The 57,671-nt window shown below is 52.1% G+C and carries 53 protein-coding genes and 7 pseudogenes (2 of these 60 running past the window's edge); 21 read left to right on the top strand and 39 right to left on the bottom strand.

The features are described 5' to 3' along the window. From add to manA, 5 genes and pseudogenes are all read right to left on the bottom strand, one after another. Positions 1-348, bottom strand: a pseudogene (add, locus tag J4685_RS01215) (adenosine deaminase); it reaches 654 nt to the left of the window's first position. Positions 349-573: 225 nt separating this feature from the next. Beyond that, positions 574-705 (bottom strand): annotated as a pseudogene (locus J4685_RS01220) (transcriptional regulator); the annotation flags it as partial. A 9-nt stretch (positions 706-714) separates the two neighbouring features. After that, a pseudogene (locus tag J4685_RS01225) lies at positions 715-935 on the bottom strand (glucose PTS transporter subunit EIIB); the annotation flags it as partial. Positions 936-1,053: 118 nt separating this feature from the next. Next, a complete protein-coding gene (locus J4685_RS01230; RefSeq protein ID WP_000753335.1) occupies positions 1,054-2,562 on the bottom strand; it encodes a YdgA family protein in 1,509 nt (502 codons plus the stop codon). 102 nt (positions 2,563-2,664) lie between these two features. Then, on the bottom strand, positions 2,665-3,840 hold the full coding sequence (gene manA, locus J4685_RS01235; protein ID WP_001170610.1) for a mannose-6-phosphate isomerase: 1,176 nt from the start codon (positions 3,838-3,840) through the stop codon (positions 2,665-2,667). A gap of 199 nt (positions 3,841-4,039) precedes the next feature. Between manA and fumB the strand changes: the two genes are divergently transcribed. After that, positions 4,040-5,686 carry a class I fumarate hydratase gene (gene fumB / locus J4685_RS01240; protein ID WP_000066614.1) on the top strand — a complete coding sequence of 549 codons (1,647 nt, stop codon included), beginning with the start codon at positions 4,040-4,042 and terminating at the stop codon, positions 5,684-5,686. Positions 5,687-5,853: 167 nt separating this feature from the next. Further along, entirely contained in the window at positions 5,854-7,257 is a 1,404-nt protein-coding gene (gene fumC, locus J4685_RS01245) for a class II fumarate hydratase (RefSeq protein WP_000259128.1), read from the top strand. Here the strand turns inward: fumC and tus are convergent. The 5 genes from tus to rstA all read right to left on the bottom strand — a co-directional run bounded on the left by tus (position 7,254) and on the right by rstA (position 13,892). Further along, positions 7,254-8,183, bottom strand: a complete 930-nt coding sequence (gene tus / locus J4685_RS01250; RefSeq protein ID WP_000092484.1) for a DNA replication terminus site-binding protein — start codon at positions 8,181-8,183, stop codon at positions 7,254-7,256. The two genes, fumC and tus, sit on opposite strands and share 4 nt — an antisense overlap. 75 nt (positions 8,184-8,258) lie before the next feature. After that, the gene (rstB, locus tag J4685_RS01255) at positions 8,259-9,560 is read right to left on the bottom strand and encodes a two-component system sensor histidine kinase RstB (protein ID WP_000732960.1); all 1,302 of its coding nucleotides are present in this window, start codon (positions 9,558-9,560) and stop codon (positions 8,259-8,261) included. A gap of 110 nt (positions 9,561-9,670) precedes the next feature. Further along, positions 9,671-11,377, bottom strand: coding sequence for an amidohydrolase (locus tag J4685_RS01260; protein ID WP_000928677.1), 1,707 nt, complete (start codon positions 11,375-11,377; stop codon positions 9,671-9,673). 153 nt (positions 11,378-11,530) lie between these two features. Further along, complete coding sequence (gene ompS2, locus J4685_RS01265; protein ID WP_000824302.1) at positions 11,531-12,682, bottom strand: porin OmpS2; 1,152 nt, start codon at positions 12,680-12,682, stop codon at positions 11,531-11,533. A gap of 478 nt (positions 12,683-13,160) precedes the next feature. After that, positions 13,161-13,892: a two-component system response regulator RstA gene (rstA, locus tag J4685_RS01270; RefSeq protein WP_001080048.1), complete on the bottom strand. Its 732-nt coding sequence runs from the start codon at positions 13,890-13,892 to the stop codon at positions 13,161-13,163. A 125-nt stretch (positions 13,893-14,017) separates the two neighbouring features. On the opposite strand from rstA, the gene J4685_RS01275 reads away from it, so the two are divergent. Beyond that, positions 14,018-14,353 (top strand): GlpM family protein, encoded by a 336-nt coding sequence (locus J4685_RS01275; protein WP_000524877.1) that lies wholly within the window; start codon positions 14,018-14,020, stop codon positions 14,351-14,353. 61 nt (positions 14,354-14,414) lie between these two features. On the opposite strand, the gene J4685_RS01280 is transcribed toward J4685_RS01275, so the two are convergent. Both J4685_RS01280 and ydgH read right to left on the bottom strand, forming a co-directional pair. After that, positions 14,415-15,797 (bottom strand): amino acid permease, encoded by a 1,383-nt coding sequence (locus J4685_RS01280; protein ID WP_000412348.1) that lies wholly within the window; start codon positions 15,795-15,797, stop codon positions 14,415-14,417. A gap of 298 nt (positions 15,798-16,095) precedes the next feature. Continuing rightward, positions 16,096-17,040 (bottom strand): DUF1471 family protein YdgH, encoded by a 945-nt coding sequence (gene ydgH / locus J4685_RS01285; RefSeq protein ID WP_000769296.1) that lies wholly within the window; start codon positions 17,038-17,040, stop codon positions 16,096-16,098. A 526-nt stretch (positions 17,041-17,566) separates the two neighbouring features. Between ydgH and pntA the strand changes: the two genes are divergently transcribed. Next, a complete protein-coding gene (pntA, locus tag J4685_RS01290; RefSeq protein ID WP_001219354.1) occupies positions 17,567-19,096 on the top strand; it encodes a Re/Si-specific NAD(P)(+) transhydrogenase subunit alpha in 1,530 nt (509 codons plus the stop codon). A gap of 10 nt (positions 19,097-19,106) precedes the next feature. Next, positions 19,107-20,495: a Re/Si-specific NAD(P)(+) transhydrogenase subunit beta gene (pntB, locus tag J4685_RS01295; protein WP_000014056.1), complete on the top strand. Its 1,389-nt coding sequence runs from the start codon at positions 19,107-19,109 to the stop codon at positions 20,493-20,495. Between the two features lie 174 nt (positions 20,496-20,669). Here the strand turns inward: pntB and J4685_RS01300 are convergent, their stop codons facing one another. Next, positions 20,670-21,704: an AI-2E family transporter gene (locus tag J4685_RS01300; protein ID WP_001118266.1), complete on the bottom strand. Its 1,035-nt coding sequence runs from the start codon at positions 21,702-21,704 to the stop codon at positions 20,670-20,672. 416 nt (positions 21,705-22,120) lie between these two features. Here J4685_RS01300 and mdtJ point away from each other — a divergent pair, with 416 nt between their 5' ends. Together mdtJ and mdtI are read left to right on the top strand one after the other, a co-directional pair. Beyond that, positions 22,121-22,483, top strand: a complete 363-nt coding sequence (mdtJ, locus tag J4685_RS01305) for a multidrug/spermidine efflux SMR transporter subunit MdtJ (RefSeq protein WP_000500279.1) — start codon at positions 22,121-22,123, stop codon at positions 22,481-22,483. Further along, positions 22,470-22,798, top strand: a pseudogene (mdtI, locus tag J4685_RS01310) (multidrug/spermidine efflux SMR transporter subunit MdtI). The gene mdtJ and the pseudogene mdtI overlap by 14 nt, the downstream one beginning before the upstream one ends. A gap of 38 nt (positions 22,799-22,836) precedes the next feature. Here the strand turns inward: mdtI and J4685_RS01315 are convergent. Beyond that, positions 22,837-23,658: a trypsin-like serine peptidase gene (locus J4685_RS01315; protein ID WP_000549649.1), complete on the bottom strand. Its 822-nt coding sequence runs from the start codon at positions 23,656-23,658 to the stop codon at positions 22,837-22,839. 268 nt (positions 23,659-23,926) lie between these two features. Continuing rightward, complete coding sequence (asr, locus tag J4685_RS01320; protein WP_000756315.1) at positions 23,927-24,178, bottom strand: acid resistance repetitive basic protein Asr; 252 nt, start codon at positions 24,176-24,178, stop codon at positions 23,927-23,929. Positions 24,179-24,413: 235 nt separating this feature from the next. On the opposite strand from asr, the gene J4685_RS22380 reads away from it, so the two are divergent. Continuing rightward, a complete protein-coding gene (locus J4685_RS22380; protein ID WP_001068154.1) occupies positions 24,414-24,506 on the top strand; it encodes a KPN_01571 family protein in 93 nt (30 codons plus the stop codon). 66 nt (positions 24,507-24,572) lie between these two features. Here J4685_RS22380 and J4685_RS01325 read toward each other — a convergent pair whose 3' ends face one another. Next, positions 24,573-25,826, bottom strand: coding sequence for an MFS transporter (locus J4685_RS01325; RefSeq protein WP_000091792.1), 1,254 nt, complete (start codon positions 25,824-25,826; stop codon positions 24,573-24,575). Between the two features lie 119 nt (positions 25,827-25,945). Between J4685_RS01325 and J4685_RS01330 the strand changes: the two genes are divergently transcribed. From J4685_RS01330 to bioD, 3 genes are all read left to right on the top strand, one after another. Next, positions 25,946-26,845: a LysR family transcriptional regulator gene (locus J4685_RS01330; RefSeq protein ID WP_001019577.1), complete on the top strand. Its 900-nt coding sequence runs from the start codon at positions 25,946-25,948 to the stop codon at positions 26,843-26,845. Positions 26,846-26,972: 127 nt separating this feature from the next. Next, entirely contained in the window at positions 26,973-28,193 is a 1,221-nt protein-coding gene (mlc, locus tag J4685_RS01335) for a sugar metabolism global transcriptional regulator Mlc (protein WP_000225087.1), read from the top strand. A 125-nt stretch (positions 28,194-28,318) separates the two neighbouring features. Beyond that, positions 28,319-29,014, top strand: a complete 696-nt coding sequence (gene bioD / locus J4685_RS01340) for a dethiobiotin synthase (RefSeq protein ID WP_000919206.1) — start codon at positions 28,319-28,321, stop codon at positions 29,012-29,014. On the opposite strand, the pseudogene clcB reads toward bioD, so the two are convergent. The 10 genes and pseudogenes from clcB to J4685_RS01390 form a co-directional block, all read right to left on the bottom strand. Next, a pseudogene (clcB, locus tag J4685_RS01345) lies at positions 28,970-30,255 on the bottom strand (voltage-gated ClC-type chloride channel ClcB). The gene bioD and the pseudogene clcB overlap by 45 nt on opposite strands. Before the next feature lie 135 nt (positions 30,256-30,390). After that, entirely contained in the window at positions 30,391-31,539 is a 1,149-nt protein-coding gene (osmV, locus tag J4685_RS01350; RefSeq protein ID WP_000593095.1) for an osmoprotectant ABC transporter ATP-binding protein OsmV, read from the bottom strand. Next, positions 31,539-32,186: an osmoprotectant ABC transporter permease OsmW gene (gene osmW, locus J4685_RS01355; protein ID WP_000379677.1), complete on the bottom strand. Its 648-nt coding sequence runs from the start codon at positions 32,184-32,186 to the stop codon at positions 31,539-31,541. Before osmW ends, osmV begins: the two co-directional genes overlap by 1 nt. Positions 32,187-32,195: 9 nt before the next feature. Further along, complete coding sequence (osmX, locus tag J4685_RS01360; RefSeq protein WP_001211195.1) at positions 32,196-33,098, bottom strand: osmoprotectant ABC transporter substrate-binding protein OsmX; 903 nt, start codon at positions 33,096-33,098, stop codon at positions 32,196-32,198. Between the two features lie 28 nt (positions 33,099-33,126). Beyond that, complete coding sequence (osmY, locus tag J4685_RS01365; RefSeq protein WP_000956992.1) at positions 33,127-33,837, bottom strand: osmoprotectant ABC transporter permease OsmY; 711 nt, start codon at positions 33,835-33,837, stop codon at positions 33,127-33,129. A 304-nt stretch (positions 33,838-34,141) separates the two neighbouring features. Then, positions 34,142-34,756, bottom strand: coding sequence for a Tat proofreading chaperone DmsD (dmsD, locus tag J4685_RS01370; protein WP_000206563.1), 615 nt, complete (start codon positions 34,754-34,756; stop codon positions 34,142-34,144). Between the two features lie 42 nt (positions 34,757-34,798). Continuing rightward, a complete protein-coding gene (locus J4685_RS01375) occupies positions 34,799-35,656 on the bottom strand; it encodes a dimethyl sulfoxide reductase anchor subunit family protein (protein ID WP_000534696.1) in 858 nt (285 codons plus the stop codon). 1 nt (position 35,657) lies between these two features. Beyond that, positions 35,658-36,275, bottom strand: a complete 618-nt coding sequence (gene dmsB / locus J4685_RS01380) for a dimethylsulfoxide reductase iron-sulfur subunit DmsB (protein ID WP_000213069.1) — start codon at positions 36,273-36,275, stop codon at positions 35,658-35,660. A gap of 10 nt (positions 36,276-36,285) precedes the next feature. Next, on the bottom strand, positions 36,286-38,724 hold the full coding sequence (ynfE, locus tag J4685_RS01385) for a selenate/tellurate reductase subunit YnfE (protein ID WP_011233053.1): 2,439 nt from the start codon (positions 38,722-38,724) through the stop codon (positions 36,286-36,288). A 156-nt stretch (positions 38,725-38,880) separates the two neighbouring features. Then, a complete protein-coding gene (locus tag J4685_RS01390; RefSeq protein ID WP_000975514.1) occupies positions 38,881-39,189 on the bottom strand; it encodes a DUF1161 domain-containing protein in 309 nt (102 codons plus the stop codon). A gap of 103 nt (positions 39,190-39,292) precedes the next feature. On the opposite strand from J4685_RS01390, the gene J4685_RS01395 reads away from it, so the two are divergent. Then, the gene (locus J4685_RS01395; protein WP_000743122.1) at positions 39,293-40,003 is read left to right on the top strand and encodes a YnfC family lipoprotein; all 711 of its coding nucleotides are present in this window, start codon (positions 39,293-39,295) and stop codon (positions 40,001-40,003) included. A gap of 40 nt (positions 40,004-40,043) precedes the next feature. On the opposite strand, the gene speG is transcribed toward J4685_RS01395, so the two are convergent. Continuing rightward, on the bottom strand, positions 40,044-40,604 hold the full coding sequence (gene speG / locus J4685_RS01400) for a spermidine N1-acetyltransferase (protein ID WP_000199997.1): 561 nt from the start codon (positions 40,602-40,604) through the stop codon (positions 40,044-40,046). Between the two features lie 35 nt (positions 40,605-40,639). Further along, positions 40,640-40,981: a DUF1283 family protein gene (locus J4685_RS01405; RefSeq protein WP_001066440.1), complete on the bottom strand. Its 342-nt coding sequence runs from the start codon at positions 40,979-40,981 to the stop codon at positions 40,640-40,642. 152 nt (positions 40,982-41,133) lie between these two features. On the opposite strand from J4685_RS01405, the gene J4685_RS01410 reads away from it, so the two are divergent. The 5 genes from J4685_RS01410 to J4685_RS01430 all read left to right on the top strand — a co-directional run bounded on the left by J4685_RS01410 (position 41,134) and on the right by J4685_RS01430 (position 46,869). Then, the gene (locus J4685_RS01410) at positions 41,134-41,460 is read left to right on the top strand and encodes a YnfA family protein (RefSeq protein ID WP_000921382.1); all 327 of its coding nucleotides are present in this window, start codon (positions 41,134-41,136) and stop codon (positions 41,458-41,460) included. Between the two features lie 121 nt (positions 41,461-41,581). Then, the gene (gene rspA / locus J4685_RS01415; protein ID WP_000706262.1) at positions 41,582-42,796 is read left to right on the top strand and encodes a starvation-sensing protein RspA; all 1,215 of its coding nucleotides are present in this window, start codon (positions 41,582-41,584) and stop codon (positions 42,794-42,796) included. Between the two features lie 10 nt (positions 42,797-42,806). Continuing rightward, on the top strand, positions 42,807-43,826 hold the full coding sequence (locus J4685_RS01420) for a Zn-dependent oxidoreductase (RefSeq protein WP_000836493.1): 1,020 nt from the start codon (positions 42,807-42,809) through the stop codon (positions 43,824-43,826). 53 nt (positions 43,827-43,879) lie between these two features. Next, the gene (locus tag J4685_RS01425) at positions 43,880-45,259 is read left to right on the top strand and encodes an MFS transporter (protein ID WP_011233051.1); all 1,380 of its coding nucleotides are present in this window, start codon (positions 43,880-43,882) and stop codon (positions 45,257-45,259) included. A gap of 143 nt (positions 45,260-45,402) precedes the next feature. After that, the gene (locus tag J4685_RS01430) at positions 45,403-46,869 is read left to right on the top strand and encodes a mannitol dehydrogenase family protein (RefSeq protein ID WP_001181256.1); all 1,467 of its coding nucleotides are present in this window, start codon (positions 45,403-45,405) and stop codon (positions 46,867-46,869) included. A 66-nt stretch (positions 46,870-46,935) separates the two neighbouring features. Here the strand turns inward: J4685_RS01430 and ydfZ are convergent, their stop codons facing one another. The 3 genes from ydfZ to ydfG form a co-directional block, all read right to left on the bottom strand. After that, on the bottom strand, positions 46,936-47,139 hold the full coding sequence (gene ydfZ / locus J4685_RS01435; RefSeq protein ID WP_000989267.1) for a putative selenium delivery protein YdfZ: 204 nt from the start codon (positions 47,137-47,139) through the stop codon (positions 46,936-46,938). Between the two features lie 180 nt (positions 47,140-47,319). Next, positions 47,320-48,006, bottom strand: a complete 687-nt coding sequence (locus tag J4685_RS01440; RefSeq protein WP_000215562.1) for a GntR family transcriptional regulator — start codon at positions 48,004-48,006, stop codon at positions 47,320-47,322. 128 nt (positions 48,007-48,134) lie between these two features. Further along, positions 48,135-48,881: a bifunctional NADP-dependent 3-hydroxy acid dehydrogenase/3-hydroxypropionate dehydrogenase YdfG gene (gene ydfG / locus J4685_RS01445; protein ID WP_000636557.1), complete on the bottom strand. Its 747-nt coding sequence runs from the start codon at positions 48,879-48,881 to the stop codon at positions 48,135-48,137. Between the two features lie 138 nt (positions 48,882-49,019). Here ydfG and dcp point away from each other — a divergent pair, with 138 nt between their 5' ends. Then, positions 49,020-51,062, top strand: a complete 2,043-nt coding sequence (gene dcp, locus J4685_RS01450) for a peptidyl-dipeptidase Dcp (protein ID WP_000106248.1) — start codon at positions 49,020-49,022, stop codon at positions 51,060-51,062. A 344-nt stretch (positions 51,063-51,406) separates the two neighbouring features. After that, positions 51,407-51,589, top strand: coding sequence for a general stress protein (locus J4685_RS01455; protein ID WP_000807639.1), 183 nt, complete (start codon positions 51,407-51,409; stop codon positions 51,587-51,589). Between the two features lie 119 nt (positions 51,590-51,708). On the opposite strand, the gene J4685_RS01460 is transcribed toward J4685_RS01455, so the two are convergent. Beyond that, a complete protein-coding gene (locus tag J4685_RS01460) occupies positions 51,709-52,236 on the bottom strand; it encodes a 2-oxo-tetronate isomerase (protein ID WP_001235357.1) in 528 nt (175 codons plus the stop codon). A 426-nt stretch (positions 52,237-52,662) separates the two neighbouring features. Here J4685_RS01460 and J4685_RS01465 point away from each other — a divergent pair, with 426 nt between their 5' ends. Then, the gene (locus tag J4685_RS01465) at positions 52,663-53,055 is read left to right on the top strand and encodes a YdeI family stress tolerance OB fold protein (RefSeq protein ID WP_000776348.1); all 393 of its coding nucleotides are present in this window, start codon (positions 52,663-52,665) and stop codon (positions 53,053-53,055) included. Between the two features lie 348 nt (positions 53,056-53,403). Here J4685_RS01465 and mgtS read toward each other — a convergent pair whose 3' ends face one another. The 5 genes and pseudogenes from mgtS to marR all read right to left on the bottom strand — a co-directional run bounded on the left by mgtS (position 53,404) and on the right by marR (position 55,172). Beyond that, positions 53,404-53,499: a protein MgtS gene (gene mgtS, locus J4685_RS01470; RefSeq protein ID WP_000901531.1), complete on the bottom strand. Its 96-nt coding sequence runs from the start codon at positions 53,497-53,499 to the stop codon at positions 53,404-53,406. 247 nt (positions 53,500-53,746) lie between these two features. Further along, positions 53,747-54,202: pseudogene (locus tag J4685_RS01475) on the bottom strand (efflux MFS transporter YdeE); the annotation flags it as partial. Beyond that, a pseudogene (marB, locus tag J4685_RS01480) lies at positions 54,202-54,306 on the bottom strand (multiple antibiotic resistance regulatory protein MarB); the annotation flags it as partial. The pseudogenes marB and J4685_RS01475, both read right to left, overlap by 1 nt. A 28-nt stretch (positions 54,307-54,334) precedes the next feature. Then, a complete protein-coding gene (gene marA / locus J4685_RS01485) occupies positions 54,335-54,718 on the bottom strand; it encodes an MDR efflux pump AcrAB transcriptional activator MarA (protein WP_000091194.1) in 384 nt (127 codons plus the stop codon). Positions 54,719-54,737: 19 nt separating this feature from the next. Further along, positions 54,738-55,172 carry a multiple antibiotic resistance transcriptional regulator MarR gene (gene marR, locus J4685_RS01490; protein ID WP_000843434.1) on the bottom strand — a complete coding sequence of 145 codons (435 nt, stop codon included), beginning with the start codon at positions 55,170-55,172 and terminating at the stop codon, positions 54,738-54,740. Between the two features lie 258 nt (positions 55,173-55,430). Between marR and J4685_RS01495 the strand changes: the two genes are divergently transcribed. Next, entirely contained in the window at positions 55,431-56,096 is a 666-nt protein-coding gene (locus J4685_RS01495; protein ID WP_000968972.1) for a MarC family NAAT transporter, read from the top strand. Positions 56,097-56,142: 46 nt separating this feature from the next. On the opposite strand, the gene J4685_RS01500 is transcribed toward J4685_RS01495, so the two are convergent. Continuing rightward, positions 56,143-57,333 carry a sugar transporter gene (locus tag J4685_RS01500; protein WP_000154608.1) on the bottom strand — a complete coding sequence of 397 codons (1,191 nt, stop codon included), beginning with the start codon at positions 57,331-57,333 and terminating at the stop codon, positions 56,143-56,145. 115 nt (positions 57,334-57,448) lie between these two features. Further along, positions 57,449-57,671, bottom strand: the final stretch of a protein-coding gene (gene ptrR, locus J4685_RS01505; protein WP_000366537.1) for a putrescine utilization regulator PtrR. 650 nt of this gene lie beyond the right edge of the window; the window shows 223 of its 873 coding nt (coding positions 651-873); its start codon lies beyond the right edge, outside the window; the stop codon is at positions 57,449-57,451.

A 57,671-nucleotide genomic window follows, 5' to 3' on the forward strand; every position in this document is an offset into this window, starting at 1 on the left:
AACCACGCCTGCGATCGGTAACTGATGCGCCATCGCCATATAGCCGGGCGAAAAGCGAAGCTCGACGTAATGCAGGCCGTTACGTGCCGCATCTTCAATATTTTCAAAGGCCACACGGCGGCAGGCGTCAAGCGATGCCAGGACTTTTACCCCCCAATCGAGTTTAGTGAGAAAGCTTACTAAATCAGGTTCGGTTGAGGTGACCTGGACATGCGGAATCAGCGTTTCCAGCGTTTGGGCGAGAAGGGCGATGTTGAACTGCCGACCAAGATCCAGAATTGTTTGGGCGCGAATGTTGCCATCAAGGTGGCGGTGGATGTCAGTCAAAGGAAGCGTAATATCAATCATGGGCGCACTCAATTTTTAATAAAAGTGCGCACCATTATACTACAAATTGATAATGCTCTGGAAATTTTGCAAAAACGGAGTCATTACGTTGCAACTTCGCGAGAGCGCGGGAGAAATTTTGTATCATTCTCTGTAACGCGCCCCCGGTCAGCTCACGGGGGTTGTCTCTGTTATCGCCTCTCAGGATAAAGGGTCAACCCCCCGCTTGTAGACGGTATCAGCGAACGGCGCGGTGGCAAAATCCATATCCGAGATCGTAAAGGGGAGCAGATCGGCTTCGCCAAAACGATCGGCGACATAATCCCACTACGTACACCATGTCCCGCGTCGGTCAACTTCCTGTGAAAAATCGAACATATCCCTTCCTTATGCCTGAACGGTATTCATCAGGCCAACCATTTCATCTTTTACCGACTGAACCTGCGGGCCGATAATTACCTGCAAATTATGCTGATTGAGCTGTACGATGCCTGTCGCGTGATTGTCCTTCAATGCCTGGACATCGACAAACGACATATCTTTCACTGACAGGCGTAGGGGGGGATGCAGTTGTCCAGACTCACGATGTTTTCCGTGCCGCCTAATGCTCACGACGAGCACCATGTGCGGAGTCAAACGATAGCCGCTCGCCTGGTAACGCAAAAGTAGAGGCTGCGCGTCGTTCGGCGCAGACCGGGTGCAGCGTCGCGACACCCGGCAAGGCGATTATTGTTGAGGCAGCGCCGGAACGTCCGGAACGGAAAGCGCCGGCATCCCAAATAGGCCGACAAAGTCTTCCAACGGCATTTTTTGTCCGTTGAGCGTGATCTGGCCATTGGCGTACTGCAAACTGGAGGCGATAGTATTATCCTTCAGCGTTGTCAGTCGGAACATCTGGCCCATTGCGGACAGCCCCTGCACCTGCTGTTTTGCCAGTTTTTCCGCATCATCCTGCTGATAGCCTTCCAGTTTTGCTATCTGCGTCATAAACTCGACCGCCATGTCCATCGGAATTGCCAGTTTCGCATCCAGCGATTTCACGGAGCGGTCGACTTCCTGTGCCAGCGTTTGCGGTTGTGCCGTTGTGGTTGCCGGATCTTTGAGGAACAGCGACAGATTCAGCGTGGTTTCCCCTTTGGCGTTTTTCCAGCTAAGCGGCGCCAGGGTCAGAACCGGATCGCCTTTTAACAGCACGGGGAGAGCGCTAAAGAACGCTTCAGTGACTTTTTGCTGATAAAGCTCAGGATTCTGCGCCACGTCCGGCTGATTCAGCAGCGCCTGCGTTTGCGCATGATATTGCTGACTAAACTGGTGCCAGGCTTCGCCGTCGATTTGACCGACTTTCAGCGTTAATTTACCGCTGCCCAAATCCTGATTCTGCACTTTCAGGCTGTTAAGCGAGTAATCCAACTGGCTGTTAATGGTTTTTCCGTCGTTGACGAGATCGGACTTGCCGGCAATTTCCATCCTTTCCAGCACCGCCATCTCTTTACCCTCAATGGCGATGGACAGTTTATCCAGCGTTAACTTTTGGTCGCCTACACGCTCGCCAAAGCTTGCCAGCTTACTGGTACCGTCTGTTTTCAAATTATTAAAGGTGAGTTGTACCTTCTGATTATATTCGTTAACGGCATCGACCAGGCCGCTCTGCGCTTCGCCCGACAGCGAAACCACATTACCGTCTTTATCAGCGTTAAGCTGGAACTCGCCGCCGCTAAAGGCGACTTTTTCACCGGCATTCTCGTAGTTTAACGGCTTGAGAGAGATATCGGAGCGGGTATCGCCGCCATAACCAATGCGGGTATTGATGACAAAGGGCGTGTCGCCTTTCGCGATATCAAAGAGGGGTTTTGCCGCATCGTTATTCACCAGCGTGGTTTTTACCGACGCCATAGAAGGGATCAGATTGAGCGTTTTGAGCTGGGCGAGCGGGAAGGGGCCATGTGAAACGGACTCGTCCAGCACAATGCTTTGCCCGGGCTTCAACCAGGTAGTGTCTGCGCCGGCAACCGGTTTGACAACCAGTTGCAGATGGCTACTGAACACGCCGCGCTGGTAGTTTTGATAACTTAATTCGACACCGGCCTCCGGCGCAGTACGCTTGAGCTGTTCATTGGCCTGAGTCACCATTTCTGCAAGATGGTTCTCCAGCTTTTTCCCCGTATACCAGGCGCCGCCTGTCCAGACGATGCCAAGTGCAATCACTACACCTGCAGCTACCAGTGTTTTTTTCATATCAATTGTCCATAAAAATGAAACCAGGCGGATTAAACCGCCTGGAGGAGTTTTACGTCTGTTATAAGCTTAGCAAGAGTTGTTAAAAAATTCAGTACGTTGCTACAGCTTGTTATAAACACGCGCTAAACGGCCCGTGCCGCTGGCGTAAACCGGAGACTCATCCGCGCCGATAAAGGCCGATTCACCCGGCTTCAGTACCAGACGCTGTTCATCTTTACGTAACACCGCCTCACCCTCAACGCAGAACAGAATCGCGGCGCTGTGTTGGCCGATGCTCGTCTCCTGAAGCGCCAGGTCGTGCAGTGAAAAAGCAAAATCGTCAACCGGAATGGGGAAGTCCAGCTCCGAGCCGCTTTTCACCGGGGCAGTCAGCAACTCGCCGGCAGGTTTAGGTTCGAACTTCACGTTCGCGACCAGCTCAGGGATGTCGATATATTTGGGCGTAAGGCCAGCGCGCAGAACGTTATCGGAGTTCGCCATGACTTCCAGCGCAACGCCCTGCAGATAAGCATGAGGCGTTTCGGCAAACAGGAACATCGCCTCGCCGGGATTCAGTTTGACCACATTCAGCAACAAAGGAGAGAAAAGCCCGCTGTCGTCAGGATAATACTCTGAAATCACGCGGATCGTTTGCCACGGTTCGCCTTGCTGGCTGTTAAGCGCCGCTTTGAGTACGGCTAACGCGCGGGATTTTTCTTCGCCTTGCATATTCAACAGGCTGGCGAAAAGCTGGCTCAGACGTTCAGCATTCGGCGCCTGCAAAAAGTGGGCGATAGCGGAATGCGCGCCGGCGACAGGTTGCAGTAAAGAGACAATGTCAGAAAATTCGCGGAACGCGTTCATCGCCAGGAAAGGCGTCAGGGCAAAAACCAGCTCTGGTTTATGGTTAGGATCTTTATAGTTCCGCTCTGCGGCATCCATGGGGATACCCGCCGCATTTTCTTTCGCGAAACCGATTTCGGAATTGCGCTTATTCGGGTGCACCTGAATAGAGAGCGGCTGCGCGGCGCACAGTACTTTAAACAGAAACGGCAGTTCGCCGAAACGGTTGGCTACCGCTTCGCCCAGCATGGCGGTTTTATTCTTTTCGATGGCGTCACGCAGGGAGACGGTTTCGCCGTTGGCGGTGGTGATTCGCGAGCTGTTTTTGGGATGCGCGCCCATCCAGAGTTCAGCCATTGGCTGCTGCTGCGGATTGGCGATGCCATAAAGTTCCGTTAACGCAGTTTTACTTCCCCAGGCATAGTTTTGCACTGAGTTAATGAGTTTTTGCATTATCAAGCCCTGTTTCAATGTGGAGATCAATGGGAGGTATTAAACCAAGAAACCCGCATGAAGTAACCTCCGGGCGTAAAAAGTCGTACTTGTCTCAGTTTTTGTTAAAAAATTGTGTAGGATAGTGTAACTCGCTTTGAGTCGGGCAATGGAACACCTGCCCAGAGAATAACCATACCGAGCGGTAAGTGAGAGCACAATGTCAAACAAACCCTTCTTTTATCAAGACCCTTTTCCCCTCAAAAAGGACGATACCGAGTACTACTTGTTGACCAGCGAACATGTTTCCGTCGCCGAGTTCGAAGGACAAGAGATCCTGAAAGTCGCGCCGGAAGCGCTAACGTTGTTGGCGCGTCAGGCCTTCCACGATGCGTCTTTTATGCTACGTCCCGCGCATCAGCAGCAGGTGTCGGATATTCTGCGCGATCCGCAGGCCAGTGAAAACGACAAATATGTCGCGCTGCAATTCCTGCGAAACTCCGATATCGCGGCCAAGGGCGTGTTGCCCACCTGCCAGGATACCGGTACGGCCATTATTGTCGGCAAAAAAGGCCAACGCGTCTGGACTGGTGGAGGTGATGAAGCGGCGCTGGCTCGCGGCGTATATAACACCTATATCGAAGATAACCTGCGCTATTCGCAGAACGCGGCGCTGGATATGTACAAAGAGGTCAATACCGGTACTAACCTGCCGGCGCAGATCGATCTCTACAGCGTCGATGGCGATGAATATAAATTCCTCTGTATCGCTAAAGGCGGCGGTTCGGCGAATAAAACCTACCTCTATCAGGAGACAAAAGCGCTACTGACGCCGGGTAAGCTCAAAAATTATCTCGTCGATAAGATGCGTACGCTGGGCACCGCCGCCTGTCCGCCGTATCACATTGCGTTTGTCATTGGCGGTACCTCGGCGGAAGCGAACCTGAAGACCGTTAAGCTGGCCTCGGCAAAATACTATGATGCGCTACCGACCGAAGGCAATGAACACGGGCAGGCCTTCCGCGATATTGAGCTGGAAAAAGAATTGTTGCTTGAGGCGCAAAATCTTGGCTTAGGCGCGCAGTTCGGCGGCAAATATTTCGCTCACGATATTCGTGTCATCCGATTGCCGCGCCATGGGGCATCGTGTCCGGTAGGTATGGGCGTGTCCTGCTCCGCGGATCGAAACATTAAAGCGAAGATCAACCGGGAAGGGATCTGGATCGAGAAGCTGGAGCGCAATCCCGGTAAATATATTCCAGAGGCGCTGCGCCAGGCGGGAGAGGGCGAGGCGGTGCGCGTTGATCTTAACCGTCCCATGAGCGAGATACTGCAACAACTGTCGCAGTATCCGGTATCAACGCGCTTGTCGCTGAACGGCACGATTATTGTGGGCCGCGATATCGCGCACGCTAAACTGAAAGAACGGATGGACAGAGGCGAAGGTTTGCCGCAGTACATCAAAGATCATCCTATCTATTATGCGGGGCCGGCAAAAACGCCGGAAGGGTACGCCTCCGGGTCGCTTGGGCCGACTACCGCAGGACGGATGGACTCTTATGTTGATCAGCTCCAGTCGCAGGGCGGCAGTATGATCATGCTGGCGAAAGGCAACCGCAGCCAGCAGGTGACCGATGCCTGTAAGAAACATGGCGGCTTCTACCTGGGCAGTATCGGCGGCCCGGCAGCCGTTCTGGCGCAGGGCAGTATCAAGCGCCTGGAGTGTGTGGAATATCCTGAACTGGGTATGGAGGCTATCTGGAAAATTGAAGTGGAGGATTTTCCGGCCTTTATTCTGGTGGATGATAAAGGTAACGATTTCTTCCAGCAGATTCAGTCATCGCAGTGCGCGCGCTGCGTTAAGTAATGTCGCCGCCCTGCGGGGCGGTAACATGATTCGCTATTTTGCCGGAGAACGGCGCAAGCGCCTTATCCGGTCTACACCGTTGTGTTGTTATCGTTAATACTCATAAGACCGTAAACATGTGAGCAATGTCGACACATGATCTCATCAACTTGAGTAAGGAGCAGGTAATGGTAACGGTACGCCGCGAGAAAGATTCAATGGGCGTGATTGAAGTCCCGGCAGATAAACTGTGGGGGGCGCAAACGCAACGTTCGCTGGAGCATTTTCGGATTTCCACGGAGAAAATGCCCGTCTCGCTCATTCACGCTCTGGCGTTGACCAAGCGCGCCGCTGCGAAGGTCAACCAGGACTTAGGGTTGTTGGCGGCGGAAAAAGCCAGCGCGATTATCGAGGCAGCTGATGAAGTGCTGGCGGGAAAACATGCTGATGAGTTTCCGCTGGCGATTTGGCAGACCGGGTCCGGTACGCAAAGCAACATGAATATGAATGAAGTGTTAGCGAACCGCGCCAGTGAAATTTTGGGCGGCGTTCGCGGTATGGAACGCAAAGTGCATCCCAATGATGACGTCAATAAGAGTCAAAGCTCAAACGATGTGTTCCCAACCGCCATGCACGTGGCGGCGTTACTGGCGTTACGCGAACACCTTATCCCGCAATTATCCGCATTAACGGATACGCTTCGCGATAAATCCCACGCTTTCGCCGATATTGTCAAAATTGGGCGTACTCACCTGCAGGACGCGACGCCGCTCACCTTAGGCCAGGAGATTTCCGGTTGGGTAGCCATGTTGGAACATAACCTCAGGCACATTGAGCACAGTTTACCGCACATCGCGGAACTGGCGCTTGGCGGAACCGCAGTGGGGACAGGGCTTAATACCCACCCGGAATATGCCCGGCGCGTGGCCGAGGAACTGGCGACGATTACCGCAGCGCCGTTTGTTACCGCCCCGAATAAATTCGAAGCGCTGGCGACCTGTGACGCGTTGGTACAGGCGCATGGCGCATTAAAAGGACTGGCGGCCTCGCTGATGAAAATCGCCAATGATGTTCGCTGGCTGGCGTCCGGCCCGCGCTGCGGCATTGGCGAGATTGCTATCCCGGAGAATGAGCCAGGCAGTTCCATTATGCCTGGTAAAGTGAACCCGACCCAGTGTGAAGCGGTAACGATGCTATGTTGCCAGGTGATGGGTAACGATGTGGCCATCAATATGGGGGGCGCATCGGGCAACTTTGAGCTCAACGTCTATCGTCCGATGGTTATTCATAATTTTCTGCAAACGGTGCGCCTGCTGGCCGATGGCATGGCGAGTTTCAATCAACACTGTGCGTCAGGAATCGAGCCAAACCGCGAGCGTATTACGCAGTTGCTGAATGAGTCGCTGATGCTGGTCACTGCGCTCAATACGCACATCGGTTACGATAAAGCGGCGGAGATTGCGAAGAAGGCGCATAAAGAAGGGCTGACGCTCAAAGCCTCAGCCGTGGCATTAGGATACCTTAGCGACGAGGAGTTCGACGCCTGGGTACGTCCGGAGTTGATGGTTGGCAGTATGACGCCGGGACGTTAATCCGCCACATACAGGTGCAGTCGCGGAATAATCAGTCGCAGCGGCTGCGCCTGTGGTTTAAAACGGTGCTGAATATTATCGGCGTCATAGTTTTCCAGCCCGCCAATATCCGGCACGCCTGCGCCGTTGTCCGTGTTGATTAATGCGATAATCGGCGTGGGGCAGGCGTGTTGCACCTGTTTCTGCTGGCCTTTATACCAGATGCGGGCGATCGGCTGTACTTTAACCGGACGCTTAATCTTGAGTCGGGCCTGCTGCGGTAAGGCAGCGATATCCTGATATTCCCGTTCCAGCTTGAATTGCCATTGTTCGCGCGTCCACGGCGGGACGCTGCGCGGCGACGCGAGGCTTTTTTTCAACTGGCTCAGAACCTCATCCCGGCTTAAATTTTTAATAATATGTTTATTTGCCCAGCCGAAACGTATGGTGGCGGGGTTATTGATAAGCGTCAGCGTGCGGTAAGCGTTCAGCGTAATTAAGCCGGGTAGATGCCGATGCACCCACTCAAAACGTGCCGCTGAGGGAAGACCGGACTCTACCGTAACCATCTGCTCGAAGGTGGTTTTCAACTGGTTAATGCGCTGTATCTGATTTTCCAGATCTAACTGTGTCGCATTATCCACTTGATAGCATAAGACGCCAGGCAGGCGGACGGCGGCTTTACTGCTGCGGTTTTCGGACTGCTGTTGAATAAACAAATGGCGATAGTGACGTAGCGCCAGCGCTTCGGCCTCTTTCCCCAGATGTTGCGTTACCTCGATAGTATCCAGCGGCGCATGTTCCGCCTCTTTGGTCACCTGCGGCAGTGAAAAGATACGGGCGATAAGTAGCGAATGCTGCTGTAGATTATCCGTCAGCGCCGCCAGGTGTTGTTCTATCTGGCGAAAAGTGCCATTCAGGCGTTCAACGAGATCGTAGCGGGACATGGTATCACTCACTTTAGTTACAACATACTATCTGTATAGCACAGTTCCCGCCGCTCAACCAGCGTGCAAAATACGTCAGGCAGCGGCCATGTCGGGCATCGCGTGCCAGACCGGCCAGTGAAAGCTAAATTTTGCGCCGCCCAGTTCGCTCTCGTCACAGGCGACGCTACCGCCCATCGCCAGGGCGATAGAGTGTACGATGGCGAGTCCAAGCCCGCAGCCGCCTGTCGCCCGGTCTCTACTGGGGTCGAGTCTGACAAAAGGTTCAAATACGCGCTCTCGCGCATCCGCTTCAATGCCGGGGCCATCATCTTCGACTATCAGCGTTGCCTGACTGCCGTCGAGTAACAGACTGACCTGAACGGTGGTATGACTGTAGCGCAACGCATTATTCAGCAGGTTATCCAGCACTCGCGACATTAACCGCATATCAAGCGCGCCATAATCGCCGATTACACATGTGACAAGGTTTACGGCGCGTTCCGGGGTCACGCTCTGCACATCCTGCAAATGCGCGAGCAACCAGGCGGGGAGGTCGGGTTCGGTCAACATCAGTTCATTTTGTGGTCGGTCAAGGCGCGCATAGGTGAGCAGTTCTTCAATCAGCGCTTCCAGTTGACCAATATCGCGATTGAGCGCCTGTGATTCCGGCGGTGTCAGATTTTCACTCATTTCAAGCCGATAGCGTAAACGTACCAGCGGCGTGCGAAGCTCATGGGCGATACCGTCAATCAGCTGTTTTTTACTGGCGATCAGGGCATTAATGTTATCCGCCATCTGGTTGAACGCGACGCCCAGACGTTCGAAACTGGAGCCATTATCGAAGTGCAGGCGTTCAGTCAAATGACCCTCGCCAAAGCGCTGCGCGGCGGATTCGAGCCTGAGCATTTCTTGCCAGTGCGGGCGCATCCAGATAAACACAGGAAAGGCGAGAGAAAAGGCAATGAGCGCCATTAAGGCGATATCCAGCAGTCGCATTTGATGCAGGAAATAGAGATAGGGAACCGGGCCAACCGCCAGGACGTAATGGCTGCGCGGGATACGCTGAATAAAGGTGTATTGATCGTCAAGCGCGACAATATCGCCTTCACGCAGTCGCTGCGTGGTGGTGGCATCAAGCTTATAGTGATTTAACGGTTCAACGCGTAAATCGAAAGAGAGGTTCAGGTCCATCTCTTTTAACGTTTTCCCCCATTCACGCGGCGGGATTTCCCGCAGTTCGCTGCGCATCAGATAGAGCGAACTTTTCATCAGATCGTCGAGCGATTGCCTGCCCGCGCGTTCGGCGGTGAATTTGTACACCAGTCCGACCAATAAGGTCATGACCAGAAAACAGACGAACAGCAAAAGGTAAAACTGCACAAACAGCTTTTTCATCAACGCCCACCGGATCTCAATACATTAGCTCTATCGCGCGCTGACGGAAAAGATTTCCCGTCAGCGCCGCTGGTGGGTTATAAAAGCAGGCTTTGCGTCAACTGACAACCTCATTGTCCGGCGTTAAGGTCCGGACTTTCGTGAACAATGCGTCCATCGACAAGTGTCAAAACAGCGCGAATGGTATCAATTCTGTCTTCGGGCATCGTCATAAATGGTTGATTGAGTACCGCCAGATCGGCCTGTTTTCCGACGCTAAGCTGGCCCCGGTGTTGTTCGGCAAAGGCGAGCCAGGCGGCATGACGTGTATATAACGCTAGCGCTTCCAGACGCGTGAGTCGCTCGCTGGCGGGTTTACGCACGGAACCGCCTGACGCTATACCGGTGATATGATATTCGATAGCGTGCCAGACACCAGCAATGCCAATACGCGTCGAATCGGTACCGCCAGCTACGACAAGCCCTTTATCCAGCGCCAGTCGAACCGGCGGCGAATTGTCCGTCGCACCGGGTGGGTTGGCGTCACGGATGGCAAGCCCCTCAAAGTAAGGCCCCATTTGCACAGTGTATGCCAGACCCAGCTTACGCATTCGCTCAAGCGTCTGTGGTGAACCGGTATTCAGATGCGCAATAGACCAGCGGAGAGGGCGCAGATCGTACTGCTGCGCTACCTGCTCAAAAATCGTCAATATCGCGTCGGCGCTGTCATCGGTATAGGCGTGGATCTCAAGCGGTATTCCCCGTTTTGCCGCAAATGTCGCGACCTGGCGAAGCGCGGTTTTGTCTTGCTCTGAGGAAGAAAACCCTGGGGCCATCCGCACGCCGTCATTCATACCGGCCACCAGGCTTTCCCCCAGGCCAAGAAAAGCCAGTTGCCCGTCATCGGCACGCGCCGGGCGAAAGGCCATCAGGTTGCTGAACCACTGCGCTTCATGACCTTTCGCTTCTGGCTGTACCGGAATGCGACACCCCACGCGCAGCGGTAAATCCCCCTGGTTTCGCATTGCAAATAAAGGCTCATAAGCGGCGGCAGGCCCGGCAGAGGGGTCAATGATGCCGGTCACGCCGCGAGCGTTCATATCAGCGAAAAATTGCCGCAGACCGCCCTCGCGATCGGCGTTACGACTTATGCTGGCAAAAAGCTGATTGAACGCGGCGATGTCACCAAATAATTTCCCCGTGGCGCTACCTTTTGCGTCGCGCTCTACGCGGATTCCCGCTAAATCAGGAGGAGGGGTGTTGTTAAGGCCAAGTACGTCTATACCGCGCTGATTCACTAACGCATAGTCGTAAAGATACTGAATATAAGCCGGATGATCGGGAAGGGCGTGGCTCAGTTCGGCTACCGTCGGCGCCCGGTTTTCTGCAAATTGCGCCGGTATCCACGATCCCACTACGGCTACCCATTGATCGTGGGGACGACGGTTAGCGTCGGCGCGTAATTTATCCAGCGCGTCTTTAAGCGAAGGGCTGTCGTACCAGTAGGTTTCGAATGTCCAGGTTTGTCCGCCGCGAATGGCATGAATGTGGGTATCGGTCAGGCCGGGTATCACGGTTTTACCCTGTAAATCGATGGTACGGGTATGGTCGCCGCGCCAGTCATTTGTCGCCGTATCATCGCCAATCGCCACAATCCGCGAGCCGGAAATCGCCAGCGCGCTGGCCTGCGGCTGGGCATCATTCAGAGTGATGATATTACCGTTATGCAAAATAATATCCGCTGCCGGGCGGGCGGCGGTGGCTGCGCCTGTGGCCGTGAGCAGAAAGAGAAGCGCGGTTCTGGAAATCAGAGACGGGACGAGACTAATCATTAGCATGTTCCTTTATGTCGGGCGATAAGCAAACGATAGAGAGCGAACAAGAATTGTTCAATCTGTGCCCAGGGAACAGTGCGTTCTGTTTTTAGAACGGTGGTAATAAAAAAAGAAAAGCCCGCCGAAACGGCGGGCTTGAGAAGAATTAATGAATAATTAGAACTGGTAAACCATACCCAGCGCGACGATATCATCAGTGCTGATACCGGCATCTTTATAGAACGGGTCGTCATCATCCAGCAGGTTGATTTTATAATCAACATAGGTGGAGAAGTTTTTGTTGAAATAGTAGGTAGCACCTACATCAGCATATTTAACCAGGTCTTTATCATCACCATTAACGTTGTTATAGGTCAGATCTTTACCTTTAGACATCAGGAAAGAAACCGCCGGGCGCAGACCGAAGTCAAATTGATATTGGGCTGTAACTTCGAAGTTTTGCGTTTTGTTTGCTACGCCGCCAGCATAATCCTTGTCCGTTTTACCATAAGGCGTCATATTACGGGTTTCAGAATACATAGTCGCTAAATAGATGTTGTTGGCATCATATTTCAAGCCAGCTGTCCATGCATCCGCTTTGTCGCCGCCAGCAATGGTACCGCCTGCATTGACTTGCTCATTAGTACGATCGGAAGTGGTATACGCAGCGCCTGCGCTGAAGCCCATGCCAATATCATAGGTAGTAGAAATACCGAAGCCATCACCGTTATCGTAACGAATATCGTCGCCATCATTACGGTTATTGGTACCGATATTTACATCGTCAGCGCTTTGGCTTTCATTTTTACCCTGATATTGCAACGCGAAGTTCAGACCGTCTACCAGACCGAAGAAATCAGTGTTACGGTAGGTGGCCACACCGTTAGCACGACCGGTCATGTAGTTGTCAGCGTAAGTATAGGAGTCGCCGCCGAACTCAGGCAGCATATCGGTCCAGCCTTCTACGTCGTACAGGACGCCGTAGTTACGACCATAGTCGAATGAGCCGTAGTCGCCGAATTTCAGACCGGCGAATGCCAGACGAGTCCAGGAGTTCGCGCCTTCGCCTTCGGTAGTGTTAGCCTGAACGTTATATTCCCACTGGCCGTAACCGGTCAGTTGGTCATTAATCTGTGTTTCGCCTTTAAAGCCGAAACGCATATAAGTCTGGTCGCCATCTTTAGAAGAGTCATCAGAGAAATAGTGCAGGCCGTCTACTTTCCCGTAAAGGTCCAGTTTGTTGCCGTCTTTGTTATAAATTTCAGCGGCGTGTGCCGCGCCAGCAGCCAGCAGAGCCGGGATGACAAGTGCCAATACTTTTCTTTTCATTTTTTTATCCTTAAAAACTTAACTTATTTGTAAAAGATTGAACTTCTACAGATTCGTTGAATCAAAGGCATCCTAATCTGAATAATATTATTTCAGCAAATACTAACTTTTCTTATATGTTATTAATTAATACAAAAGTTACTATCGGAAATGTATATATTTATCGTGAATATATTTATTATTATATATTCATGATCATGATTTGTTTGATTTCACAATTTGCGAAAAAAGACGGCAATATAGCGCCGGGAAGACATTCTGTTATCAATTTTGTGAACTGGCTTCGAGTTTTTTTAATTTAATTTTTTTGGCGAAAAAGACGTAATGATGAACCGCAAAGCAGATAAAACGGTAATAAAGGGGCTGTTCCGACTAATAAAAATAGCATCCATGTATGCAATGTTTGTTTTTTGAACAGTGGCGGTGATGAGCATCGCCATTATGACTTGATAAAGGCAGGTAAAATCTGTCGGCTCACTTATCCCGTCGTTTCGTCCCAGGCATGAGGGGCAAAAAGATAGCCTTTATTGCGAATGGTCTTTATACGATAGGGCTCAGCAGCGCTATCCAGCAGTTTCTTACGCAGGCGGGAAATCGCTACATCCACGCTGCGATCCAGACCATCATAATTAACGCCGCGCAGCGTTTTTAGCAACGCGTCGCGATCCATAATTTGTCCGGCGTGTGTCGCCAGTTCCCAGAGCAATTCAAAATCGGCGGTGGAGAGCGATATGAAATCGCCGTTGAGCTGGACCGCCCGGTTAAGGGGATCGATGGTTAACGCGCCAAAACGCAGCGCTTTATGCGGCGTAAGCGCGCTCTCCTGAAGACTTTTTGCCTGTTGCGTTTGTTCGCTTTGCCGCAGGTGTAAGCGCAGACGCGCCAGCAAAACGGCCGGAGGCGTGGTTTTGAGGATGTAGTCGCAGGCGCCCATCTCCAGCGCCAGAATATGATTCATATCACTGTCCAGCGAGGTGAGCAGGACAATCGGGCCTTGCCAGCGGTGGCGTAAATCGCGGCATATCGTCATGCCATCTTTACCTGGAAGCATAATATCCAGTAAAACCAGATCGGGCTGAGTGGTGAGGATAAGATCCTCCGCCCGGTCACCACGCGGCTCAACAATGACATCAATATCATGTTTCGCCAGATAAGCGGCAATGAGAGAACCCACTTCAGCGTCGTCTTCAACAAATACAATGCGGTTCATATTATAAATGGAGAATAGAAAACGCCAACATACACCGCCTCTGTTTTCCCTTCCATAAATCTTTTCTAAACGAGAGCGGTTCCGTTATGCTACACGCTGTTGTTATTAGCATGTTAAGGCAAGGAATGGGACTCGTGATTAAAGCTGCCCTGGGGGCGCTGGTCGTCGTATTGATTGGTCTGCTGTCAAAAACAAAAAATTATTATATCGCCGGATTAATTCCTCTGTTTCCAACGTTTGCGCTTATCGCGCACTATATCGTGGCCAGCGAGCGGGGCATCGACGCGATGCGTACCACCATCGTCTTTAGCATGTGGTCGATCATTCCTTATTTCATTTATCTTGCAACGCTATGGTATTTCAGCGGCGTGATGCGTCTGCCCGTCGCGCTTGGCGGTGCGGTGGTCTGCTGGGGGCTAAGCGCGTGGCTGCTGATTTTTTGCTGGATTAAATGGCATTAATATTGGCAAAGACCGTGGTTTCCCCATCGTAATACAGACGGATATTACGATGGGGAGGTGGTTAACCCACCAGCATCCACGTAGCCGGAACCGCCGCGACCAGCAATAAACCAATCAGCACGACTTCCTGACGATTTAATACATTGTCATGCTTGTGCGTCCGACGCGCATACAGGAAAACCAGTAATCCAGGCGCGTACAGTACGACGGACAGCAGCAGGTGCATAGGGCCCGACGCATATAATAACCATAAGCCATAAATACAGGCTCCGATACCGACCGCCCGATGGAGGGGACGTGCTGCAATCTTCAGCAGAAATGCGCCGACCAGAAAGTAGGGCACCAGAATCATTTCTGACGCAATCGTCAATAGCGTGTTGTAGTCCGAACAGGTCAGCCAGATCAGCACCAGACAGATTTGCACACAGATATTGGTGAGCCATAACGACGCAGAAGGCGCACCTTGCGCATTTTGTCGCGCGAAGATGCCCGGGAAGGATTTATAGGCTGCCGCCAGAAACGGCACCTCCGCCGCCATGATAGTCCAGCTTAGATAAGCCCCGCAGACAGACACAATCAGTCCCGCTGCAATAATAATTTCTCCCCACGGCCCCATCATTTTCACCATCAGACCGGCCATCGACGGGTTGCGCATCTCCGCCAGTTCCGGACGCGCAAGAACGCCAAGAGAAAGCAGCGTGACCAGGAGATATATTCCCAGCGCTGCGAGTACTGCCAGTAGCGTGGCGCGGCCTACATCGCGTTTATTTTTCGCTCGGGCCGAGACGACGACGGCGCCTTCAACGCCAATAAACACCCACAGCGTAATAAGCATGGTGTTCTTGACCTGTTCCCATACGGGAATACCGAGTTCAACACCGGTGAAGTCCAGTGTGAAGGTATCCAGTTTGAACATCATGATAGCCAGCACAATAAACGCGCAGAGCGGCAACAGTTTCGCCAGAGTCGCAACCAGATTGATGCTGGCTGCCGTTTGTACGCCGCGCAGGATGAGGAAATGGACAATCCAGAGCAGGACTGAAGCGCCGACAATAGCCTGCCAGGTATTACCGTCGCCAAACAGACGCAGGGCAGGCGTATCGGTAAAGAAACTCAGCGCTGAAAAGACGATAACCAAATAGGATACGTTGGCGATGACCGCGCACAGCCAATAGCCCCAGGCAGAACAAAAGCCAATCAGTTCGCCGAAGCCTTCGCGGGCGTAAGTAAAGATACCGCCGTCAAGCTCGGAGCGAATGCGCGTAAGGATTAACATCGCGAATGCCAGTAAGAGTATCCCCACGCCGGTAATGGCCCAGCCAATTAACAACGCAGCCGGACTGGCAACGGCGGCCATATTCTGGGGCAGACTGAAAACACCTGCGCCAAGCATTGAGCTTAAAACCAGCGCGGTCAGCGCGCTCAGTCCCAGTTTTTTTTCCATTGGTATCCAGCTATAAAAATGAAATTGGAAGAATAATTATTATGGCAAAACGCATAAAAATGGTGAAAGCCACTAAGGCGCGGGATTTTACGGAGAGAAAGGACCGCATGCAACGGCCTGGATAAGATTTATCGCCAAAAAAGCGAAAAGTGAGATTCATCGCGATATTTGACGGAACTGGCATCCCGCGAGAAAGTGCCGGATGGCGGCTTATCAGGCCTGCCGTTGAACGATCGTGTAGGCCTGATAAAGCAGGTATGCCGCCATCCGGCGAGAAAGCCTGATGGCGACGCGCGCCTTATTTATAGAGGTCGGCGCTGATAGTGATGTTATTGCCGCGCTCCTGCCACTGACGCGTAATATGATAATACTTCGCGCCTTTCTTCGCCGCGCGTTTGGCGACCTGGTGGGAGATTTCTGTCATATTGCCGTAGTTGCCGGTGAACTTAACGCTGTCGAAAGGCACCATCATCGCAGCCGTCGCTTTATTCAGTTCCTCAACTTTTGTGCCATCCGGAAGTGTGACAGTGTAACGCCCGCCTTTGGTGGATTGTGTTTCGAAGAAACGGCCTACTTCGGCGCTCGGCGAGGCTGACGTGGCAACGCCTGGAATTTCGACTTTCTTCGCAGCTTCGCCGCCCTGAGCCAGCGCGGCGCGGCCAGCTTCAGAGTCTGCCGGAATAGCGTCCGGGCTCTGGACGATGCGTTTTTTCGCATCTTGTTTATAGATAAATGCAGTGATGCGTTGGTTTCCGCCCTGATTCGCATCTATCTGACGAACAATATAGAAAGCGTATGCGCCTTTTTGTTTCGCCGCTTTCGTAATGGCATCGTTAACTTCCGGCTGGCTACGGTAGAAGCCCTGAACGGTGACGGTGTCATACGGTTCTAATTGTACGGCCTGGTCTTTCGGTAATTCCACGATGCCATTAATGACACGATTTTTGGGCGCGTCGGCTTTCGGCGCGTCGGCTTTATACACGTCCGCCACAACACGCCAGTTACCACTGTTGCCGAACTCCGAGGTGTCGACAACATAGAAGGAGGCTGCGCCTTCTTTATCTGCGCGGCGGGACACGGCGGAGACCGCATCGCCAATAGCATTAAAACGACCGGTAATAACGATGCGGTCATAAGGTTTTAGTGCAGCCGCTTGCTCCGGCGTCAGTTCTGTTGCTGCATGGACAGAAAAAGCAGCCGCAGAAAGCAGAGCCGACGCCAGGAGAGTGTTCTTAAGCTTCATAAAAATAATCCTTCGCCTTGCGCAAACCAGGTACTGGTATTGTTATTGACTAGAAACGTGGCTGATTATTGCATTTAAACCATATGGATGTCTGCGGGATTTTTCACGCATCGTGTCATGTATCCTATCTTTGATGATAACATTTACCGATATGTCGAAAAAAACGGCGTCCGGGCGGCTAAGCTAATGAAGCACATAAATTTAATAAGTTAATTTAATGTTAATTTCTTGATCCCGGCAGAGGTTTAATGATGTTTTGCTGTCAAATTTGAGCGAATTATCAGCCCTCGCAGGCCATTTTCAAGGCATTATGGCTGCTTAGCGGCTGAATCGTTCATGTTTTGCAAATTTGATAAAAAATTCTGTTTTTTGGCGCTAGATCACAGGCGTTATTTTCAGTAGGTTATAGAGAGTTTGTAACGGTTTTATTCTGCTGGGGTAACATTTACCTCAAACGCGGGCAGGCATACGCTTCTCGCGCTTACTGACAAACCATCATCAAAAATACCGATGGAAGGGAACATTTATGCGAATTGGCATACCAAAAGAGCGGTTACCCAATGAAACCCGTGTCGCTGCGACGCCGAAAACGGTAGAGCAGCTACTGAAGCTGGGGTTTAGCGTCGCTATCGAAAGCGGGGCGGGTCAACTGGCAAGTTTTGACGACAAAGCGTTTGCGCAGGCTGGCGCGGATATTGTAGACGGCAATGCTATCTGGCAGTCGGAAATTATTCTCAAGGTTAATGCGCCTGAAGAAGATGAAATCGCTTTACTGAACCCCGGGACTACGCTGGTCAGTTTTATATGGCCTGCGCAAAATCCTGGGTTAATGGAGAAACTTGCCGAACGTAAGGTCACGGTGATGGCGATGGACTCCGTGCCGCGTATTTCCCGCGCGCAGTCGCTCGACGCGTTAAGCTCAATGGCGAATATCGCGGGTTATCGCGCCATTGTAGAGGCCGCGCATGAATTTGGGCGCTTCTTTACCGGCCAAATCACCGCCGCCGGGAAAGTGCCGCCGGCGAAGGTGATGGTGATTGGCGCGGGCGTTGCCGGTCTTGCGGCTATCGGCGCGGCAAACAGCCTGGGGGCGATTGTCCGCGCGTTTGACACTCGTCCTGAAGTCAAAGAGCAGGTCCAGAGTATGGGGGCTGAGTTCCTCGAACTGGATTTTAAAGAGGAAGCCGGTAGCGGCGATGGTTACGCCAAAGTGATGTCCGAGGCGTTTATCAAAGCGGAAATGGCGCTCTTTGCCGCCCAAGCCAAAGAAGTCGATATCATTGTTACCACCGCGTTGATTCCGGGCAAACCAGCGCCGAAGCTGATTACCCGCGATATGGTCGATTCTATGAAGGCTGGCAGCGTGATTGTCGACCTGGCCGCGCAGAATGGCGGTAACTGCGAATATACCGTCGCCAATCAGGTTGTGACGACGGACAATGGCGTAAAAGTGATTGGCTACACCGATCTACCGGGGCGTTTGCCGACGCAGTCATCCCAGCTTTATGGCACCAACCTGGTTAACCTGCTGAAGCTGCTGTGCAAAGAGAAAGACGGCAATATTGACGTGGATTTTGACGATGTCGTGATCCGTGGCGTGACGGTGATTCGCGACGGCGACATTACCTGGCCTGCGCCGCCAATCCAGGTTTCCGCGCAGCCACAGGCCGCGCCTAAAGCAGCACCTGCGCCAAAAGAGCCGGAAAAGCCCGCTTCACCCTGGCGGAAGTATGCGTTAATGGCGCTGGCGATCATTCTTTTTGGCTGGCTGGCCGATGTCGCGCCAAAAGAGTTCCTCGGCCATTTTACCGTGTTTGCGCTCGCCTGCGTGGTTGGTTATTACGTGGTGTGGAACGTGTCTCATGCGCTTCATACGCCATTAATGTCGGTGACCAACGCAATTTCAGGGATTATTGTTGTCGGGGCATTATTGCAAATTGGTCAGGGCGGCTGGGTCAGCTTCCTGAGCTTTATCGCGGTGCTTATCGCCAGCATTAATATTTTCGGTGGCTTCACCGTGACTCAGCGTATGCTGAAAATGTTCCGGAAAAACTAAGGGGTAACACATGTCTGGAGGATTAGTTACAGCTGCATACATTGTTGCCGCGATCCTGTTTATTTTCAGTCTTGCCGGGCTTTCAAAGCATGAAACGTCCCGCCAGGGGAATAACTTCGGTATTGCCGGGATGGCGATCGCGTTGCTGGCGACCATTTTCGGGCCGGATACCGGCAACGTGGCATGGATTCTGGTTGCCATGATTATTGGCGGCGCGATTGGCATCCGCATGGCGAAAAAAGTTGAGATGACCGAGATGCCGGAGCTGGTCGCGATTCTGCACAGTTTCGTGGGCCTGGCGGCGGTACTGGTTGGCTTTAACAGCTATCTGTACCATGACGCCAGTCTGGCGCCGGTGCTGGTGAATATTCATCTGACCGAAGTCTTCCTCGGTATCTTTATTGGCGCAGTCACTTTCACTGGATCGATCGTAGCGTTTGGTAAACTGCGCGGCAAAATCTCTTCTAAGCCGTTGATGTTGCCTAACCGTCACAAAATGAACCTGGCGGCGCTGGTTGTTTCTTTCCTGTTGCTGCTGGTTTTTGTTCGTACCGAAAGCGTGGGTCTACAGGTTCTGGCGCTGCTGCTGATGACCATTATCGCGCTGGCGTTTGGTTGGCATCTGGTCGCTTCTATCGGTGGGGCGGACATGCCGGTGGTTGTTTCAATGCTGAACTCCTATTCCGGTTGGGCTGCCGCGGCGGCTGGCTTCATGTTGAGCAACGATTTGCTGATTGTGACCGGCGCGCTGGTCGGTTCGTCAGGCGCGATCCTGTCTTACATTATGTGTAAAGCGATGAACCGCTCTTTCATCAGCGTTATTGCTGGTGGGTTCGGTACTGACGGCTCCTCAACGGGCGACGATCAGGAAGCTGGCGAACATCGCGAAATCACGGCGGAAGAGACCGCTGAGATGCTGAAAAACTCCCACTCCGTCATTATTACGCCGGGGTACGGGATGGCGGTAGCGCAGGCGCAGTATCCGGTGGCGGAAATCACCGAAAAACTGCGTGCGCGCGGGATCAACGTGCGTTTCGGCATTCATCCGGTGGCGGGTCGCCTGCCGGGGCATATGAACGTGCTGTTGGCGGAGGCGAAAGTGCCTTATGACATCGTGCTGGAGATGGACGAAATCAATGATGATTTCGCCGATACCGATACCGTGCTGGTGATTGGCGCGAACGATACGGTGAACCCGGCGGCGCAAGACGATCCCCGCAGCCCGATCGCCGGTATGCCGGTTCTCGAAGTGTGGAAAGCACAGAATGTCGTGGTCTTTAAGCGTTCAATGAATACCGGTTATGCTGGTGTGCAGAACCCGCTGTTCTTTAAAGAGAATACGCAAATGCTGTTTGGCGATGCCAAAGCCAGCGTGGATGCAATTCTGAAAGCGCTTTAATCTTTTAAACGTGCGGCGGCCTCTTCGGAGGCCGTTTTTATAAACTTCATCCTTTAAGCTGCCTCTTTGTTGGCTGCGCTCAGAAACCCCGGTCACATCGTTATCTATGCTCCCGGGGATTTCTTCCCTTGCCGCCGCGAGGCATCTTGAATGATTTTGTGTATATATTGCATTTTATCTTTTGTTTAAATCGCTAAGCAGAACGGCGATACTCTGCCCGCCGGTGGTCTGTTCGAGGGCGATTTTGACAATGATGGTTAACGGAACGGAGAGCAACATGCCCACCGGACCTAATAGCCAGCCCCAGAAAATTAACGACAAAAATACCACTAAGGTTGAAAGGCCTAAACCACGTCCCATAATTCGTGGCTCAAGGATATTGCCGAAGACCAGATTAATCAACAGATAGCCTGCCAGCACCAGCAGCGCATCATAAAACCCGTTAAATACCAGCACCTGAATAATGGGCGGCAGGGCAGCGAGCACCGATCCAATATTAGGGATATAATTCAGCGCGAAGGCCAGTAGACCCCAGACAAAGGCGAAGCGGACATCCAGCGCGGCCAGCATTCCCCATGCGACCAGCCCCGTCACGATACTGATCGCTGTTTTTAACACCAGATAATGGGAAACGCTATCAAGCGCGCGTTGAATTGCCGCCATGCCCTCCACCGGACGGCTCATCATCTGCTGCAGTTTTTCAGGCAGTTGTGGAACCTCCAGCAGCATAAATACCACGGTCAATAACAATAAAAAGATGGACGACATGGCATTGGGCAGTTGGGTGAGCAGGTTCGTTACCAGAGTCATGGCGGCGTTTGGATCGATATATTTCGCCAGCTCATCAACCGACACGCCAATGCCTGCTCGCTGTAACCACGGTTCAATACGTTGCAACGGTATCACCAATGAGGAGCGATACTGCGGTAGGGTACGAGCCAGTTCATTTAATGATGTCCCCAAATAGGCCAGTAGCAGTACCATTAACATAACAATAATCACAATGAGCAATGACACGGCGATAACGCGCGGAATTCGACATCGGGTCATCCGTTGCACAACGGGATTGAGAACGACTGCAATAAATAACGCCAAAATAAAGGGAACAATGATATCTGCGGCGAAGCGGATACCGCTCAGAATAACCACCAGCATTCCCAGCATAATGACGATTTTTAGACCATTGAGCGTGATGATCGGTTTTGCCATATCAGTCCCTGTTTTCTATGCCGACACGAATAATAATGTGATGTCGGTCGACCTGTTCTGGTTAAAATCAAACACTTCAGGTAAAGAAGTGAAAATATTTTGAGTTAATTCCTGGCTTATGATACAAATCAGGCGTGTTCAACTACCGAGGACAATTATCATCCGCGATGACGAGAAGCAACACTGCGGATAATTGTAATATTATGGACAATATGTTCAGCGCTTTTTTCTCCACGCAAACGCATCTTCACTCTACCTCCTTTTTCCTGCTTATTGGCGAGCAGCACTGGCGTAACGCACTTTAGTCTCTTACTTCTGCCTGAGCTGGCGCAACGCGCTGTGCTAACTGATTTTATTTTTTAGTTTGCTGCGTGCAGCAGACTCGAAAGAGTATATTCTCATGCAGGAGAAGTGTCATGTTTTACTGGATTTTATTAGCTCTGGCTATCGCGACTGAAATTACCGGCACGCTCTCAATGAAATGGGCTAGTGTGGGTAATGGCAATGCGGGTTTTATTTTAATGCTGGTGATGATCACGCTGTCATATATATTTCTTTCTTTTGCGGTAAAAAAGATTGCCCTGGGTGTGGCGTATGCCTTATGGGAAGGGATCGGCATTTTATTTATTACCATTTTTAGCGTGCTGCTATTTGATGAAGCATTATCAACCATGAAGATTGCCGGCTTGCTGACGCTGGTCGCCGGCATAGTATTGATCAAATCAGGGACGCGTAAACCCGGCAAACCAGTGAAGGGGGCGGCTCGTGCAACAATTTGAATGGATACACGGCGCCTGGCTTGGGTTGGCAATAGTGCTGGAAATCGCGGCTAACGTACTGTTGAAATTTTCGGACGGCTTTCGCCGTAAATGCTATGGCATCTTATCGCTTGCCGCTGTTCTGGCCGCCTTCAGCGCGCTTTCCCAGGCGGTAAAAGGGATAGACCTGTCGGTGGCGTATGCGTTATGGGCGGTTTTGGTATTGCCGCCACGCTGGCGGCGGGCTGGGTGCTCTTCGGCCAGCGCTTAAACCCCAAAGGCTGGGTTGGCGTGATATTGCTGCTCGCCGGAATGGTCATGATCAAATTTGCCTGAGACGATCGCTGCCTGCCGGTCAGGCAGCGATTCCCGCATTAATCCTGCGCCAGAGCTTTCAGCTTATCGCGAAAGCCGGTGACGGATATAGCGCGGTTATCGGCGCGCCAGCGATCTTTAGCCGCAGGGGCGGAGCTTTGTACGCCAATAAGCTGCCATCCGCTATCCGTGTGCAATAAGAGCGGCGAGCCGCTGTCGCCAGGTAACGTGTCGCACTGGTGTGAGAGTACGGCATTCTGCGCCCAGCCGGTCACGACGCAATCCTGATGGGAATAGAGCGCATTCAGATGATCTTCTGGATAACCGGACTGCGTGACTTTTCGGTCTGCGGCTTTCAACGCCGCAGTGAGCGCCGCTTTATCGCCGGTAAATAAAGGCACTGGCGTGATACCGGAAGGTGGGTAGCGCAATATTACCAGACCAAAATCCCAGCTTGCCGCGGCAGGCGGCACAATCCAGCCATCGCCATCCGCTTTCAGACGTCGGCCCAGCGACGGTTCAACGCGGCCTTCAATGCCGTGGATTTCATAGCGCCATACTCCTTTTCGCGCCACAAAACGCAGCGCAACCGCCTTGTCTGGTTTTCCTTTCGGTGGCGTTAGCAGGCAGTGACCTGCTGTCAGGGCGATATGCGGGGAGATAAGTGTTGCCGTACACAAATTACCGCTGGCGGTCTCTAGTTGCCCGATGGCATCCCACGGCGATTGGGTAGGATCGGCGACGGGCACCCGATCGTCATGGTTAAAAAAAAGCGTTTTGACGTCGCTGGCATCCGTGGCGTCTGTTTCAGCCCCCCTGGCTTTCGCCATAACCGGTAAAAAACACACTATGCCCAGTAATACAGCAATGGTTTTATGCATATCACACTCTGGTGGGTAATTATGATTATTAACAACAAACCCTCAGTACTACTATAGACGTGACGGTAAGAAAGTGGGAGTAAAATCAGATAACTACACTCAGGAAAGATAGAAATGCGTGGCAATAACGGCGCATAAAATAAGCACGATAAGAATGAGCTCAAAGCGGTAGCGAGACACTTTTTTGCCCTCCCGGAAGGCGGCGCTAAACCAGAACAATTTAGCGCCGTAAAAACGGGCGCGGGGGCGCGCCGCAGCATGTTACGACTTACGCAGCCGGCTGCGAAGTTGTTTTTGACGTAGATTTGGCTGGGGCTTTTTTGCCATCTTTTTTCTGGTGCTTTTTAGCCGCCTGCGCTTTTTGCTCAACGGTTTTTTTATGCTGTTTTTTGTGGTGCTGGGTGTTCTGGGTTGTTTTGGCAGGCGTTGCGGTTTTCGCAGGCGTTGCAGTCTCAGCCGCGAATGCTGCGGAAGAGAGACCCATTGCAGCGGCAACAACCAGAGCTAATACTTTTTTCATTTTGATACCCTCGATTTGGTTTTCATTCAACCCCACTGCGGGGCCGGTGAAATGACTATATCGCTGTTATCAAAAGGCTTCCGTGAGTGATTGGTTTCGGCATGTAACGCTATGTACAATCCCCCGGTAACGCGATGTCAGCCCCCACCATAATAGGTAGCTTTACGTTACCGGCCGTTATTTTTGGTCGCAGAGTCGGTAATATCCGCCCTCCAGAATAATAGGCACACCGTATATGAATCCGATAATCTGGGTGGTATTTACGCTTCTGGCGCTGGATGCAATCAGAGAAGTTATGGGCGTATCAAGCCTGACAGGTCTGTGGTGAACAGTGAGTCGTGGCGTGAAACCAGCCCGGCGATAGCGCACGTTGCTATCGCCGGATTATTTCTTTTCAGGCGTGAAGACGGTGATGTAACCGCGTCCCGACCAGGATGGCCAGCACCAGCATTAGCGCGATAAAACCGCCTACGCCGTTCCAGCCGTAACTATGCCAGAATACGCCGCCTAGCGTCCCGGCAATACTGGACCCCAGATAATAGCTGAAAAGATAAAGTGACGAGGCCTGTCCCTTCGCCCGGCGCGCACGCGGGCCAATCCAACTACTGGCCACGGAGTGCGCGGCGAAAAAGCCGGCGGAAAAAAGCAGCATCCCGGCAAAAATCAGCCAAAGCGAGGTAAAAAGCGTCAGTAAAAGCCCGCCCAGCATTACTGCGATAGAGAACAGCATCACCGGCCCCCGGCCATAGCGTGAGGTCATTGCGCCAGCTTTCGGCGAGCTCCATGTGCCGGTGAGATAGGCTACGGATAACAGTCCGACCACGGCCTGGCTTAATTCCCAAGGGGAGAGCATCAGGCGATAACCAATGTAGTTAAACAGGGTGACGAACGCGCCCATCAGTAAAAAACCTTCCGCAAACAGCAGTGGTAACCCTCGATCGCGCCAGTGGAGACGGAAATTAATAAATAGCGTTTTAGGCCGTAGCGATGTAGGACGGAAATGTTGCGAGGCGGGTAAAATCTTCCAGAACATCAGCGCAGACGCCAGCGCAAAGCATCCGATGGCCGCCAGCGCGATGCGCCAGTTAAAAAAGTCGGTCATGACGCCGCTTAATAAACGCCCGCTCATCCCGCCGATGGAATTACCGCTAATATAGAGTCCCATAGAGAAAGCGACAAAGCTGGGATGGATTTCTTCGCTCAGGTAGGTCATTCCCACCGCGGCGACGCCGCTTAACGACAGACCGATCAGCGCGCGCATAATCAGAATACCATGCCAGCTGGTCATCATGGTTGATAACAATGTGCAGCAGGAGGCTAATAACAAGGCGGTGACCATCACCGGTTTACGGCCTATCGCATCAGAAAGCGGGCCGGTAAAAAGTAAGCCGATAGCCAGCATGGCGGTAGAAATAGAAAGTGAAACGCTGCTGCTGGCGGGGGAGACGCCAAACTCCTGGGAAAGTACCGGTAGTATAGGCTGAACGCAATAAAGGAGCGCGAAAGTCGCCAGGCCCGCGGAAAAAAGAGCCAGCGTGACGCGCATGAAAGGCGCTGTACCGCGTTTAATAAATTGAACCGGCTGAGAATGGCGTTGTTCATCGATATCGCTCGCCGTGGCGTCATCGAGAATAGTTGTACGACTCACGTTAAATCCTTGCTTTACATCTCCGTCAACAGGAGACGGGTATAACCGACATGTAAAGCATAGAAAAAGCAAAATATTCTGTCTAATATATTAATTGTCTCAAATAAGACGTTAAAAATATGAATATCGAATTACGTCATTTACGTTACTTTGTGGCGGTAGCAGAAGAGCTGCATTTTGGTCGCGCCGCCGCGCGCCTCAATATCTCGCAGCCGCCGCTGAGTCAGCAGATACAAATTCTGGAGCAGCAGGTCGGCGCGCGATTACTGGCGCGGACTAACCGCAGCGTAGCGTTAACCGCCGCCGGGCGACAGTTTCTGGTGGATAGTCGACACATCCTGAGTCTGGTAAACGACGCCGCCGCTCGCGCCGAGCGGCTGCATCAGGGCGAAGCGGGAGAAATCCGTATTGGCTTTACGTCTTCAGCGCCTTTTATTCGGGCGGTATCGCATACCTTTTCGCTGTTCCGCCAGTCCTATCCGGGGGTGCATATGCAAACGCGTGAAATGAATACGCGTGAGCAAATCGCGCCGCTCAACGAAGGCGTACTGGATATTGGCTTGCTGCGGAATACGCCGCTGCCCGACACACTTAATCGCGAGGTGATTTTGCATGAGCCGCTTATGGCCATGATCCCGCGCGAACATCGGCTGGCGCAAAAGCCGGTCGTCAGTCTGACAGAACTGGCGGAAGAACCTTTCGTCTTTTTCGATCCGCATGTCGGGACGGGCCTCTACGACGATATTCTCGGCCTGATGCGGCGCTATAACCTGTCGCCGACCATCACGCAGGAGGTTGGCGAGGCAATGACTATTATCGGTCTGGTGGCGGCGGGACTGGGCGTCTCGATTCTGCCGGCATCCTTTAAGCGTGTACAGATGAGCGAGATGCGCTGGGTTCCCCTGGCAGAAGAGGACGCCGTATCTGAAATGTGGCTGGTATGGCCAAAGCATCATGAACAGAGTCATGCCGTACAGCGGTTTTGCCAACTGCTATTACTGGCTGCCCGACGGGATTAATTACGCTTAAAAAGGGTGAAAATGTGCAGTTAATCACACGGCTAAGCAAAAAGTTGACGGCGAGTATTGAAGTGTTTCACCATAGCACACAGATTATTTCGGAGCGCGAAAATAAAGGGAGTGAGCGGTGGTTGCTGATAGTCAGCCTGGGCATATCGATCAAATTAAGCAGACCAATGCTGGCGCAGTGTATCGCCTGATTGATCAGCTCGGACCGGTATCGCGAATTGACCTGTCTCGTTTGGCGCAGTTGGCGCCTGCCAGTATTACGAAAATTGTTCGCGAAATGCTGGAAGCGCATTTGGTTCAGGAACTTGAAATTAAAGAGGCGGGCAGTCGTGGACGTCCCGCCGTCGGGCTGATGGTGGAAACGGAAGCCTGGCACTATTTATCTATTCGTATTAGCCGTGGCGAAATTTTCCTTGCGCTGCGCGATCTTAGCAGCAAACTGGTGGTAGAAGAGTGTCTGGCGCTGCCGTTAAACGAAGCCACGCCGTTGCTTGAGCGAATTATTACGCACGTTGATCGGTTTTTTACCCGCCATCAGCAGAAACTGGAGCGTCTGACCTCTATTGCCATTACGTTACCGGGCATTATCGATACCGAAAACGGCGTTGTGCACCGGATGCCGTATTATGAAGATGTCAAAGAGATGCCTTTGGGAGATGCGCTGGAGCGGCACACTGGCGTACCGGTTTACATTCAGCATGATATTAGTGCCTGGACGATGGCAGAGGCGCTTTTTGGCGCCTCACGCGGCGCGCGCGACGTTATCCAGGTGGTGATTGATCATAATGTGGGGGCGGGCGTTATCACCGACGGTCATTTGCTTCATGCGGGCAGTAGCAGTCTGGTAGAGATTGGGCATACCCAGGTCGATCCTTATGGTAAGCGCTGTTATTGCGGTAATCATGGCTGTCTGGAGACCATCGCCAGCGTCGATAGTGTGCTGGAACTTACGCAGCTTCGGCTTAATCAGTCGATGAGTTCAATGTTGCACGGCCAGCCGTTAACGGTAGATTCACTGTGTCAGGCGGCGATGCAGGGAGATCTATTAGCAAAAGATATTATTAGCGGCGTTGGCGCGCATGTCGGACGCATTCTGGCTATCATGGTGAATTTATTTAATCCGCAAAAAATTCTTATTGGTTCGCCGCTAAGTAAAGCGGCTGATATTCTTTTTCCGGCCATTGCTGACAGTATCCGTCAGCAGGCGCTGCCCGCCTACAGTAGGAATACGGTAGTGGAAAGCACGCAGTTTACCAACCAGGGCACGATGGCCGGGGCGGCGTTGGTAAAAGACGCGATGTATAACGGCTCTTTGTTGATTCGTCTATTACAGGGTTAACATTTTTTAACTGTTGTACAAAAATTTGCGCTAACTCAAGCTGATTGCCCTTGCCATATCTTAGACTTTCTCCACTGTATTATTTTCCTGGCTTATATTTTCGAAGCATAACGGTGGAGTTAGTGATGCTGAAGCGTTTCTTTATTACAGGTACAGACACTTCTGTTGGGAAGACGGTGGTTTCCCGCGCATTACTACAAGCGTTAGCGTCGGGTGGTAAGAGCGTTGCAGGGTATAAACCTGTCGCTAAAGGGAGCAAAGAGACTGCAGAAGGGATGCGCAACAAAGATGCGCTGGTATTGCAAAGCGTCTCTTCGCTGGAGTTGCCGTATGAGGCGATTAATCCGATCGCGTTAAGCGAAGAAGAAAGCAGCGTCGCGCATAGCTGTCCTATAAATTACACCTTGCTGTCCAACGGTCTGGCGAGCCTGAGCGATAAAGTGGACCACGTGGTTGTGGAGGGCACTGGCGGCTGGCGTAGTTTGATGAATGATTTACGTCCATTGTCCGAATGGGTGGTACAGGAACAGTTACCGGTATTGATGGTGGTGGGGATTCAGGAGGGGTGCATTAATCATGCGCTACTGACTGCGCAAGCTGTCGCTAATGATGGACTGCCATTAATTGGCTGGGTGGCGAATCGTATCAATCCTGGCCTGGCGCATTATGCTGAAATTATTGATGTGCTTGGGAAAAAACTGCCAGCGCCGCTGATTGGCGAGTTACCGTACCTGCCGCGCGCCGAGCAGCGTGAGCTGGGGCAGTATATTCGTTTGTCAATGCTCGGCAGCGTGCTGGCTGTAGATAGAATCATGGCGTAACGTTCGCGAGAGCACTGACGCGACTACACAGGCAATCAGCAGACCGGGGAGTAACTGATACTCGCCGGTCATTTCACAAATCATCAGGGTGGACATTATCGGCGCATGAGTTGTCGCCGCCAGTAGCGTCGCCATACCCGCCAGCCCCAATAAAATCGCTATTTCATCCGAGCCTGGCAGCCAGAATCCCCATATCCGACCCAGAAACATTCCAATGGATAATCCGACAAATAATGTTGGCGTAAAGACGCCGCCCGGCGCGCCAGACCCGCTGCTGGCGAGCACCGCCAGGATTTTGCACGCAAAAATTCCGCCAATCAGCGAGAATAGCGGCGGGGAGAGCAAAAATGATTGTACGACGCTATAGCCGTTTCCCCATACCGTGGGCGTGAGTAACGACAGTAATCCGACAATAAGCCCGCCCAACGCCAGTTGCCAGGGCGGGGACAGTTTTAAGCGTAAGAAACTATTATGGCTGTCATCAGCCACATCAGCAACGGGCCGCACAGACCGGCGACCAGGCCGGTACTGACTATCATGACGTACTCCCGCGCGTGGAGATCAACGGTCAGATGTACGGTATAGGGTAGTGAATCGCTACCGTTTAATACATGGGTGGTTAGCAGGGCGACGACGGCGGAAACGACAACCGGGCCGAGGGAAGCCAGCATTAAGGTACCGAACAGGATTTCCGCGATAAACAGGCTGCCCGCCAGCGGCGCATGGTAAGCACCCGCCATGCCCGCAGCGGCGCCGCTGGCGATCCATAATTTCCATTCCTCACGCGGCGTGAAGCGTCGAGCAAAGCTGGATGCCGCCAGCGCGGCGAGGAGGATCATTGCGCCTTCGCGACCAATTGCGCTGCCGCTGACCACGACCAGCAGCGAGGCCAGCGATTTCACCAGACTGGCGCCAACGTCAAATTGCCCGTCGGTTTGCAATGCTTCCATATAGCCAGTGGGCGCATGGGGGCGCTGTTGGTTCATTTTTTGCCACCCCCACAGCAACAGACCAGCGGCCAGGCCGCCAAGCGCCGGCGTAATCAGCCGTCGCCAGGGCGAAAGCCCCTCAGCCGCATTCACCAGACTGCCGGTGTCATTACTCAGGAAAATCCACTCCAGCAATTGCATCGCATGACGGAAGGCGGCGACAGCCAGCGCCGCGAGAATACCGATGAGCGTAGCGATCAGCAGGCGACGAAACATCGCGCGCAGATCCGGGTAAGCGTGTAAACGATGCATGAGCGGGTAAACAGGGAGTTTCAGGATAGCCTATTCTGCGGGGAAATGGCGTCAGACGCAAAAGCACTATGTGCGATATAATATTGCGTACAATAATGATACTGCCGGATAGCGAGAGGCCATCCGGCGGCAACGTTAGCTGCTTTCGTGAATATTTAACGCCCGACGCGTGCGGCCTGAGCTGAGATAGTCGGCGATGTAATCCTGAGAGATTTCACCATTATAGCGTCCGTCTTCATCAACGATCGGCATCCAGCTAGTATTACTTTCGTACAATCTGGACAGTACAATACGCAGGTTATCTTCCGCTTTGCCCGTAATACGGAAAGGATGGGTGATATCGGCGCAGGTTCCGCTGGCGTTCCGCGCTTCCCGGCGCTTCACAAATCCCAGTGGCTTACCGTCGTTGTCAATGACGGTAATGGCGCGAATATCGTGATCATCCATAATGCCGAACGCCTCGCTTAGCGGCGTGGAAGGCCGCGCGGTAATGGTTGGCTGTTGGTCGGTCACATCGCCTGCGGAGACCAGTAGCAAACGCTTTAACGTTCTGTCCTGACCGACAAACGACCCGACAAACTCGTTAGCCGGTTTGGCCAGCAGTTCATCAGGACTGGCGCACTGTACAATTCGCCCCTGACGGAACACGGCGATACGGTCGCCGAGTTTTAGCGCTTCGTCGATATCATGGCTGACCAGCATCACGGTCTTTTTTAGCTTACGCTGCATATCCAGAAACTGGTTCTGGATCACTTCGCGGTTAATGGGGTCCACCGCGCCGAAGGGCTCATCCATCAGCAGTACCGGCGGATCGGCGGCCAGAGCGCGGATCACGCCAATACGCTGTTGCTGTCCCCCGGACATCTCCTTTGGATAGCGATGCAGAAATTTTCTGGCATCCAGCGCCACCATGTCCATCAATTCTTCGGCGCGTTGCTTGCAGCGCGCTTTGTCCCAACCCAACATGCGCGGCACAACGGTAATATTTTCTTCAATCGTCATATTAGGAAACAGGCCGATCTGCTGGATAACATACCCAATATTGCGGCGTAGCGTTACCGTATCCATATCGTTGGTATTCTCGCCGTTGATAAGAATATTACCGCTGCTGGGCGCGATCAGCCGGTTGATCATCTTTAACGTGGTGGTTTTGCCGCAGCCGGAGGGACCGAGCAAGACGCACATTTCGCCTTCCGGCACGTTCAGGTTGACGTTGTCGACGGCTTTTAGCGGCTGACCCTTTTTCTGTACAAATTGTTTGGTGAGATTTTCCAGTTTTATCATTATCGTATCCCCTTAGGTGTCAGTACGACTTGCAGACGATGCAACAGCCAGTCAAGCACAATCGCCAGTAGACAGATCATCAGCGCGCCGGCAATTAACATGCGAATATCGCTGCCGCTAATGCCGTTTAACAGTAGCAGCCCCAGACCGCCGGCGCCGATAACCGCGGCAATCGCCATCACGCCAATATTCATCACTACCGCGGTGCGGATACCCCCGAAAATAACCGGTAGGGCCATTGGGATTTCGACCCAGCGCAGCCGTTGCCAGAAAGTCATACCGATGCCGCGTCCCGCTTCACGCAGACCGGGCGGCAAACTATCAAGCGCAGTATGGGTATTCCGGACAATCGGCAGTAAAGAGTAGAGAAAAACGGCCGTCACGGCGGGCAGAACGCCAATACCATGCCCGATCAGCGAAAAGAGCGGGATCATTAATCCAAACAGCGCGATAGACGGAATGGTAAGAAGTAGCGTGGCGGCGCCCAATACCGGCGTTGCCAGCCATTTGTGGCGTACAATCAAAACGCCTAACGGTACGCCGATGATAATCGCCAGACCGACGGCCAGCGCGACCAGCCAGAGATGCTGAAAGGTAAGGCTGGCGAGATAGCCTGCATTATCCAGCATATAATGTATCGTATCCATAGGCGCTCCTTACAGCAGACCTTTGTCCTGTAAAAATTGATGGGCTACCTGTTGCGGCGTGCGATGCTCGATATCGACCTGGGCGTTTAGGGTCGATATCACATCGTTATTGAGCAGGCCGGAAAGGGTGTTTAAGGCGTCATCAAGGCCAGGATTGGCTTCCAGCACTTCTTTACGCACCACCGGCGTGACAGCGTAACTTGGGAAGAAGCCTTTATCATCTTCCAGCACTTTCAGATCAAACCCTTTCACCCGTCCGTCGGTGGTATAGACCAGCCCGGCGTCAACCAGCCCATCCCGAACGGCGTTATAGACCAGCCCTGGGTCCATCTGTCGTATTTGCGGGCGATCGAGCTGCATCTGGTAGGCTTGCTGAAGGGGCTTCATCCCGTCGCTGCGCCCGGCAAATTCCAGATCGAGGCCGAGCATCCAGTTGTGGTCAGGATCGTTCTGCCGGACTTGTTCGATTTTTGCCACCATCTGCGAGATGGTGGTGATATTTTCCGACTCGGCGCGTTTGCGCTGCATCGCGAACGCGTAAGTATTGTTCATGTCAGCCGGTTTGAGCCATACCAGGCCCAGCTTCGCATCCAGGCGTTTTACCGTGTCGTAGGTTTCCTGTGGACTCATGCGCTTATCGATACGGTTGAAAATAATCAGCGATGTACCGGTGTATTCCCAGGTAATATCAATTTGTTTATTTACCATCGCATTACGTGAAATTACCGCGGCGATATTGGTTTGCGGCTGAACCTGAAAGCCTTTCTTCTGCAAATACTGAACGGTCATAGCGGAAAGAATATGCTGCTCGGTAAAGCCTTTGGTGGCGAGAACCAGCGGCGTGGCCTGCGTCTGGCTACTGAACAACAGCGTTGCGGCAAGCCATCCCAACAGGTGTTTTTTGAATCTCATTTAACGCTCCTTATTGTTATTTATGCGTTCAGACGGTATGAGGGCTAAGGCGTCGCCCAAACCAGGCAAGCAGAGTGTCAAGAATCAGCGCGAATAACGCCGTGGCCGTTGCGCCGAGAATCAACGTCGGAAAATCGTTGAGATAAATCCCCGGGAAAATCAGCTCGCCGTAGCTGCTGGCGCCGATCAGAAAGGCCAGCGGCGCGGTGCCGACATTGATGGCGGTCGCGATGCGAATACCGGACAGCATCACTGGCCACGCATTAGGTAGCTCTACCTGGCGAAGCCGCTGCCATTTTGTCATCCCAATCCCGTTCGCCGCTTCAATCAGTGAGGCGGGAACGGAACAGAGGCCTGCATAGGTATTGCGGACGATAGGCAAAAGAGAAGCCAGAAATAGCGCGACAATGGCGGGCGTATCGCCGATCCCGATAATCACCATCGCTAAGGCCAGGACGGCCAGTGGCGGCAAGGTATTACCAACGTTAAAGATTTGCATGACATATTCAGCAAATCCCTTTGCCGCAGGACGGCTGAGTAAAATCCCACTCGGGATACCGACCAGTAAAGCAAAAAACATGGACGTAAAGACCAGCATCAAATGCCGTTGTCCGAGATACAGCAGATCGACCTGACGCGCTTTCAGCGTCTCCAGACCGATTCCCCAGATAAACAGCGCCAGTAACAGCAGAATGACGATAGTGAACCCAAGTACGCGTTTTAGGGTGAGGGTGAGCATTGCGGTGTGTCTCCCTGTTTGCATGTGTTATGGCGACGTTAAGAGTCGCGTGTTGTTATGCCATGTTCCGGCAGGGTGCTTTGAGCTATAGCAACAGGTTGGGAAGGATTCCAGCGGAGCGTGATGTTTAACACTGTTAAACATCTATTAACAATTATGTTTTGCCCTTATGCGGCTTAGCGTGAACATTCACGATAAAGAATTATCTTAAAAATAGAAGCGAGGTGTGACGTTGTCACTTCTTGTAGATAACAATAGGCCACAATGGGAGAAAAGGCAGGTAAAATCCTGCCTTTTGTGGGGATTAACGGAATAACGGTTTTACAGCGACGGGAATAATGAGTTGAGCTTGCCATTGCGCCAGAGTCAGACGCGCCAGTTGCCCCAACGCCTGATAAAACGGATGCCCGGCATGATCGATAAATACGTCCAGAAAGCGGGACGACCACGGAAACAGATGCCAGGCCAGGAGTTGTTCGCATTCATGATGACGGCCATTCTCGGCAAGCCAGGCCGCCAGCAGCAACAGCGACCCAAAATGATCTTCTGGCTCGTTTTGCTGCATTTCAAACTGAATCCCGTTTTCGCGCATCCACTGACGTAGCGCCAGCGTAGAATCGCCAAATAATACGCTCTCACGATCCAGCCAGACGGAACCCCACGGCGGAGACGGCAGAGCGTAAGGGCCGATAAACAGGCGCTGCCAGGCTTGTGGCAACGACTCTTCGCTGTGGGTCTTAAACATAACCGCCACAGGCGCAAGCGCCTCGGCATCAAGCGGCCACTGCGCCTGCCAGTCGTCGTTTAATAGCGCCTGAACCAGAGGAGCGGTTTCGTGGCTTTCCGGCGAATAATAAAACAACGCGCCAAGAACACGCGCCGTTACTGCAAAATCATCACGTTGTAAAAAAGTGGTCATTCAAACAATCCCGAAAGGTGCGGGTCGCCCCGCACGCATAAATTAACCTGCGACGGCCATACCTACGGTCATATGCAGGCCATAAAAAAGTCCGCGGCCAATAATTTCGCCCGCCAGCACCAGTACGACACCGAGCAGCAAACCAACGGTATGCGGTTCGCGGCGACGGATTAGTGGACATAGCCAGCAACCTAATCCGGCAGCAAGCAAGACAATGCGCCAGACCTGTAGCATACCGTAATCCGGCGCGAGATGGCTGGCCTGTTGCACGGAACTGTGAATGGCTGAGAGGGATAGTCCCTGTAGTACGATGACCGCCACGCACACCACCAACGCCAGGCCGCTAATACTGGCAAACGTCACGCTGCAAAATGGGACGCGCGCGATGCGTAGCAGTAGCGCCGCAAACACCGGACCGCACAGGAATGCCGTGAGGAAAAAGGCCAGCGTGGTGTAGCCATTATACCAGGTTGGCACGGTATCTATCTGATAAACGAGCGTCATTGCCCAGATGAATGCAACGCCGAGCGCCATACTGACCAGCAGCCACACTTTACCCAGCGCCGGGGGCATTTTACCGAGTACCGCCACCAGCCACCAGATGCCGCCTACGGCAAAGAACACCGATCCTGCGGCGATTTCATTACTCAGTGCGGAAGCGCCTACGCGGTTAAGCGAGTTAAACGCGCGCATCGGCGAGCCGAGATGCATAATCGACGCGAGGAATCCCAGTCCCATCACCAGCCACAGAAAAAACATGCTGCGCACGATGCGCTGACGGGCGATGGTATCGTCTTTTGCCGTCAGCCAGCCCAGTCCGCTAACGATTAACGCGCCGACCACGCACTGACCAAAGACCGTGAAGATCATCAACGGCCATTCATGCCATCCACTTCCCATCTTATACCTCCTTCGGATTGGCCAGATAACCGGTGGTGTCCCCGGTCGGGCGGCTGTTGGCGTTGGGTTTAATCACAATATTCGGCTTCGTGAAATGCGCGCGCGGCAACGGTGCGACGGCAGCCAGCTCACCGTGTTTTTTGCGCAGTTCGTCTATCGGGCCGAAATCCAGCGCCCGCAGCGGGCAGGATTCCACGCAAATCGGTTTCTTGCCTTCCGCCACCCGGTCATAACAGCCGTCGCACTTGGTCATATGACCTTTGGCCGCGTTGTACTGCGGCGCGCCGTACGGGCAGGCCATGTGGCAGTAGCGACAGCCGATACAGACCTCTTCGTTCACCACCACAAAACCGTCATCGCGCTTGTGCATCGCGCCGCTCGGGCAGACTTTGGTACAGGCCGGGTCTTCGCAGTGGTTGCACGAAATGGAGAGATAGTAGGCAAAGACGTTCTGATGCCAGACGCCGTTATCTTCCTGCCAGTCGCCGCCTGCGTATTCATATATCCGCCGGAAACTGACATCCGGGGTCAAATCTTTGTAGTCCTTGCAGGCCAGTTCGCAGGTTTTGCAACCGGTGCAACGGCTGGAATCAATAAAAAATCCATACTGAGTTGTCATGGGTTACACCTTAAGCCTTTTCAACCTGAACAAGATTACTGTGGGACGGGTTCCCCTTCGCGAGCGGAGATGGTCGATGCGACGTGAGAATGTTAATTGAACCGCCGCGATCGATCTGATCGCCGAACATATCGGCATTTAACCAGGCGCCCTGGCCGATAGCGGTGACGCCAGGCAATATGCGCGGCGTGACTTTTGCCGGAATGAGCATCTGTCCGTTCTGGTTAAAGACCCGCACGGTGTCGCCGTGCTGAATGCCGCGCGCTTGCGCATCAATCGGGTTGATCCAGATCTCCTGCGGACACGCCTGTTGCAGGACGTCGATATTGCCGTAGCTGGAGTGGGTACGCGCTTTATAGTGGAAGCCGGTTAGCTGTAGCGGGTAGCGCTGACGAAGCGGATCGTCCCAACCGTCAAAACCTGGCGTATAGGCGGGTAAAGGATGGATAATCTCATCTTTCTTCAGCTCCCACGTGTTGGCGAGGGTTGCCAGACGCTCGGAATAGATTTCGATTTTACCGGACGGCGTTTTTAACGGATTGGCCTGCGGATCTTCATGAAATTTTTTATAGGCGACAAAATGGCCGTTGGGATCTTTGCGTTTATAGATGCCCATTTTTTTCAGCTCGTCATACGCGGGCAATGCCGGATCTCTTGCCTGCATTTTGGCGTACAGATATTGCAGCCATTGCGCCTGTGTACGGCCTTCGGTAAACCGCTGATACACATCGTCACCGAGGCGTCTGGCTATTTCGCTGAGTACCCAGTAGATGGGCTTGCGCTCGAACTTAGGCGTTGTCGCCGGTTGGATAAAAATCAGATATCCCATATTGCCGGCGTAATCATTGGGGATGATATCTTCCTGTTCGACGGTCATGAGATCCGGCAGTAAAATATCAGCGTACTTCGCGGAAGAGGTCATAAAGTTGTCGATGACCACAATCATTTCGCATTTTGCTTCATCCTGAAGAATTTCATGGGTTTTATTAATATCCGAATGCTGATTAATCAGGGTATTGCCAGCGTAGTTCCATAGAAATTTGATCGGGACATCCAGCTTATCTTTGCCGCGTACGCCGTCGCGCAGGGCGGTCATTTCCGGGCCGCGCGCAATGGCGTCCGTCCAGCTAAAGCAGGAGATGGCGGTTTTAACGGGATTCTCCAGGACCGGCAGACGTTCAATGGTAATGGTGTAAGTGGATTCGCGTGCGCCGCTATTACCGCCATGAATGCCGACGTTGCCGGTCAGAATCGGTAACATGGCGATGGCGCGAGCGGTTTGTTCGCCGTTCGCCTGACGCTGCGGCCCCCAACCCTGACAGATGTAGGCCGGCTTGACGCTGCCTATCTCGCGCGCCAGTTTGATAATCCGATCGGCGGGGATGCCGGTAATATGCGATGCCCACTGCGGCGTTTTGGCGATACCGTCCTCGCCCTGGCCCAAAATATAAGCCTTATAATGGCCATTGGGGGGCGCGTCAGCCGGAAGGGTCTTTTCATCGTAGCCGATGCAATAGTTGTCGAGAAAAGGCTGGTCAACGAGATTTTCGTTAATTAATACCCAGGCAATTCCCGCCACCAGCGCGGCATCGGTGCCGGGGCGAATCGGTATCCACTCGTCTTCACGTCCGGCAGCGGTATCGGTATAGCGCGGATCTATCACGATCATGCGCGCATTTGAGCGTTCACGCGCTTGCTCCAGAAACCAGGTAATGCCGCCGCCGCTCATGCGTGTTTCAGCCGGATTATTGCCGAACATGACCACCAGTTTACTGTTTTCGATATCAGACGTGCTGTTGCCGTCGTTGGAGCCATAGGTGTAGGGCATGGCGCAAGAAATTTGCGCGGTACTGTATGAGCCGTATTGATTCAACGAACCGCCGTAGCAGTTCATCAAACGCTTCACCGGCGAGGCGGCAGGCGACGAGCGGGTTATGTTGCCGCCTACGATGCCGGATGAATAGTGGATATAGACGGCTTCATTGCCGTAGGTCTCTACGATTTTTTTCAGGCTGGCGCTAATGGTGTCCAGCGCTTCCTGCCAGCTAATGCGTTCAAATTTGCCTTCGCTGCGGCGGCCAACGCGTTTCATGGGATAGTTAAGGCGATCCGGATGGTTAATGCGCCGACGGATTGAACGGCCCCGCAGACAGGCGCGAACCTGATGATTGCCGTAGACATCGTCGCCAGTGTTATCAGTTTCAACCCACCAGACTTCATTATCTTTTACATGCAGACGCAGGGCGCAGCGACTGCCGCAGTTGACCGAACAGGCGCCCCAGACGATTTTATCTTCTTCGTTGCGCATGGCCTGCTGCACCACCGCGGCCGCGGTACGCATCCCAAACGGTAAAGATACGCCTCCGGCAGCCAGCGCCAGTGAGCCAAGCGCCGCTGATTTCACTAACGTCCTGCGGCTAACGCCTGTTTGTTGCTTTTCTCTGGGCATCACTCACTCCATTGTCGTTATTATTTCGCTATATATTGATAACTATAACGAAATTATTAACATGCTAATGATGTAATGAGTTTACCCCTTTGGGAGTAAGGATTATTAATCCATGTCAAAGAGCGTTACCCTCCGGACCCGGAGGGCAGGAGGAGGTTATTGCGGTTCGGCGGATGAACCGTCCTGAGCGGGAGAGGTATTGGCTGGCGCATTGCCGCTGTTGGTGCGGGTATAAAGAATTTTATGCGTGTCGTTCGCGCAATGGCCCACCACCTGTGAGTCCGGCTGATCGGCCTGGTCGTTAGGAACGATAGTGAGCGTAAAATTATCCGCCGGCACGCCGTTATTGATGATACGTTGTTCAATATCGCTTTTTACTCTCTCGCACGATCCCGGTGCCGCCATCACCAGCGAGGGGGCGCTGACTAAGGCCAGAGCGGCTATTGCAGTTGCGATTTTCATCATGAACTCCTGTGATTAATGACGATGTTCTAAGCTTAGCATTTTTCGTGTAAATAACTGTATTTGCTAATATGATGATAAATATCTTTTCATCCTGGTGATACGTGTGAAGAAACCCCTTTTACTGACGTTATTGTGCATGATACTGGCAGGTTGTGATAATCCGAAATCCCTTGAGTCTTTTACGCCGGAAATGGCCAGTTTTTCGAACGAATTTGATTTTGATCCATTACGTGGTCCGGTAAAGGATTTCAGCCAGACATTGATGAGTGAGAATGGCGAAGTGGCGAAGCAGGTCACCGGTACGCTTTCACAGGAAGGCTGTTTTGATACGCTTGAGTTACACGATCTGGAGAATAATACGGGGCTGGCGCTCGTGCTGGATGCCAATTATTACCGGGATGCTCAGACGCTGGAAAAAAAAGTGCAGTTACAGGGGAAGTGCCAGCTGGCGGCGTTGCCTTCGGCGGGCGTGACCTGGGAGACGGACGACAACGGTTTTGTGGTATCGGCGACGGGCAAAGAGATGAAAGTCGAGTACCGCTATGATAGCGAAGGCTATCCGTTAGGTAAGACAACCATAAACTCGCAGAATACGCTCTCTGTAACGGCAAAACCCTCCGCGGACCCGCGTAAAAAGCTGGACTATACGGCAGTCAGCCGGGTGGATGATCGACAGGTCGGCAACGTCACACAGAGCTGCGAATATGATGCGTATGCGAACCCTGTTGACTGCCGGCTTGTTATCGTCGATGAGAGCGTTAAGCCGGCAGTGTCCCACCATTACACCATTAAAAATCGTATCGATTACTACTAAACCGGGCGCGGTGCGACTCTCCGTGACTACCGCGCCGGGCTTACTGCGCGGTGGGTTTCAGGAGCGTAGAACCGGACGTTTTATGTTCATCCAGATACTGCTGCTGGAAGATACACATGCGGATGGTGTTACGGTATTCGCCGTTAATGAAGAACTCATGAATCAGCTCGCCTTCTACTCTAAACCCGAGTTTACGGTAGATGTGAATCGCTTTTTCATTCTCTTTATCGACGATCAAATACAATTTATAGAGATTGAGTACGGTAAATCCGTAATCCATCGCCAGTTTGGCCGCGCGTGACGCCAGGCCTTTTCCCTGGTACTCCGGCGAGATAATAATCTGAAATTCCGCCCGCCGATGCACATGGTTAATTTCCACCAGTTCCACCAGCCCGGCGTTTTCACCATCGCATTCGACGACAAAGCGCCGTTCGCTTTGGTCGTGGATGTGTTTGTCGTAGAGATCCGACAGTTCGACAAAAGCCTCATACGGCTCTTCAAACCAGTAACGCATAACGCTGGCATTATTATCAAGCTGGTGGACAAATCGTAAATCTTCACGCTCAAGCGGGCGCAGTCTGACCTTGTAGTCACTTGTCATACTGTATCCTTACACTTCCTTTTAGTTATCCTGCATCAGGGCGTAATAACGCGACCTGTACGACGATCCAGACACCGCAGCGTATTGGGTTCCCAATAGGCGTTGATGTTGGCGCTTTGCTCGCATTTATCGCGGTTATCAAAGGCGGCATCGGCTTTGTCCCACTCTTTTTCTGCGCGGGTATTCACTTTCTGACGCAGACTGCGAGTGTCGTTCCATTGTTCCTTTTCCATCGCCGCTTCCTGACGACTTTGTGCGCTATCTCCCGATTCAATCACCAGTTTACTGGTTTCAGCGAATGCGGAAGTAGTATATACAACGGCCGCCAACGTAAGCATTGCCGTCAGGCACAGGCGTTTGCTCAGCGTATTGTTCATCACAACATCCTTTCGTTAGAGGGGAAAAAGCGGTAAACCACCTGTAAATTCTACACCAATCCTTATGCCTGGCATATACACAAGAATGGCCGGATAACCGTAACGATATTCTGTTGTATTATCACTTATCATTTCGTAACCAAATGAATCTCATGCTAAAGACGACTCTGCTTTTCTTTGTCACCGCCCTCTGTGAAATCATTGGATGTTTTCTTCCCTGGCTATGGATTAAGCGCGGCGCCAGCGTGTGGTGGCTTCTGCCCGCCGCTGCGTCACTTGCGTTATTCGTCTGGCTTTTGACCTTGCATCCGGCGGCGAGTGGGCGGGTTTATGCGGCTTACGGTGGGGTATATGTCTGTACTGCGCTCCTGTGGTTACGTGTTGTCGATGGCGTCCGGCTCACGGTTTATGACTGGTGCGGCGCGCTGATCGCGCTGTGTGGAATGCTGATTATCGTCGTCGGATGGGGACGTACGTAACATTGCCGCGCAACCAGAACATTTTGTGATCTGGCAGCGCTTTTTACATCAATATACTTGTATGGTAGTAGCTCAGTTGGGTAAATTTCCTGCATCCCATAATGCGATGTAAGGAATAAAAATGAAGATTGTAGGGGCTGAAGTTTTTGTTACGTGTCCAGGGCGTAACTTCGTCACCTTAAAGATAACCACGGAAGACGGGATCACCGGTCTGGGGGATGCCACCCTGAACGGACGCGAGCTCCCGGTGGCCTCGTACCTTACCGATCACCTGTGCCCACAGCTCATCGGGCGGGATGCTCGCCGCATCGAAGATATCTGGCAGTTCTTCTACAAAGGCGCGTACTGGCGCCGTGGCCCTGTCACTATGCCCGCCATTTCCGCGGTTGATATGGCGCTATGGGATATTAAAGCCAAAGCCGCCAATATGCCGTTGTATCAGTTACTCGGCGGCGCTTCGCGTGAAGGCGTCATGGTGTATTGCCATACTACAGGCCACACCATCGACGATGTGCTGGAAGACTACGCGCGTCATAAAGAGCAAGGGTTCAAAGCAATCCGCGTGCAGTGCGGCGTTCCGGGGATGAAAACCACCTACGGCATGGCGAAAGGCAAGGGGCTGGCCTATGAGCCCGCGACAAAAGGCCAGTGGCCGGAAGAACAATTGTGGTCAACGGAAAAGTATCTCGATTTTACGCCAAAGCTGTTTGACGCCGTGCGTAATACGTTCGGTTTTAATGAACATCTTCTGCACGATATGCATCACCGACTGACGCCTATTGAGGCTGCCCGCTTTGGCAAATGTATTGAAGACTATCGTTTGTTCTGGATGGAAGATCCGACGCCGGCTGAAAATCAGGCGTGCTTCCGCCTCATCCGCCAGCATACGGTCACGCCGATTGCCGTAGGCGAAGTCTTTAACAGTATCTGGGATTGCAAACAGCTCATTGAAGAGCAATTGATTGACTATATCCGCACCACGCTTACCCATGCCGGTGGTATTACCGGGATGCGCCGCATTGCCGATTTTGCCTCGCTCTACCAGGTGCGTACCGGTTCGCATGGGCCGTCCGATCTGTCGCCGGTTTGTATGGCCGCGGCATTACATTTCGACCTGTGGGTGCCTAACTTTGGTGTGCAGGAGTTTATGGGCTACTTCGAACAGATGCTGGAGGTTTTCCCGCATAACTGGACGTTCGAGGGCGGCTATATGCATCCGGGCGACAAGCCAGGACTGGGCATTGAGTTCGATGAAAAACTGGCGGCGAAATATCCGTACGATCCAGCCTATTTGCCGGTGGCCCGCCTGGAAGACGGCACACTGTGGAACTGGTAAGGAGCGAAAAATGAAAAGCATCGTAATCGAAAAACCGAATACATTAACTATCGAAACGCGCGCGCTTCCGCAGCCTGCGCCGGGTGAAGTTCGTATTAAAGTGAAACTGGCGGGTATCTGCGGTTCCGACAGTCATATTTATCGGGGACATAATCCCTTTGCAAAATATCCCCGTGTCATAGGCCATGAATTTTTCGGTGTCATCGACGCGGTAGGCGACAACGTCAATCGCGACCGGATAGGAGAACGGGTATCCGTCGATCCGGTGATCAGTTGCGGGCATTGTTACCCTTGTTCAGTCGGTAAACCCAATGTGTGTACCTCGCTGGTGGTGCTGGGCGTGCATCGTGACGGCGGTTTCAGCGAGTATGCGGTGGCGCCGGCCCGTAATGCTCATCGCATACCGGACAACATCGCGGACCATCATGCCGTCATGGTTGAGCCGTTTACCATTGCGGCAAATGTGACGGGGCAGGTGAATCCGACCGAGCAGGACGTGGCGCTTATCTATGGTGCAGGCCCGATGGGACTGACGACCGTACAGGCGCTGAAGGGGGTTTATCAGGTCAAAACGGTCATAGTCGTTGATCGCATTGAAGAGCGTTTAGCGATGGCGAAGCAGAGCGGCGCTGACTGGAGCCTCAATAATGGTCAACATTCACTGGCGGAATTTCTACAGCAGAAGGCGCTAAAACCGACCTTGATTGTCGATGCCGCCTGTCATCCCGCTATCCTGCAAGAGGCGATTACCCTCGCATCGCCTGCGGCACGCATTGTCCTGATGGGATTTTCCAGCGACCCGTGTGAGATTGTACAGCAGGGTATTACCGGAAAAGAGCTGGCTATTTATTCATCGCGTCTTAATGTCAATAAATTCCCGGTCGTGATTGACTGGCTGAATAAAGGGCTTATTGATCCGGATAAGCTGATAACGCATACATTTGATTATCAACATGTCATCGACGCGATTGAGCTTTTCGAGAAAGACCAGCGTCAATGCTGCAAAGTCTTACTCACGTTTGCGAAATAATATAAATAATTGCAAGTAAGTGGTACGCATCTTACCTCTTAGAGATTGCCTATATGACACAAATAAAGCATGAACGATCGACTCAGGATTTAGTGCGCGCTGCCGTATCTGGCTGGTTAGGCATCGCGCTTGAATTTATGGATTTTCAGTTATATTCACTAGGCGCGGCTCTGGTCTTCCATGAGATATTTTTTCCGGAACAGTCTGCCGCGATGGCGCTTATTCTGGCAATGGGCACCTATGGTGCAGGTTATATAGCCAGAATTATCGGCGCCTTTGTTTTTGGTAAAATGGGCGACCGCATCGGACGAAAAAAAGTATTGTTTATTACCATCACCATGATGGGGATCTGCACCACGCTGATTGGCGTACTGCCGACGTATGCGCAAATCGGCATTTTTGCGCCAGTATTACTGGTTACATTGCGAATTATACAGGGGCTGGGCGCCGGGGCGGAAATTTCCGGCGCGGGTACTATGCTGGCCGAGTATGCGCCGAAAGGAAAGCGTGGCATCATTTCCTCGCTGGTCGCGATGGGCACCAACTGCGGTACGTTGAGCGCGACGGCGATTTGGGCGGTGATGTTCTTTGCGCTTGAACGCGAACAACTGATCGCCTGGGGATGGCGTATTCCTTTCCTGGCGAGCGTCGTTGTCATGATATTCGCGATCTGGCTGCGAATGAATCTGAAAGAAAGTCCGGTATTCGAAAAAGTAAGCGAAGGCGAAAAATCGCCAGCGTTAACGCCTGCGTCAGAAAATACATTGGGCGCGATGTTTACCAGCAAATCTTTCTGGCTGGCCACAGGTTTACGTTTTGGACAAGCGGGGAATTCCGGGCTTATTCAAACCTTCCTTGCCGGATATTTGGTTCAGACGTTATTATTTAACAAATCTATCCCAACCGATGCGTTAATGACAAGTTCCGTAATTGGTTTTATCACTATCCCACTCTTGGGGTGGTTGTCCGATAAATACGGTCGTCGGCTGCCGTATATAATATTGAATATCTCCGCGATTATTCTCGCCTGGCCGATGCTGTCTATTGTGGTAGATAAAACGTATAGCCCTGGCGTAATTATGGCGGCGCTCATTGTTATTCATAACTTTGCCGTGCTGGGATTATTTGCGCTGGAAAACATCACCATGGCGGAAATTTTCGGATCGCGTAATCGCTTCACCCGGATGGCGATTTCAAAAGAGGCAGGAGGCCTGGTGGCGGTTGGCTTTGGCCCCGTCTTCGCAGGGATCTTTTGTAACATGACCGATTCCTGGCTGCCCATCTTAATTATGCTGGTGCTCTACTCGTGTATTGGTCTGATTTCTGCGCTGTTGATGCCGGAGGTCAGAGATCGCGACCTGAGTCTGCCTGAGGATGCGGCGGAAGCGACAGCGGCAGAGAAGTTACGCCACTCCGCAACCCAGACGAGTTAAATCGTGTCGACGGTATGGCCGGAACGCTAATGCGGTTTCGGCTATGTTGTCCGGTCACTTTTGTTTAATCAGTGTAAATCTAAATGCACCAGGGCAGGCGTTACTCTGCGACTGCTCCGCTTTCAGAATATAGAGGTTATAAAATGCAAAACAGGCTTTTATCGGCAAAGGCGACGCTTCCTGATTACGATCGCGCGGCGCTGGCGGCGCGGATGGTCCATCTCGGTTTTGGCGCGTTTCATCGCGCGCATCAGGGGGTTTACACAGATATTCTGGCTGCGGAGCAGCATAGCGACTGGGGCTATTATGAGGTTAATCTTATTGGCGGCGAACAACAGATTGCCGATCTAAAGCAGCAGGATAACCTCTATACCGTGGCGGAGATGTCGGCAGAAGCCTGGACGGCGCGTGTGGTGGGCGTCGTCAAAGCGGCGTTGCATGTTCAGGTTGATGGTCTGGAACGTGTGCTGGCGGCGATGTGCGAACCGCAAATAGCGATTGTGTCTCTGACCATTACCGAGAAAGGGTATTGTCATTCGCCAGCCACGGGCCAACTTCTGCTGGAACATCCCATGATTGCCGCCGACCTGCAAAATCCGCATCAACCGCTAACGGCACCGGGTATTATTGTCGAAGCGTTAGCGCGTCGTAAAGCCGCAGGCTTACCGGCATTTACCGTGATGTCCTGCGACAACATGCCGGAAAATGGGCATGTGACGCGTCAGGTTGTGACGGCTTACGCCCGGGAGGTGGATGCGGAACTGGCGATATGGATCGAGCAAAACGTGACATTTCCGTCAACCATGGTTGATCGGATTGTCCCTGCGGTCACGCCGGAGACGCTGGATAAAATCGAACAACTGACCGGCGTGCGCGATCCGGCTGGCGTCGCCTGCGAACCGTTTCGTCAGTGGGTGATAGAAGATACGTTTGTGGCGGGTCGTCCGCTGTGGGAAAACGCGGGCGCGACGTTGGTCGCCGACGTGGTTCCGTTTGAAGAGATGAAACTGCGAATGCTTAACGGCAGTCATTCATTCCTGGCTTATCTGGGGTATCTTGCCGGCTATCAGCATATTAATGACTGCATGGCTGACGACAACTATCGTCTGACCGCGCAGGCGTTAATGTTACGCGAGCAGGCGCCAACGCTGAAAGTCCAGGGGGTAGATTTACAGCGTTATGCCGATCAGTTGATTGCGCGTTACCGTAATCCGGCGCTGCGTCATCGTACCTGGCAGATTGCGATGGATGGCAGCCAGAAACTTCCGCAGCGTATGCTGGACTCCGTTCGCTGGCATCTTGCTAATCATAGCGATTTTGATTTGCTGGCGCTGGGCGTGGCGGGGTGGATGCGTTACGTTGGCGGCGTGGATGAGCAGGGCAAGGCCATCGACGTCAGCGATCCGCTATTGCCGGTTATTCAGCGCGCCGTGGCAAACAGTGAAGAAGGCGCAAGTCGTGTTAAGGCGCTGCTGGGACTGGCAGACATTTTCGGCAACGATTTGCCGCAGGCGGCGCGGTTTACGCAAAAAGTGCAAGAAGCCTATGACAGTTTACTGACATATGGCGCGAAAGCGAGCGTGGCGAAATATGCCGAGCGGTTGAAATAGCGTAACAGAGACCCGGTAGCATTATGCTACCGGGAAGGCCGGAGCGGTTCTTAGCGGCCAGTGGTATCAGTTCATGCCAAGACGAATCAGTTCGACTGGCGCGAATTTACCTTCACAACCTTCGACAATCACCGTTTTGCCGCGGCGAATTTGACCTGCATCCAGACCTTCGCTCTCAATGGCTTTGATAATCCCGGTATGGCCCGTGCCGCTTATCATGACCCGGCTACCGGTAGTGATTGCGTTACGGTTACGATCGTATGTCATCATGGTGTTTTCTCCTTTCAAACTTACTGCCAAAGCCCGCAGGTTTCCCCGCATGACGGGCGACATATAAATACGCTTATCGTTGCGGATTTTTTTTGTTTTTGATCAAGCTCACGGCTTTTTAGGCGGGAATGTGCAGGGTGAGAAAGCGGAGAAGGCGTCTCACCCCGACGTTAAAGGGAGTTAGTCTTCGCTAAACCAGCCGCTGTTTTCCTGACGGATAAGCTGAACGGATTCGCTAATTTCCTGCAAATGCTGGGTCATTGCGCTCTCAACCGCATTGCCGTCACGATTTTCCAGCGCGGAGAAAATATCATGGTGCTGGCGCAACAACATCTCCGGCGGAGAAACATGATCCAGACTCATATAGCGAACCCGGTCGATTGTCGCTTTGATATTTTCAATGGTGTCCCACGCTAACTGGCAATCGGCGATCTGCGCCAGCTTTTGGTGGAAATCGTCATCAAGCTGGAAAAAATCATCAATCTGTTTGCGCTCGATGGCAATATGTTGCAGGTGCAGGTTTTGCGCCAGTTGATAGCACTGGTTGTCGGTGATCATCGCCGCCGCACGGCGGACCACCGCGCATTCGATAGCCTGTCGTACAAAACAGCCATTCTGTACCTGAGAGAGCGAAATCTTATTCACATAACTACCGCGTTGAGGGCGGATCTGAATCAACCCATTTTCCGCCAGCTTTATAAAAGCCTCGCGCACCGGTTGACGCGAAACGTTAAAACGGGTTGAGACCTCTTTTTCTGATAGCGGCGTGCCAGGCGGAATCAGGCAATGCACGATATCACGCCGAAGAATACGGTAAATTTGCTGGTTGACAGGCTGTGTAGGGTTAAGCTGCGTTTCGACGGTCATTCATTCTTACTTTTTAGGCGGTTGACCCGGATACTCTACCACTTTTCCGTGGTGGTCTATACCGATCATGTTCTTGGTTGCAGATACGTTTGCCTTGGATTACCCGGCCCGCAGACCGGGTATAACCTTTAGCTACGGTGGACGCTGAGCCCTGCGAAGGATTGAGTAACAGGCATCATTTCAACGGTATTAATATTCACATGCGCGGGGAGTGTGGCCACCCACCATACCGCTTCGGTAATGTCTTCTGGCGTGAGCGCGGTGGTATTTTCGTAGGTTTTACCCGCTTTCTCATCGTCGCCTTTGAAACGGACGCTGGAAAACTCGGTACCGCCAACCAGACCCGGTTCAATGTCGGTCACGCGAACCGCCGTGCCGTGTAAATCCGTGCGCAAATTCAGGCTAAACTGGCGCACAAAGGCTTTCGTGGCGCCATAGACATTGCCACCAGCATAAGGCCAACTGCCGGCGGTTGAACCGATGTTAATGATATGACCGCGATTACGTTCGACCATTCCTGGCAGCACGGCGCGGGTCATATAAATTAAGCCTTTATTATTAGTATCGATCATAGTTTCCCAGTCTTCTACGCTGGCTTTATGCGCCGGTTCAAGACCCAGCGCCAGACCGGCGTTATTGACCAGCACATCAATATCGCGCCACTGCGCAGGCAGAGAGGCCATCATCTCTTCGATGGCCGCGCGGTTGCGCACGTCCAGTTGGGCGGTCAATACGTTCTCGCCAAGCGCATCTTTTAACGCTTGCAGGCGTTCATGACGACGTCCCGTGGCAATGACTTTATGTCCATTCTCAACAAAACGGCGTGCAATGCACTCGCCAAACCCTGCGGTTGCTCCAGTTACTAAAACGATCATCACACAGTTCCTCAACGCTTTTTGTGTTGTATTACCATAGCACGCGGCGTTTATGAAAGGGTAATCCTGGTTAACACGGTTGCGGTCAGCATAGGGGGAAGCTTACTCTTATGATCAACCTATTTTCAGGAGTGAAAAATGTCGACGAATCCTTTGTTAGACCAGAGTCTGTTGCCTTATCAGGCACCGCGTTTTGATCGGATCAAAGATTGCCATTATCGTCCTGCTTTTGATGAGGGCGTGCGGCAAAAACGCGTGGAAATCGAGGCCATCGTCAATCATCCGGCGGCCCCTGACTTTACGAATACGCTTCTGGCGCTGGAGCAAAGCGGGGCGCTTCTGTCACGCGTCACCAGCGTTTTTTTCGCGATGACGGCCGCGCACACTAACGATGAACTCCAGCGGTTGGATGAGGCCTTTTCTGCCGAGCTGGCGGCGCTCTCCAACGATATTTATTTGAATAGCGCGTTATTCGCTCGCGTGGATGCCGTCTGGCAACAGCGTCACTCACTGGGGCTGGATGATGAGTCGCTACGGTTGGTCGATGTTATCCATCAGCGTTTTGTGTTGGCAGGCGCGCAGCTTGCCGAAGAGGATAAAGCGCGACTGAAGGTATTGAATACTGAATCCGCGACCTTAATGAGTCAGTTTAATCAGCGTCTGCTGGCGGCAAGTAAAGCGGGCGGGCTGGCGGTCGATGACGCGCATTGCCTGGCAGGATTAAGCCCGGAAGAAATGACCGTCGCTGCTGAAGCGGCGCGTGAAAAAGGCCTGGAGGAGCGCTGGTTCATTCCGCTCCTTAATACGACGCAACAGCCTGCGCTTGCTACACTGCGCGATCGCCAGACCCGCGAAAATTTATTCGCAGCGTCATGGACTCGGGCGGAAAAAGGAGATGCCCACGATACCCGCGCTATCGTTCAGCGTCTGGTAGAGATTCGTCGCTGTCAGGCAAAACTGCTGGGTTTCCCCAATTATGCCGCATGGAAAATGGCCGATCAGATGGCGAAAACGCCGCAAGCCGCACTGAGCTTTATGCGTGGCATTGTGCCGCCAGCGCGTCAGCGGGTACTCAATGAACAGGCGGAAATTCAGAACGTCATTGATGGTGAGCAGGGCGGCTACACCGTTCAGGCCTGGGACTGGATGTTCTATGCCGAACAGGTACGGCGGGAAAAATATGCGTTAGATGAAGCGCAACTGAAGCCCTATTTTGCCTTAAATACGGTGTTGCAAGAGGGGGTTTTCTGGACCGCCAACCAGCTATTCGGCATCACCTTCGTCGAGCGTTTTGACATTCCGGTGTATCACCCTGATGTTCGGGTGTGGGAGATTTTCGACTCCGATGGTGTCGGCATGGCGTTATTTTATGGCGACTTCTTCGCGCGGGACTCGAAAAGCGGCGGCGCGTGGATGGGGAATTTTGTCGAGCAATCCACACTCAATGAAACCCGGCCCGTTATATACAATGTTTGTAACTATCAGAAACCGGTTGATGGGCAGCCTGCATTACTGCTTTGGGACGACGTTATTACGCTCTTCCATGAGTTTGGTCATACGTTACATGGTTTGTTTGCCGTCCAGCGCTATGCCACGCTTTCAGGTACCAATACGCCCCGCGACTTTGTCGAGTTTCCCTCCCAGATTAATGAGCATTGGGCGAGCCATCCACGTGTGTTCGAACGCTACGCGCGTCATGTCGACAGCGGTGAAAAAGTGCCTGCTGATTTACAGGAAAAAATGCGCAAGGCGAGTTTATTTAATAAAGGTTACGATATGACTGAATTGCTCGGCGCCGCATTGCTGGATATGCGCTGGCATATGCTGGAGGAGAGCGTAGCAGAGCAGTCTGTCGCTGAGTTCGAGCAGCAGGCGCTGGCCGCCGAGCATCTTGATTTACCGGCGGTGCCGCCCCGCTATCGCAGCAGTTATTTTGCCCATATCTTCGGCGGCGGCTACGCAGCGGGATACTACGCCTATCTTTGGACGCAAATGTTAGCGGATGACGGTTATCAATGGTTTGTAGAGCAGGGCGGCCTGACGCGTGAAAACGGGCAGCGTTTTCGTGATGCTATCCTTTCCCGGGGGAATAGTACTGATTTAGAAACGCTTTATTCAGCCTGGCGTGGACATGAACCGCATATTGACCCCATGTTGCAATATCGTGGGCTCGATCGCTAAGCTGATACGGTTGTTCGGCACTGTCGAACAACCGCCTGAAAATGAATCCTGCACTTCTGATGACAGCCAGTTAAATTTATGGGGTTAAGTTGTCTGAATATAACAAGGGCGTGCATTCGGATTTTTCTACTTATTTTCCCGTGGTGGCTTGATTGCCAAAGATTTATTACCGCTTCGCTGTTGATGTTTTCGAAAAATATATTTTCCGCTATGTGGTGGTATTATGTAAATAATGCAGAAATGAATTTGACACTGCGCACAGGGCGACTAGATTTAGAACTGTATCACATGATATGAGAAGACATATCATATTTAAAACGCAACATCATCATGAGGATTATATTATGGCAGAACATCGCGGCGGTTCCGGTAATTTTGCAGAAGATAAAGAGAAAGCCTCAGAAGCAGGTCGTAAAGGCGGCCAGCATAGCGGTGGGAACTTTAAAAACGACCCACAGCGTGCATCTGAAGCGGGTAAAAAAGGTGGCCAGAATAGCCACAGTGGCGGACGGAAATTCGGCAATTAATTTTACTCCTGATATTTCATAAATATATTCTGAAATATTGCACATACGATGCGGGCCATAGGCTCGCATTTTTTTATTCTGACCGGGAGTTGTTCTGACCGGTCAGATGAAATTATTGTTTATGCTTTCTTCGTTAACAGAAAAAGCAATTCAGCGAGGGCGAAGCGTACGCATTTTTCTAATACTTCCTGACAATCTCCGTTAAAATGTTGTCGGCTTGTAAAAGTTGTATTGTTAATATTCCAGGCAAACCAAACTGTGCCCGCCGGCGTGCCATCTTCGCCGCCTTCCGGACCGCCATAGCCGCTGATCGCTATGCTGATATTGACCTCAGCCTGATCCTTAGCGCCCTGTGCCATTTCAGTAACAACCGCTTCGCTGACGGCGGTATGTTCGGCAAGACTGTGGCGTTGTACGCGTAAGATTTTTGCTTTGGCTTCATCAGTAAAGGTGACATACCCCACACCGTAAAATGAGGGCGTATCTTCTGCTGCGCACAATGCTGAAGCCAGTTTCCCGCCAGTGCAGGATTCTGCAGTGGTCAGACGGAGTTTCTGGTTAACCAGTAAATCACCAAGTTTTTTTGTCAGGCTATCGACGGATTCGGCTTCATCAAGGGTGACAATATCGTGCTGTTCTAATCTCATCGTTTATTTTTCCGTTACAGAGACAAATGAAATCTATTCGTTCTTCTCAAGTATGGCATATTTATTTTATGACATTGTCAGTGAATGATTATTTTATCCAGTTACCAACAAACCCGCTGTTGCATAACTTGCTTACTTTCCTGCAGCGATGACTGCCATTGATTATGCGTAAGGCCATCATCCTCAAAAAATAAAGCCGATTATTCTGAATTGCTATCCAGACGTTGATGCATATGACTTCAGCTATGTGGCAAGTTAACTATTACGCCGTTACGCTTTCGCGCTCACCGGCGCTGATATCGGTTGCATATTAATCCGGATGGGTTGATTTTATTGCTTAATATTCTGCGGGTAAATTCATGTTTGTAAAAACTAAAAATAGCGGCCAGACTTAATACGTCAAATAGACGTTATTAAGGAGAGAGCATGAAACTACAGGTGGCTGCATTTCTAAGTTTTCTGATAATGCCTTACGCGCTAGCGGATGATCAAGGGGGATTAAAAAAAGACGTGGCACCGCCGCCGCCTCATGCTATTGAGGATGGTTATCGCGGTACGGATGATGCAGAAAAAATGACCATCGAACAGGCAAAAACCCTGCATGATGGCGCGACCGTTTCGCTGCGCGGCAACCTTATTGATCATAAAGGCGACGATCGCTATGTATTTCGTGATAAATCCGGCGAGATTAACGTGATAATTCCTTCCGCCGTATTTGATGGGCGGGAAGTTCAGCCGGATCAAATGATCAACATTAACGGTAGTCTGGACAAGAAAGCGAAGGAACCGCTTGTTCGCGTGAACCGACTGCAAAAATAACGCGCGCTAACCGGCAATCTCCAGGTCAGCCATACGGGGCATGCGGCTGGCCTGATACCATGGGTCTTGTAAAAGCGCCTGGGGGGACAAAAGGTCCCATAATGTCTTATTCAGGTCTGGTTGCGTATCGTTTAAGCTTCATTGATATTGACGGTGCTACAGTCGTTAGCGATCCGTTATCCTCGCAAGAATTTGCCCGGTAGCGTATAAGCAAAACACAAATCTATCCATGCAAGCATTTACCGCTGGTGAACCGGCGGTTTTTTTTTGCCTGCCATCCAGACAAAAGCGGCCCCTTGCGCAACGATGCAGCAAGGGGCCGGCTCTGCGAGGGATTATCTCCGTTCATTAATCATCCCATTTGTGACTGAACCAGGCGGCCAGAAATCCGGAAAATAAAATAATTCCTAATACAACGATAAAAAGGTTAATACTGCCTAACATCTCGTTTCTCCTTATTTTAGCGTGCATCCTCTTTTTTAAAAAACCTCGTACAGACTATAGTACTAATTTATACTTAAGCAAAGTCTGAATTGCGTATTTATTTTACTGGAAGGGTAAAGCATTAGAATATTTTCGTCAGCGCCTAGGAATATTCCTGAATTACCGCAGTTACAGCAGATAATTAGCCTGCAATATATAGGGTTAACCCAGTGCGCCAGAAACAGCGCACATGACTGGCTGCAGATAATTAACAGGTGATAGCCTGTTGCGTAGGGGTAATCCGCATTCCTTTTAACATCAGTGCCCAGGCGAACACAATGGCGATTATCAGGACAACGAAAAGCGACCAGGCGGGAAGCGTCGTCAGGATGACGCCGCTGGCCAGCGGGTTTACCGCCGCACCCAGCCAGCCCAGCGATTGCGCTGAAAAATAGCTGGCTTTCATCCCGGCAGGCGCAATGTTGTCAATTAACATATATTCGCCGGGGGTATAAATAATTTCGCCAATCGTGAATACTGCCGCTGAAAGCCCCCAAAAAAACAGATTGTCGCCTGAAAAAATAAATCCGATGAGCCCGGCGATAAAAAAGACGGTGCCGGTCGTCATCATTGGTCGAATATTGACGGCGGTAAGTCGACGGCCCACGGCGTATTGCAAACTGACCACAATAACCGCATTAACCGGCAGGACGACGGCTACCACACATCGCGGCTATTTTGCGCCACAGGTAACAAAGTTTGTTCTGCAATGCCATATCCGGAGGTGATAAGTAACAGACCCGGCAGGGCGGGAAACAGCATTTTCATGGTGCTCTTCGCGTGGCGCATAAACAAACTAGTAGTTGCCATGGTTCAGCGGCAGCATATACCGTGATTCGCCATGCATATTGGTGATCCGGTATTTGTGTGGCGGCACATCAAAATAGTTTTTGAACGTCCGGGTCAATGTTTGCTGTGACTCAAAGCCATAGCGTTCCGCCAGATAGAGAATGGGCTCGTTGCTCTCTTTTAATTTTTGCGCGATTTCCGTCATCTTACGGCTGCGGATGTATTGACCTAATGAATGACCGGTCTCTTTTTTAAACATCCGTTGCAGGTGCCATTTGGAATATCCTGAACGCTCAGACACTTTTTCCAGTGAGAGCGGCGACTCCAGGTTATCCTCGATCCAGTCCAAAATGCTATGAATAGTAATAGCGTCAGTGTTGCGTCTGGACATCGTCATACCTCTTTTTTGTCTACGGCAGAATTTTCTTGAGCAAATACTCAAGCGTTGCCACTTCGTCCGCCGTTAAGTTTTTTGTTAATTCCTGATGCAGGTCTTGCCCTGGTCGTTGATGACATTGCTCACAAATTGCCGCGCCGTCCGGCGTTAGCTTCACCAGTACGCCGCGTTTGTCATTAGGATTCGGCAGTCTTTCGATCCAGCCTTTGCACAGCAGGCGGTCGAGCATCCGCGTCAATGCGCCGAGATCGACAGACAGCACTTTTTTAAGTTCAACCGGGGTAATACATCCCGCGCAGCGTATCGAGCACAGCACTTTAAACTGTGTTGCGGTGATATCCAGCGGGGATAAATAGTTATTTAACAGGCGATCTTTTTTTTGATTTACCATGTAGATCAAGCGACCCAGCGGAATGATTTCATTGAACAGATCACTGGTGCTTTTCAAAATGGTTGCCCCGGCAAGTAATTAATTTCGTTAGATACTATTGCCAAGGCAAGTATAAGTCAACTAAATGAATTGGCCGATGCCACGATTTGCTAAAAGGCGTCCGGGGTATTGTGCTGTGATAACTTGTAACTAATTGATAATTACAGGTTATAGGTTGTAGAGGATATTAATTTGCACACTGGCGAAATGGCGCGCCTGGGTAATTTCACTTTATACTTCCGGTTCATGAAACGCTGATGGGTAAGAGATAGTATTATGATGGATTTGTTTAAAGCGATTGGATTGGGGCTGGTCGTACTGCTCCCGTTAGCCAATCCGCTAACCACCGTGGCGCTGTTTCTTGGCCTTGCGGGCAATATGAATAGTGCGGAACGCAACCGGCAGTCCTATATGGCTTCGGTTTATGTCTTCGCTATTATGATGGTGGCGTACTACGCCGGGCAGTTAGTTATGAACACCTTCGGTATTTCGATTCCAGGGTTACGGATCGCAGGGGGGGTAATTGTGGCGTTTATCGGCTTCAGAATGCTTTTCCCGCAGCAGAAGGCGCATGAGTCGCCGGAAGCGAAAAGCAAATCGGAGGAGCTGGCAGACGAACCGACGGCCAATATTGCGTTTGTTCCACTGGCTATGCCAAGCACCGCAGGACCGGGGACCATCGCAATGATCATCAGTTCCGCTTCCACGGTGCGTCATGGCGGCGAGTTTCCCGACTGGGTCATTATGGTCGCGCCGCCGATTATTTTTCTTGCCGTGGCGGTGATCCTGTGGGGATGCTTACGCAGTTCTGGCGCTATTATGCGGCTGGTGGGTAAAGGGGGGATTGAAGCGATCTCCCGCTTAATGGGATTCCTGCTGGTGTGTATGGGCGTGCAATTTATTATCAACGGCGTGTTGGAAATTATTAAAACGTACCACTAAGGCGCATTTTCGTCTGCCGGAAACCTGTTCCCGGCAGACGAATGTCTTAATGCGGTTGTTCTTCCAGCGTCACTGGCCATTTGCGGAATATGAGCACAGCCCATACCAGCGCGGCACAGGCGGGTATGGCGCCAATATAGCCGATGGCCGACATTGACCAGTGCAAACTCACCTGATTGCCTACCAGCGCGCCAGCGCCAATACCAATATTAAAGATGCCTGAAAATAGCGCCATTGCGACATCGGTCGCGTCCGGGGCCAGCGCCAGTACTTTCACCTGCATACCGAGCCCTATCACCATAATCGCGATGCCCCAGAAAATGCTCAGTATGGCCAGATGCGCTTCGCTATCCGCCGCAGGCAGCAGCAGAAGCAGACAGACAACCAGCAGAGCAATAGCGATACTGACGAGCGACGAGGCATGGCGATTACCCAGTTTACCAAACACGAGGCTGCCGATGATCCCGGCGCCGCCGAGGAGCAGTAACAGGACGGTAGCAAAATTCGCACTGAGCCCGGCGACATTCTGAACGAACGGTTCAATATAGCTATAAGCTGTATAATGCGCAGTCACCACAACGACGGTCAGCACATAGAGGCTCATCAGCGCCGGGCACCGGAATAGCAAAGGTAAACTTTTTAGTGAGCCGGAATGCTCGCTCGGCAATTTCGGTAGAAGCTTAATCAGACATAGCAGCGTAATTAATGCGCCCATGCCGATGGCAAAAAAGGTGGTGCGCCAGCCAAAATACTGACCAACAACGCGACCTATCGGCAGCCCAAGCACCATGGCCAACGCGGTGCCGGTCGCTATCAGACTTAATGCCTGCGCGCGTTTCCCGGCAGGGGCCAGGCGGATCGCCAGCGAGGCGGTTATCGACCAGAAAATAGCGTGGGCGAAAGCGATGCCAATACGGCTAATGACCAGCACGGTAAAGTTCCATGCCAGAAAGGAGAGCACATGGCTGGCAATAAACAAAACAAACAGACAAATGAGTAGTTTACGGCGCTCCATTTGACTGGTAAGAAGCATAAAAGGCAGCGACATGACGGCAACTACCCAGGCGTAAATGGTTAGCATGATGCCGACCTGCGCGGTTTGCATATGAAAGCTTTCAGCAATGTCTGACAGCAAACCAACTGGCACAAATTCTGTGGTATTGAAAATAAAAGCGGCAATAGCAAGCGTAACTACCCGTAGCCACGCGACCTTGCGGGAAACTGGATTGATTGTCATAAAAATATTTCGGGTTAGTTGCGAGAAGGTGAGGCCGCGATCTTAAAACGTTTACTGGCGAAAAGACAATCATTTTGTGACCTGCTTCTCATTTACTTCGCAGGCCGTTTCGTCTTCAGTCGGCGCTCGCCAGTTGGGCGTTAAGTAACTCGATAAAGGCCTCAAGCTGACGCGTCATCGCCCCGCGCCGCCACATTAGCCATGTGTTAAGCCAGCGCCACTTCTCCGCCAACGGCCAGGCTTCCACCTGATGATGTCCTGGCATACTGTTGAGCATACTTGCTGGCATCAGCGCAATACCTGCGCCGGCAATTACGCACGCCAACATTCCATGATAT

The sequence above is a fragment of the Salmonella sp. 32100201201700099SM genome (genome assembly GCF_017572645.1).
Lineage (GTDB): Bacteria > Pseudomonadota > Gammaproteobacteria > Enterobacterales > Enterobacteriaceae > Salmonella > Salmonella enterica.

Excerpts from the sequence above, each read along its gene's own strand:
- J4685_RS01230 (WP_000753335.1), bottom strand. The coding sequence starts at position 2,562 with ATGAAAAAAACACTGGTAGCTGCAGGTGTAGTGATTGCACTTGGCATC.
- manA (WP_001170610.1), bottom strand. The coding sequence starts at position 3,840 with ATGCAAAAACTCATTAACTCAGTGCAAAACTATGCCTGGGGAAGTAAA.
- fumB (WP_000066614.1), top strand. The coding sequence starts at position 4,040 with ATGTCAAACAAACCCTTCTTTTATCAAGACCCTTTTCCCCTCAAAAAG.
- fumC (WP_000259128.1), top strand. The coding sequence starts at position 5,854 with ATGGTAACGGTACGCCGCGAGAAAGATTCAATGGGCGTGATTGAAGTC.
- tus (WP_000092484.1), bottom strand. The coding sequence starts at position 8,183 with ATGTCCCGCTACGATCTCGTTGAACGCCTGAATGGCACTTTTCGCCAG.
- rstB (WP_000732960.1), bottom strand. The coding sequence starts at position 9,560 with ATGAAAAAGCTGTTTGTGCAGTTTTACCTTTTGCTGTTCGTCTGTTTT.
- J4685_RS01260 (WP_000928677.1), bottom strand. The coding sequence starts at position 11,377 with ATGCTAATGATTAGTCTCGTCCCGTCTCTGATTTCCAGAACCGCGCTT.
- ompS2 (WP_000824302.1), bottom strand. The coding sequence starts at position 12,682 with ATGAAAAGAAAAGTATTGGCACTTGTCATCCCGGCTCTGCTGGCTGCT.
- rstA (WP_001080048.1), bottom strand. The coding sequence starts at position 13,892 with ATGAACCGCATTGTATTTGTTGAAGACGACGCTGAAGTGGGTTCTCTC.
- J4685_RS01275 (WP_000524877.1), top strand. The coding sequence starts at position 14,018 with ATGGGACTCGTGATTAAAGCTGCCCTGGGGGCGCTGGTCGTCGTATTG.
- J4685_RS01280 (WP_000412348.1), bottom strand. The coding sequence starts at position 15,797 with ATGGAAAAAAAACTGGGACTGAGCGCGCTGACCGCGCTGGTTTTAAGC.
- ydgH (WP_000769296.1), bottom strand. The coding sequence starts at position 17,040 with ATGAAGCTTAAGAACACTCTCCTGGCGTCGGCTCTGCTTTCTGCGGCT.
- pntA (WP_001219354.1), top strand. The coding sequence starts at position 17,567 with ATGCGAATTGGCATACCAAAAGAGCGGTTACCCAATGAAACCCGTGTC.
- pntB (WP_000014056.1), top strand. The coding sequence starts at position 19,107 with ATGTCTGGAGGATTAGTTACAGCTGCATACATTGTTGCCGCGATCCTG.
- J4685_RS01300 (WP_001118266.1), bottom strand. The coding sequence starts at position 21,704 with ATGGCAAAACCGATCATCACGCTCAATGGTCTAAAAATCGTCATTATG.
- mdtJ (WP_000500279.1), top strand. The coding sequence starts at position 22,121 with ATGTTTTACTGGATTTTATTAGCTCTGGCTATCGCGACTGAAATTACC.
- J4685_RS01315 (WP_000549649.1), bottom strand. The coding sequence starts at position 23,658 with ATGCATAAAACCATTGCTGTATTACTGGGCATAGTGTGTTTTTTACCG.
- asr (WP_000756315.1), bottom strand. The coding sequence starts at position 24,178 with ATGAAAAAAGTATTAGCTCTGGTTGTTGCCGCTGCAATGGGTCTCTCT.
- J4685_RS22380 (WP_001068154.1), top strand. The coding sequence starts at position 24,414 with ATGAATCCGATAATCTGGGTGGTATTTACGCTTCTGGCGCTGGATGCA.
- J4685_RS01330 (WP_001019577.1), top strand. The coding sequence starts at position 25,946 with ATGAATATCGAATTACGTCATTTACGTTACTTTGTGGCGGTAGCAGAA.
- bioD (WP_000919206.1), top strand. The coding sequence starts at position 28,319 with ATGCTGAAGCGTTTCTTTATTACAGGTACAGACACTTCTGTTGGGAAG.
- osmV (WP_000593095.1), bottom strand. The coding sequence starts at position 31,539 with ATGATAAAACTGGAAAATCTCACCAAACAATTTGTACAGAAAAAGGGT.
- osmW (WP_000379677.1), bottom strand. The coding sequence starts at position 32,186 with ATGGATACGATACATTATATGCTGGATAATGCAGGCTATCTCGCCAGC.
- osmX (WP_001211195.1), bottom strand. The coding sequence starts at position 33,098 with ATGAGATTCAAAAAACACCTGTTGGGATGGCTTGCCGCAACGCTGTTG.
- osmY (WP_000956992.1), bottom strand. The coding sequence starts at position 33,837 with ATGCTCACCCTCACCCTAAAACGCGTACTTGGGTTCACTATCGTCATT.
- dmsD (WP_000206563.1), bottom strand. The coding sequence starts at position 34,756 with ATGACCACTTTTTTACAACGTGATGATTTTGCAGTAACGGCGCGTGTT.
- J4685_RS01375 (WP_000534696.1), bottom strand. The coding sequence starts at position 35,656 with ATGGGAAGTGGATGGCATGAATGGCCGTTGATGATCTTCACGGTCTTT.
- dmsB (WP_000213069.1), bottom strand. The coding sequence starts at position 36,275 with ATGACAACTCAGTATGGATTTTTTATTGATTCCAGCCGTTGCACCGGT.
- ynfE (WP_011233053.1), bottom strand. The coding sequence starts at position 38,724 with ATGCCCAGAGAAAAGCAACAAACAGGCGTTAGCCGCAGGACGTTAGTG.
- J4685_RS01390 (WP_000975514.1), bottom strand. The coding sequence starts at position 39,189 with ATGATGAAAATCGCAACTGCAATAGCCGCTCTGGCCTTAGTCAGCGCC.
- speG (WP_000199997.1), bottom strand. The coding sequence starts at position 40,604 with ATGACAAGTGACTACAAGGTCAGACTGCGCCCGCTTGAGCGTGAAGAT.
- J4685_RS01405 (WP_001066440.1), bottom strand. The coding sequence starts at position 40,981 with ATGAACAATACGCTGAGCAAACGCCTGTGCCTGACGGCAATGCTTACG.
- J4685_RS01410 (WP_000921382.1), top strand. The coding sequence starts at position 41,134 with ATGCTAAAGACGACTCTGCTTTTCTTTGTCACCGCCCTCTGTGAAATC.
- rspA (WP_000706262.1), top strand. The coding sequence starts at position 41,582 with ATGAAGATTGTAGGGGCTGAAGTTTTTGTTACGTGTCCAGGGCGTAAC.
- J4685_RS01420 (WP_000836493.1), top strand. The coding sequence starts at position 42,807 with ATGAAAAGCATCGTAATCGAAAAACCGAATACATTAACTATCGAAACG.
- J4685_RS01425 (WP_011233051.1), top strand. The coding sequence starts at position 43,880 with ATGACACAAATAAAGCATGAACGATCGACTCAGGATTTAGTGCGCGCT.
- J4685_RS01430 (WP_001181256.1), top strand. The coding sequence starts at position 45,403 with ATGCAAAACAGGCTTTTATCGGCAAAGGCGACGCTTCCTGATTACGAT.
- ydfZ (WP_000989267.1), bottom strand. The coding sequence starts at position 47,139 with ATGATGACATACGATCGTAACCGTAACGCAATCACTACCGGTAGCCGG.
- J4685_RS01440 (WP_000215562.1), bottom strand. The coding sequence starts at position 48,006 with ATGACCGTCGAAACGCAGCTTAACCCTACACAGCCTGTCAACCAGCAA.
- ydfG (WP_000636557.1), bottom strand. The coding sequence starts at position 48,881 with ATGATCGTTTTAGTAACTGGAGCAACCGCAGGGTTTGGCGAGTGCATT.
- dcp (WP_000106248.1), top strand. The coding sequence starts at position 49,020 with ATGTCGACGAATCCTTTGTTAGACCAGAGTCTGTTGCCTTATCAGGCA.
- J4685_RS01455 (WP_000807639.1), top strand. The coding sequence starts at position 51,407 with ATGGCAGAACATCGCGGCGGTTCCGGTAATTTTGCAGAAGATAAAGAG.
- J4685_RS01460 (WP_001235357.1), bottom strand. The coding sequence starts at position 52,236 with ATGAGATTAGAACAGCACGATATTGTCACCCTTGATGAAGCCGAATCC.
- J4685_RS01465 (WP_000776348.1), top strand. The coding sequence starts at position 52,663 with ATGAAACTACAGGTGGCTGCATTTCTAAGTTTTCTGATAATGCCTTAC.
- mgtS (WP_000901531.1), bottom strand. The coding sequence starts at position 53,499 with ATGTTAGGCAGTATTAACCTTTTTATCGTTGTATTAGGAATTATTTTA.
- marA (WP_000091194.1), bottom strand. The coding sequence starts at position 54,718 with ATGTCCAGACGCAACACTGACGCTATTACTATTCATAGCATTTTGGAC.
- J4685_RS01495 (WP_000968972.1), top strand. The coding sequence starts at position 55,431 with ATGATGGATTTGTTTAAAGCGATTGGATTGGGGCTGGTCGTACTGCTC.
- J4685_RS01500 (WP_000154608.1), bottom strand. The coding sequence starts at position 57,333 with ATGACAATCAATCCAGTTTCCCGCAAGGTCGCGTGGCTACGGGTAGTT.